Here is a 57,671-nt window from a genome sequence, read left to right as displayed (position 1 = left end):
AAATTGAAAATTATTGCTTGTATTTACCTCACGCAAAAAGCCTATGCTTAACAATTCATAATAAGCCTGGCTGTACTGCTTCAGCTTATCATTACATTTAAACTTATCAAGCTCATATAAATTAGCCTTAAAGTCCATTTCATCAACCAGGCCTTTAAGCAGGAGTACCTTTTCGGTAGCATAATGTCCCAGGTAAACCTTGTTCAGTATAAATATTGAAATAAGCTCATATATAGATATGTTATCAATATTATTAAGCGAAAAGTTATTTTTATGCTGTTTATAATAAAATTGAAAATATAGCGGATGATTAAAATTATTGGCAACATCAATGGCTATAAAGTTCTGAATGCCGGGGTTTATGGTACGGCACAGATCCCTAATTTCCTGAATATTAAATAAGGGTACATTGGTAGTAAGGTCATGGTCTGTAATAAAGCCGGTGTACCAGTTTTTTAAACCAAACTCCATATTATGCTTATTGTTTATCCAATTGGCCGAGCGCATGGTTAAAACAAGTTTAAACCACTCGTGTGATTGATAAAAGGAAAAAATATCCATCAACTGTGTCAGAACGAGTTCAAACTGGTCATTCTTAAACATATGTTCATCAAAGCCATCAATAATGAGGTAAAACTTACCACCGTTTCGTTTACTGATATCAAACAGTGCTTCAATATCTTCTTCATGCGAATATCCAAGCAGGGCCAGTAACCAGTCGTTAAGATCACGGCCGCTTAAAAAAACATTCATTAAGGCGCTGCTGCTGAAAAATAGGATGATGTCGTTACTATCCGAGTCTAATTTCTCGTCTATCCAGTGGCAAAGACCAATTGTTTTTCCATAGCCTGAGGGGGCGGCAAACACGGTAGCAGTATAGTCGCCTCTTAAAAATTCCTCAAAATGATCATTGATAAACTTTCGACGAATGGTTTGATTAAAGGGAATACCTGAACGGTTTTTTAAGGCCTGCAGCGTAAATTGTGTAATTTTTGCCGCATTATAACTTAGTGTTCTCCAGTCAATATGCTCATTTTGTGATTTTTCGGCGGGAAGGCTTTCCTGTTCGCAAAAGCTATCCCATCCTTCAAATCCGCAATATTTAGCCATTACATTAATAGTAAACAAAGAAGGCTTGAATTTGCTGTAAGCAAATCCATATACCCGTTTTAAAGTGGTTTCACTAACGGTTAGTTTAGTTTTAACATAGATCTGCAATGCAAGCGCCTTACAATCGCCCGGTGTAATGCTTCTGATATTAGCATTTGCGAGTACACGTGATTTCAACGTTTCGAATTGAACTGGTGAAAAGGATATCATAAGATTTGCAATTTGGTTATGGATAATAATACGCCAATTAACTGAAGGCTCGGTTCTTGTTGTTTATACAATTAATTGATCGTAATTATTATACGGGGGTAATATCAATTAATGTTGCAATCATATTTACCTAAATATGGCGTTTCGGGCCTGTTTTGACGTATTTATATCCAATATAGAGCTATAGGTTTTAAAATAATATTTAATGAACAAAATGAATAACTATTTCAATAGTGAATATAGTGAAATCACTTACTGATAAGTGAATAAGATGTATTAATAATTATCATCAAGTGCTGCGTAGTTTTGATAGGTGTAACTATTTGCACCTACCTTAATTACATTTGCATGAAAACCTTTACCTTTTATAGCAGGTACATAATTACCTTATGCCTGCTATTGTGTGTAACCAGCAATATCTTCGCACAGCGACATTTCGCAACAGACCAAAGAACAGGTGCAACAGGTTTACTTTGCGTAAACTGCCTGGTTACAGATTCTTTAAATGCGAAGGATGCAAATCTGCAAACTCATTCCACTTTAAATGTAGCGGTTGGCTTACTTGCCGCAACCTACCAGGAATTGATATTTCCGGCTTCGGTTGCTGCCAATACCCCGCTAACCATAAAATTAGGAACGGGCAATAATCTGCTTGATGTAACTGCACTTGGTGGTGTGGTTATAACCCCCTATAACGGTAACGTAGCAGGTACATCGGTTTCTGCGCCAACATTAGCCAGCGTGGCCAGCAGCAATAATCAGTTAGAGCTGATATTTTCACCAACAACTGCCTATGACAGGGTAAGGGTAACGCTTAACGGAGGTTTATTAGGAGCCTTAAGCAGCATATATTTATATGATGCCTTTTACACAACACCTGGTCCTGCAATATGTAATACCGCTTATGATGAACTGCATGGCATATCATCTGCATTATTAAACCTTGGTTTAAATATAGGCGGGGTGGTAAACCCGCAAAATGCTATTGATGGCAATATTAATACCGCGTCAACATTAAATGCTGGTGTGGGTGCTTTAGGCGCATTTGCACAAGAAACAATTATTTTTCAATCAGCATCAACCGTAGGCGATTCCGTACGCTTTACCTTATCTATACCAAAAGCCTTGTTAGATGTAGGTTTGCTGACCAATATTACCGTATCCAGTTTTAATGGAAATACAAGTAATAACGATACACAGCAGTTAAGCGGCTCCCTGCTGCGCTTGCGTTTGCTTGATCTGACCAATAACAGGCAGCGTATACAGGTTACTTACGCGCCCTCAAAAGTATTTGACCGTGTTCAGCTCAGGCTGGGCGGCATAGCCAGCGTACTATCAACGTTAGATTTGTACGAGGCCGAAGTAATTATACCCAAACCAATCATAACAATTAACAACGTTGCCGTAACTGATGCACAATTATGTGCAGGCAGTACTATTACATTAACGGCAACTTCAAGCGTACCAGGTACTACATTTAACTGGTACGCTCAAAAAACAGGCGGCTCACCGGTAGCTACAACCGCCGCTTTTACTACGCCAGCTTTAACAGTAAACACCACTTATTATGTATCAGCCACCCGGCCGGGCTGCGCAACCGTGTCTGACCGTGCAGCGGTAAACGTTAATGTAAACCAGGTTCCGGTTGCTCCTGTGGTGGTTAATCCTAACATTGCAATATGTCCGGGCGGTTCTGCGGTGTTTGCGGCAACGCCGGTAACAGGTGTAACTATTAACTGGTATACAGCCGCAACCGGAGGAACACTGGCCTTTACAGGTAATACATTTAATACAGGTGTATTAAATGCTACTACCAGCTATTATGCCGAGGCAGTAGTTGGGGGTACATGTGTTAGTGCAACACGCACAAAGGTAACTGCAACTTTAAACCCACTGCCGGCTGCACCAACATTAACTGCACCAAATGCAACTATTTGCGATGGCGATGTGGCTGTTTTGGCTATTGCATCGCCTGTAGCCGGACAAATATATAATTGGTACGATGCCGCAACCGGCGGAAACTTACTTTTTACCGGCGTGAACTTTACCAGCCCTGTGCTGCACGCCAATACCAGCTATTATGCAGAAGCCGTAAATATCACCGGTTGTGCAAGCGGCAGCAGGGTACAGGCCAATGTTACCGTACAACCTAAACCCGCCGACCCGGTTCTTGGAGTAAACAGTACAACTGTTACCTCAGGCCAAACCGCTACTATTAATGTAACTAATGCGCAAACAGGGATCACCTATAAATGGTATGCTTCTGTTGGGGCAGCTACGCCGATATTTACCGGAAGCTCATTTACTACGCCAGCATTATTCAGCACTATTACTTACTATGTTGCAGCAGTAAACACAACCGGTTGCGAATCGGTTAACCGTACGGCCATCACACTTAATGTGGGTGTTAATAACAGCAGTGCGCCATGTACGTTTGCTAACAGCCAAACACCTACCATTACTGGTGGACCAATACTGTGCCTGGGCTGCTCTATTACCAGTCCTGAACTTGCTGCCGATGCTGATACTACCACGGCATCAACTATTAAACTGCCGGTTGCACTCCTGGGCGCATCAACTTCACAGATGCTGAAATTTCAACAACCAGGTTTTGCAGGAGATGTTATTAAACTTGCATTGCAAACCCCTGGTGGTTTGGCCGATATAAGTTTGTTTGGAGGTATAAACATATCCGTTTACAACGGAACTACGCTTGTAGGCAGTTATGCGCTTAATAACCCTTTACTTACTTTACGTGTATTGTCAGGTACCGACCGCTATTCGGTATCTGTACCGGCTGTAGGTAATTATGACCGCGTAGAGGTAGCAATTAACGGAGGTGTTGCCACGGTACTTACTACATTGCAGGTTTATTACGCGGTACAGCAATATCCTACACCGGTATTTGATACACCTGCTCCTTCAATTTGTAAGGGAGGTAATGCTACTATTAATATAACATCACCAAATCCGGCTAACGGAACTTATAAATGGTACGCAACACCAACAGGTGGTACCGCAATTGCATCTACCAATAATGGTGCAACTTTCACTACACCGGCATTAACCGCCAATACTACTTATTATGTTGAATATAACCGTAATGGCAGTTGTGCAAGCCCGGTGCGTGTACCTGTACCGGTAACGGTTAATGATGTTCCGGTTAAACCTGTTGTTACGCCACCAAGTTCTGTTATACTCGCCGGCGAAACGGCTACCTTTAAAGCTACCGTGGTAAATGGAGCCACCATAAAATGGTATACCCAGCCAACCGGAGGTACACCTGTATTCACCGGAAGTACATTTACCACCCCGGTTTTAAGTACCAATGCAACTTACTACGCCGAAGCATCATTAGGAACCTGTGTATCGCCCGACAGAACTGTTGTTCCGGTAACTGTAACACCTGTTGTAATACCTGATGTTACAGTTACGCCGCCAACACAATCTGTTAATATAGGCACAACAGGTACTATCGCGGCCAGCTCAACCACTCCCGGAACTATATTTAACTGGTACTCTGCGCCAACGGGAGGTACACTATTATTCACAGGTGCAACCTATGTAACACCACCGGCATTTGCCAATGCTACTTATTATGCCGAAGCCGTGGTAACAGCTACTGGCGCTAAATCTGCTACCCGTGCCCCGGCAGTAGTTAACGTAATTACGGTTGGTTCAGATCCTGTTGCCTGTGATGCAGCCACATCTCAAACCACTTCACAAAACGGCGCCTGCTTATTATGCAGCACCACTAATGCAACCGCTGCTGTTGATCAGGATCGGAATACATTTTCACAGATACATGTTGGGATAGGTTTAGCGGGCGGGTCTGCACAGCAGCTGTTAAAATTTGCTAACCCTGGAATCATTGGCGATAGTGTAATTGTTGAACTGGGTATACCGGGTTCACTGGTAGATGTTGGCTTATTATCACAAATTAATATTGCTACCTATACAGGTGCAACTAATAATAACGATCGTTTCCAGGTTGATGGATCATTGCTGCATCTGACCTTGCTAAACGGAACAAACCGTTTCAGGGTAGCATTCAAAGCCACTCATGCATTTGATGGTGTCGAGATTCAGTTTAACTCGGGTGTGGCCGGTTTATTAAGCGCAGTAAACGTTTATGATGCTTACCAATCTGTAGCTGCACCGGTTTTGGCCAACCCATCTGGTATAAGCATTTGCCAGGGCACAAGCGGTACTTTAACAGCCAGTCCCGTACCTGCCAATGTAACCATAAAATGGTATGCAACAGCAACAGGGGGTACTGCACTTGGTACAGGTAACTCATTCCCTACACCGGTATTAAATGTAACCACAACTTATTATGCAGAAGCTATCCGTACCTCAAGTACTTGCGCGCAATCGGTACGTACGCCTGTAACGGTAACCGTTACACCGGCACTCGCGCCGCCATCTGTTAATTTATCAGCAACCGTATGTGCGGGCCAACCAGCTATTTTCACTGCGGATGCTGTGAGCGGAGTAACCTTTAACTGGTATGATGCAGCAACCGGTGGTACGTTATTGGCAAGCAATCAACTTCAATTTACTACTCCTGCATTAACTACTACAACCTCATATTATGTTGAAGCTGTATCTGTAGCTTGCGGTACATCTGCCCGTGTTAAGGTAACCGCTACTGTAACTCCAGCACCAGCACCCCCAATTGTATCACCAACTCCTGTACAAATTTGTACAGGCTCACAGGCTGTGGTATCGGTATCAACAGTTGTACCTAATATTACCTATACCTGGTATACAACCGCAACCGGCGGAACACCGGTAGGTTCGGGATCATCATATACTACTCCGGCATTAACCGCGAGTACATCATATTACGTTGAGGCTGCGTCAACAGGGGGCTGTACCAGCTCAACGAGGGCAAAAGCGGATGTGTCGGTTAATCCGACACCCGTTGCGCCTATTGTAACTATTAATCCTCCGAGCGGACAGATAACCTCTGGCCAAACTGCTACTTTAACTGCTTCATCAAGCACCCCGGGAGTAACTACCTACAAATGGTATCTTGCGCAAACAGGCGGAACTGCCGTGCTTACCGGCACCACGGTTACTACTCCGGCTTTAACATCAAACACAACTTATTATGTTGAAGCCATAACCGGTTTTGGTTGTATCAGCGATACACGTACAGCGGTAACCATTACGGTTAATCCGATATTCTCAACATCGTGCGATTTCGCGTCAACACAATTACCTGTTTTAAATGGCGGTTTGCTTTGTGTAAACTGTGCTGTAAATTCAGGAGATGATGCTGTAGACGTTGATACCACCAACTTTAGTCAGATAGTAGTGCCTGTTGGTGTAGCAGGTTCAATGCTTGGGCAACAATTAATATTCAGTAATGCCGGCGTTGTTGGGGATACCGTAAGAGTTAAGATATCTATTCCGATAACACTTGCTTCTGCCGGAGTTTTAAATCAATTGGAAATAGGTTCGTATAACGGGGCTACTTTTAACAATGATCGCATTCCTTTTAGCAGTAGTTTATTAAAGCTCACCATTTTAGCCGGACAACAAACAGCTATTATAAAATTTGCCCCTAAAGCAGCGTTTGATCGTGTCGAGGTCAGGCTCAATGGCGGTTTATTGGCATTATTAGGTGCAGTTAATATTTATTATGCAACCAAGCAGGTTGAGCTACCAGCTGTGGATGCCAAAGCTAAGGCTATTTGCGCAGGTAATACCGCAAGCTTTACAGTGACTAATCCACGTGCAGGTATTTCTTACAAGTGGTATGCAGATGCAACCGGAGGCAGTGCGTTAACTACTAATACCACTTTTACCACGCCGGTATTAAATGCAACTACTACCTATTATGTAGAAAGCAGCCGTACAGCTACAGGTTGTGTTAACCCTAACAGGGTTGCGGTAACCGTTAACGTTACACCTGCACCTGGTAACCCTGTACTGGCACAAGCTTCGGTTCCTGTATGTTCTAACTCTGGGGCCACGTTTACCGTTTCGCCAACACAGAATGGAGTAGTGTACAATTGGTATGCAACAGCAACCGGCGGTACATCATTAGCAACCGGTGCCCAGTTTAATACACCACCGCTTACCTCTAATACTTCCTATTGGGTTGAGGCCTCAGCCAACGGATGCGTTAGTCCGGCCCGCACCAAAGCCGACGCGGTGGTAAATCCTGTACCTGTTGCGCCAACCTACACTGTAAATCCATCAGGAGGCAACATTACTGCCGGAGGAACAGCTACAATAAATGCAGCCTCAGTTACACCAAGTGTAATATTTAAATGGTACACAACCTTAACAGGCGGTAACGCCATTTTTACAGGTACACCATTCACAACACCTGTATTAAATACAACCACAACTTATTATATAGAAAGCACATTGCCTTCAGGTTGCGTAAGTACCCAGCGTACCCCGGTAATTATTACCGTTACCCAACCTGTGGTAATACCTGATGTAGCAGTTAATCCACCAACTCAAACTATTAATACAGGTGCAACAGGTAGTTTAACAGCTACATCAACAACACCAGGTGCAGTGTTTGATTGGTTTACTACCCCAACCGGTGGTAGCCCGGTTGCTACCAATACGGCTACCTTTACAAGTCCAAACCTGTTTGCCAATACAACTTATTATGCCGAATCATCCATACCGGCAACAGGTATAAAATCGGCTACAAGGGCAGCAGGCGTGATCAATGTAAGCCCTACAGGCACAAGTCCTGTACCTTGCGATGCCGCTGTTTCGCAAACAAGTTCAACTGCCGGTCCGGTATGTCTGCTATGCGGTACTACGAATAATGACGCGGCAGTAGACAATAATGGCAGTTCATTCTCGCAGATACATATATTGGCGGGTTTATTGGGTGCCTCATCGGAGCAAACCCTGCATTTTGCCAATGCCGGTATTGCAGGTGATAGCGTAACAGTTGATCTTGGGATCCCGGGCTCATTGGCCGATGTGGGTTTACTGTCACAAATTCAGGTTGGTACTTTCAACGGTGCAACTGACAATGGAGATCGTTTTACAGTTGACGGATCATTACTTAATATTAAGCTGCTTAATGGCACATCACGTTTCCGGGTAACGTTTGTGGCAACAAAACCATTTGACGGAGTACAGATAACTTTTAATGCGGGAGTTGTTACGGCATTAAGTGCGGTAAACGTTTATGACGCTTACCAATCTGTAGCGAAGCCGATTGTTGCCAACCCGGCAGGTATTACCATTTGCCAGGGTACAAGCGGTACTTTAACGGCAACACCGGTACCTGCCAATGTAACTATAAAATGGTATACCGCAGCAGTAGGCGGCACTCTGATCGGAACAGGTAATTCAGTACCTACTCCTATATTAACATCAACCACAACTTATTATGCAGAAGCCAGTCGCGCTGCAAGCGGTTGTGCGCAGGCCATACGTACCCCGGTAACAGTAACTGTTACACCAGCCCCGGCAGCGCCGATAGTTGCAGCGCCAAACAAATCAGTATGTTCAGGATCGCAGGCAACCTTTACCGCGCAGGCAGTTACAGGTGTATCCTTTAACTGGTATGCCGCTGCTACAGGCGGTACCGCGCTTGCTACCAATACAGCAACCTTTACAAGCCCAACTTTAACAGCTTCTGCTGATTATTATGTTGAAGCCGTTGCCGGAACCTGCGGCAGTTCAACCCGTACTAAAGTAACCGCTACGGTTACGCCAACACCTTCAACACCAGTATTAGCTGCCGCGCCTCCAATTTGCTCAGGCTCATTTGCGGTGCTGTCTGTATCGCCGGTACAACAAGGTGTTACTTATAATTGGTACACAACTTCAACAGGTGGTACCGCGGTTGCTACAAATACAGCTAATTATACAACACCTAATTTAACTGCAAATACAACCTATTATGTTGAGGCGGTTGCCACAACAGGTGGTTGTACAAGTGCAACACGAGGTTCTGTTAATGTAACTGTTAACCCGTTACCGGTTGCGCCAACAATTACAGCCACCCCTAACAATGGACAAATAGTTTCTGGTGGAACAGCAACTTTAACAGCATCAAGCGCTGCCGGTACTACTATAAACTGGTATACTTCGGCAAGCGGCGGTACCCCAATTGCTACCACTGCCTCATTTACCACTCCAGCTTTAACATCAAACACCACCTATTATGCCGAGGCTGTATCATCAACTACCGGTTGTATCAGTTCAACACGTACACCGTTTACTGTTCAGGTAAATCCAATATTTGTTACCTCGTGCGATTTTGCATCGCACCAATTATTTGATGTTAACAACGGTATAGCATGCCTTAATTGTGGGGTGGATAACCCTGATAATGCCGTAGATGCCAATCTTACAAACTTTAGCACATTGAACTTGCCGGTAGCCGTAGGAGCATATGTATCGCAAAAATTAATGTTTGATAATGACGGCAATACCGGAGATACCGTACGGGTTAAAATACAAATACCTGCAGGCGTTTTAGATGCCAGTATTTTTGGTCATTTGCAGATAGCATCTTATAGCGGTACCGGAAGTACTGTTTATAATAATGACCGGATAGATTTAAGCAGTAGCCTGTTGAAAGTTGACCTTTTACCTGGCGGACAAACAGCAATTATTGCATTTGCACCAAAAACAGCATTTAACGCGGTTGAAATACGGATTACCGCAGGGGTAGCTTTGCTTACCAGCTTAAATATTTACTATGCAAGCAAGCTGGTAGAAGCACCAACATTAGTAAGCAATACATCTAATATCTGCGCGGGTTCAAGAGCAACATTTATCGTAAGTAATGCCCGCGCAGGTATCACTTACAAATGGTATGATGCCGCCGTAGGAGGTAATCTGGTATTTACCGGTGCCAACTTTGAAAAAGATGGCATCATGACAACAACCACTTATTTTGTGGAAGCCAGCCGTACATCAACCAATTGCGTTAACCCCAATAGGGTAGCCGCAACGGTCAACGTAACACCGTTGCCGCCAAACCCTGTAGTGGGGCCATATGCGGCTATTTGCGCCGGGCAGGCAGTTACCTTAAATGTTACTAACGCCAATGGCGCTATAATTAACTGGTACACTACACAAACAGGTGGTACACCGGTATTGGCTAACAGCGCAACCTTCAGCCCATCACCTCAATCTGATATAACCTATTATGTAGAGGCTGTGTCTGTAGCGGGCGGTTGTTCGAGCCCTGCCAGAGTTGCAGTTCCTGTAACAGTTAATCCACTCCCATTAAAGCCAGGTGTGCAATCGGCTAACGTATCAGTTTGTTTAGGCAGTCCGGTAACGCTATCAGTTCTTTTACCTGAAACAGGGGTTACCTATAATTGGTACACGGCAGCTTCGGGCGGTACTATAGCACATATCGGGATCGATTTCCCAACTCAGCCTATTACCCAAACGGTAACATACTATATTGAAGCTACCAATGGTGGTTGTATCAACAACGGAGATCGCACCGAGGTTACCGTAACGCCAGATGCATTACCGGTAACGCCAACATTAAGCGCTGCTTCAACTACCGTTTGTAACGGAGGCGGTACTACAATAACCGTTACCAATGCTACGCAAGGCATTACTTATAACTGGTATGATGCTGCAACCGGTGGTACTTTGTTGCACACAGGAACGAGCTATACTGTCAGCAACCTTACTGCCAATATATCGTACTTTGTTGAGGCTGTGAACGCTAATGGCACCACTAATTGTACCAGTGCAACACGCGGACAAGTTGATATCACTGTAACACCTATACCAACTCCCCCGGTAGTGGTAACTCCGGCAGGTGGCAACCAAACCTGCTCTGGTACCGGTATAACACTAACTATTCAAAACCCGCTGCCGGGAATAACCTACAATTGGTATGATGCAGCAACCGGGGGTAACCTGGTACATACCGGAAGTTCGTTCGCAACCGGGCCTTTAACTGCCGATATTACTTATTGGGTTGAGGCATCAAACGGAAACGGCTGTACTTCTTCGGGCCGTACATCGGTACCAGTTACGGTTAATGCTACTCCTGCCAATCCGGTGCTGGCTTCAAATCCGCTGGTATGTTTAAACAGCCCAGCTACAATAACAGTAACAGCGGTGCCTGGCGTAACTTATAAATGGTATACTGCGGCAAGTGGTGGCACACCGGTATTTACAGGCAATCCTTACGTAACCGGGCCAATAACAGCAACTACAGATTTTTATGTAGAAGCAGTAAACGGAACAGGTTGCAGCAGTGGTTCACGTACCTTAGCCGAAGTTACTATTGATCCGGCGCCAGCCGCGCCGGTGATAGGCAACGGGGCTACAGCGCCAACATGCGCAGGCACTCCGGCTATTTTAACCATAGCTAATCCACAAGGCGGATTAACCTATAATTGGTATACTACACCTTCGGGCGGTACACCGGTAGCTGCAAATACAACATCGTTTACCACTCCGGCATTAACGGCAAATACAACTTACTATGCCGAAGCTGTAAATGCTACAGGTTGCGGATCAGCAAGCCGTACCGCGGTTCAGGTAATCATTAATCAACTGCCAACAACACCTGCGCCGATTGCCCAGGGTGGGTCGTCAACACCAACTGTATGCTCTGGTGGCTTTGCTACACTTACGGCAACAGCTACGCCGCCAACAGGCGTTACCTTTAAATGGTATGCCCAGGCAACGGGTGGTTCGCCGGTATTTGTGGGTATTCCGTTCACTACCCCGGCAATTATGGGTACTACAACCTATTATGTTGAAGCAGTAGTTAACGCAACCGGATGTACATCCGAAACACGCGGTTCTATAACTATCAACATTGATAACACGAAAGCACCTAATCCTGCAGTTGATGCCGCCGGATTGATCACCTGTCAAAACAGCGCTACCACACTTAACATCACTAACCCAGTATCTGGTACTGTATATAGCTGGTATGCCGCAGCAACAGGCGGAAGCGCAATCAATACAGGACAAAGCTTTAATACACCGGTATTAACAGCCAACACTACATACTATGTTGAGGCTACCAATCCACAAAGCTGTAACCCATCAACAAGGGTTGCGGTTAATGTAACAGTAGCACCGCAACCAAGTACACCAACGTTTGCGGTGCAGGGGCCTGTTCAGGTATGCCGCGGCAGTTCTGCAGACATCGCTATTGCTTCGCCACAGGCAAACCTTACTTATAACTGGTATACTTCGGCATCCAAAACTACGCTGGTATTTACCGGCCCAACTTTAACAACTGGCCCGGTTAACGCTAACGCTACTTATTATATAGAGGCGGTTAGCGGTTCGTGTGCAAGTACATCACTGGCCAGTATACAGGTTGTTGCAGTTGATGCGCCAGACGCGCCGGTAGTGGCCGGAGGCAATTCAATTAATGATTGTCAGGGTGGCCAGGCAACCTTAACTATAGCCAACCCGCAATCGGGCTTAACCTACAAATGGTATAGCTCGGCAAGTGGCGGTACGGCTTTAGCTACAGGCACCAGCTTTACCACGCCTTCACTTAGTGCAAATACGATATACTTTGCCGAGGCTGTAAATGTTACCGGATGCGCCTCTGCTTCACGCACCAGTGTTACGGTTATCGTAACATCGGCTCCTATAGCACCTCAGGCCAGTACAGATGGTACATCAATATGTCCGGGAACATCAGCTACGATATCGGCCACAAGCGCTACACCAGGATCTGTTATAAAATGGTATGCAGATGCAAGCGGCGGTGCCGTGTTAGCAACCGGAATAAGCTTTACAACACCAACACTATCGGCCACCACTACTTATTATGCCGAAGCTGAGGTAGCCGGAGGCTGCGTATCAATTGTCAGGACCCCGGTAACGGTTACCGTACTTGGGCCGCTTACTGCACCGGTAGTTACTGTGGATGCAAATGCAGCAACAGCTTCAAGCGTAACCTTTGTATGGCAGGCCGTAACGGGAGCTACAGGCTACCAGATAAGTATTGATAACGGGCAGCACTTTATTACGCCAAGCTCGGGTGCAGGCGGTTTAACCCACACGGTAACTAATTTGCAACCAGCTCAATCCGTAACCATTATTGTACGTGCTAATGGTAATTCTGATTGCCAGCAAAGTGCTAACTCGGCAGCTGTTACGGGCACATCAACTAATCCGTTTGGTAACGGGCTGTTCATCCCGAATGTGTTTACCCCTAACGGCGATGGCAGCAACGATGTACTGTTTGTATATGGTAATGCTGTTAAGAGCCTAACGCTATCCATCTATGATCAGTGGGGTGAGCTGCAATTCAAATCAACTAATAAAGCCAGCGGATGGGATGGTACCTATAAAGGAACTAATCAGCCGGTAGGCGTATATGTTTATTACGTTGAGGCCACTATGAATGACGGCCAGGTAGTGAAGAAGAAAGGTACAGTTACGCTATTACGATAAGGTATGCAGAAGTGCTGTATGATGCCTGAAAAACATTATACAGCACTTCATAACCGCGTCACAATTTATAAACACTATGAAAAAAAGAATTATACTTATCATGGCTATACTGCTTCAAATTGGAGCAATAAGCCAACTAAAGGCGCAGATAGATCCACACTTTTCGCAGTATTATGCGTATCCGCTATACCTGAATCCGGCTTTAACTGGTGTTATAAATGGAGACACGCGTATAAATGCGAACTTCAAAAACCAGTATGCCACCATTAACAATGCCTATCAAACTGGTGCGTTGTCCGTTGATCTTAAACCTACCGATAAAGTTGGCGTAGGGTTTAACGTGATAAACCAGGCGGCGGGTGATGTTGGCTACAACTATTTTGCAGCTTACGGATCTTTTGGTTACGCTATTTCGGTATCAAATGATGGCTATAAAAAAGTGAGTTTTGGTGTGCAGGCAGGTGTAATCAACCGCAGTTTTGATGCCTCTAAAGCCCAGTTTGGCAGCCAGTTTAATCCTAACAGCGGTTTTGACCCAACCATGCCAAGCAATGAAAACTTCTTGAATACCAATGCTACCGTTTTTGATGCCGGCGCTGGTGTTTTTTATTATGACGGCGATCCTATACATAATGCCAATTTCTTTGGAGGTTTAAGTGTAGGGCACCTCTCGCGCTCAAGAGATCCTTTTGCAGTTGATGGCAGTCGTAGTAAAATACCGCTTCGCTATACACTGCATGCAGGGGTACGTATCAAAGCTTCTGATTTTTTTGACATTATTCCGCATGCCATTTATATGAGGCAGCAAAAAGCCGAGGAGAAAGCCGTAGGTGCTTACTCTGAATTAAAACTACAGGACGATAAAGGTTTAATATTGGGTGGTATGTACCGTTTTAAGGATGCGGCAATAGCCAACGTTGGCTATCACATCAACAGCCTGATCATTGGCGCAAGCTATGATTTTAATACTTCATCACTTACCAGGGCCACATCTGGTAATGGTGGTATTGAGCTATCCATAAGTTATGTTTTCCGCAAACGGATTCAGGAGCCGGATGCAATTTGCCCAAGGCTTTAAACTCTTATCAATATGAAGAAAATATTTATCACAATACTTATCCTGATTATATTTAAAAGCGCTGATGCTCAGTATAGCAAGGACAATCCAAAAGTTTACGGAGATAAGTCGTTCAATAACAAAGACTATTACGAAGCTGCTTTTTATTATAAAAGAGCAGCCGAGGGCTTAAGCCTTACCCTGGTACAGGCCATACCTTATCATGCCGGCGAAAACACAACCACCAAGCCAGCCAAAAAAGAGGATCGTGCCTATATATGCTTTCAACTGGCCGAATCATACCGGTTATATGAAAACTACCAGGAAGCCGAAGGCTGGTATTTAAAGGTAATAGATGAAAGCTATGAGGCAAAATACCCATTAACTCGGCTTTGGTATGGTGTGTGTTTGAGGGCCAATCAGCATTTTGATAATGCCATTAAACAATTAGAACAATTTATCTCTGTTTATAATGGCGACAGCAAATATATTGATCTGGCCAAAAAAGAGATTCGGAACTGCAGATTTGCTAAAGAACAGTATCAATATCCGCTGCTTTTGGATGTTGTGGAATTGAAAGATCAGTTTAAATCAGACGGATCTGATTATTCATTGATCCAACGCGATGGGAACAGCTTTTTTACTTCATCAAGATTTGTTAAGAACGATAAAAAGCACTTGAACAGGATTTACACTTTAAGCAAAGATAAACCAGGCACGCCGGAAGTTGTAGAGTTTAAAGGCGATGAAAGTAAAAAGGAACTTGAATACGGCACACCTTCATTTAGCGAAAACGGTAAAAGAATGTACTATACCCGCTGGTATAAAGAGGGTAGTAAAACCATACACGCCATTTATTACAGCAGTTGGGTTGATAATGCCTGGAGTGCTCCAAAGAAAATGAACAGCAATGTAAACGCGGAGGGCTTTAACTCTATTCAGCCTTTTGTAACGGCCGATGGCTTGCGTATGTTCTTCACTTCTAATAAACCCGGGGGCCAGGGTGGGGATGATATTTGGGTATGTTATCTTGATTTTAACGGCGATGCCACAAGCTCAACCAACCTGGGTAGTGTTATTAATACCTCTTTTGATGAAGAAGCGCCATATTATGATATGCCAAATAAAAGACTGGTATATAGCTCAAAAGGATTTATCGGACTGGGTGGTTTCGATTTTTTTGAGAGTTTCAGTAAACTTGATAAGTGGAGCGAGCCTAAAAACATGGGTTACCCCATGAACTCGGCAAAGGATGATCTTTATTATTTGCCTAATCATGACGATGCCCGCAAATTTTATCTGAGCTCTGATCGTGAGTCTGAATGCTGTTTGGCCTTGTTTGGAGCTGTTGATTCAAGGCATGTGTTTTCGGGTATTGTAGTTGATTGCGATACGCGTAAGCCGCTGGCAGGAGCTAAAGTTAGTTTTATTGATTCGTTATCAAAAGATACCATGAAACAGGTTGTGGTTGGTAAAGACGCGCGTTATGCGTTTGATGTAACCAATAAACGCCCATACAGCCTAAGGCTTGAAAAGGCAGGTTACTTTGCCAAAAATGTTCCGGTACCGGCAAGCGGCCGAATGAATAAGGATACACTTGAGAGCCCTGACATCTGCTTGCAGGCCTTCACCATTGATAAACCTATCCTGATTAAAAATGTATTGTATGATTTTAATAAAGCAACACTAAGGCCCGAATCAAAGCTGGTTTTGGATACATTGGTTATTGTGCTTAAGGATAATCCAAAAATTAAGGTTGAGCTATCATCACATACCGATTCGGTAGGCTCAAATAAATACAACGATAAGCTATCGCAGGAGCGGGCGCAAGCATGTGTTGATTACATTATATCAAAGGGTGTTGAGCAACCTCGCATTTATGCAAAGGGCTACGGAAAAAGAATACCTGTTGCGCCGAATTCGCTGCCCAACGGAAAGGATAATCCGGCTGGCCGTCAGTTAAACCGGCGAACAGAATTTAAGGTGCTGAAAGTTGAGTGACAGGTGGTGTTTAATTATTGAAGGGGATAAAATGATAAGTAATATTCATGGGCAGCTAAATGCGTATGTGGTTGTCATCGTTTTGTTGGCAATAGTGATGGGAGGCTATGGTTTTCTGAATCTAAGCACGGCATTTAAGGTGCCAAATAGCAGGGTTGACATTGAGCGGTCTGATAAATTTGTAATAGGGGTTTTTAATATCATTATCAGTGCGGGCGCTCTTTTTTTAGTGTTGCTGGCTTCCAGGTAACAGGTACGGAATTATATAATCAGGAATTAAAATAAGGTTATGATTAAGCAGGATAGATTATCGTTAAGCAGGCCATTACTCAAAACCAAAGGTTTTTCAACATTGCATGTGCAAATATTTGAATATATTTTAATAGGCAAAACCAATAGGGAAATAAACAGAATATTGGGATATACACAACGTTCGCACGCCGTGGTTGATCACTCGCGCAAGGTAATGTATAAGTTGCTTGCAATGGAAGACCTTCATAAGGCCGATTTTACGGAACGGGTAATTTATCCAAGAAAATATCAATTCTGGTGGATGAAACTGTTAACCAAACATAAGACTGAATTGCAATTGATGGCGATTGACCCAAAGTTTTATGAATAAAATATTGCGGTAAAAGATCGCAATTAACTGATCAGGTAGTAATGAGTAATGAAGGCATTTGATATGCCTTCATTGCTCATTTTTGGTTTGTTACCTCTGTTTAATGACTTGGTTTATATAATCTTGCAAAGTTATTTTTGCCATTTCTGTTATGGTATTATTACTATTTGCTGCCTAAGGATGTTCATGATTTCGCTTCCAACCTGGCCTGATGCCAAGTATAATATTTATTGCTTCAGAATTAATGATTAGCTTACTTAAGATTATCTGATTACTAATAAGCTAAATTAAACCGGCAATTTTTTGAAATGAAACACGTGTTATTAAGTGTCGAATAAACGCTTAATAACACGTGTTTGAACAATGATTTAATAAAAAGTAATATGTGGTTATTAATATTTATAGTTAATATAAGTAACTACATAAATATTTATATGCGGAATGCTCAGCTTTTTAATATTATTCTATAATACAATTATATTGTGGGGATGGTGCCTCCATCTATAACATATTCGGTACCTGTTATATAAGCAGCCCGGGCAGATACCAGGAAGGCCACCAGCTCTGCTACCTCTGTAGGTTTGGCCGGTCGACCCATCGGTATGCCTCCCAGAGAGTCCATTAATTTTTGTAAGCCGGTTTCGTAATCAGTTCCTGTGCTTTCGGCTATATTTTTAATAAATGTTTCGGCAGCCTCGGTTTGTATAAATCCAGGCGAAACGGTTAATACCCGCACCCCTTTAGGCGAAACCTCGTTTGATAAGCTTTTACTATAATTAGTTAAGGCCGCTTTAGCTGCTGCATAAGGCAGGGTTGAATCATAAAGTGGCAACGATCGTTGTATGGATGCTATATGAATGATTACTCCCGAACCCTTGGCGAGCATAACAGGGAGCAAACCCCTGTCCAAACGCACAGCGGCAAGTAAGTTGGTATTAATAGCATTGTCCCAATGCTGATCATTAAGTGCTGCAAACCCACCATTAGGCGCTGATGATCCACCTGCATTATTGATCAGGATATCAACACCATTAAAACGGTTTATTATTTCATCAACAACATGGTCAACACCTTCGCGCGTGCTGATATCCGCTTGTATAAAATGAATATTTGGTTCTTGTTCATCATTTTTAGTGCGGGCAGTTGTTATAACATTAGCACCGCCTAAAGCCAGGCGTTCGGCAATAGCCTTGCCGGCACCTTTAGTGCCGCCTGTAACCAAAACTCGTTTTCCTGAAAACTCTTTATTGTTTATTTCGATATTACTTTTCATCCTTTTTTAAATTTTGATTGCTGAATTGCATTGACAAAACTCGGCCGTATTTATGGGCTGTGCAATAAGGGATTAGTTATTCAGATAGGGATAAATTTATCCCTATGGGCCTTTTAGGCAGAATGCCTTATCTTTGTTTATGTACGAAAGAAAAATTCCTATCGACCAAAATTGCGGCCTTGATCTGATCAGGGAAGTGCTATACGGCAAATGGAAGATCCATCTGCTATATTATATTTCGAGAGGCATACAACGTCCCAGCGAATTGCAGCGCGAAATTCCAGAGGCCACCCGCAGAGTGCTCAACGTGCAGCTGAACCAGTTGGAGCAGCATGAACTGATCACCAAAAAAATTTATCCGCAGCTACCTCCAAAAGTAGAATATAGTTTAACCCCCTTTGGCGAGAGCCTGCTGCCCGTGGTTATGTTGATGGGTAAATGGGGGGATGACAATCAGGAACACCTGAAAAGAGTGATCCTTAAAGATAGTCTCGAATCTGTTAAACCGCAAGCCAAAGTAAGATCCATCAGCCGATGAGCAGTTTGTTGAAGGATATATATTCGGCAGGCTTTTATAACAGGTTTACCGATGTGCTTGCCGCGGTGCTTCCTACTTTTGATAAGCAACGCTTTATTTCGCTAATTTTTACAGAGGGTTATGAAAACAAGGCGTTGAAACAGCGGATGCGGCATAATTCTGTTGTGTTGAACCTGTTTATGCCTGCCGATTTTCCATCTGCCGTTGATGTGATGGAAAACCTCATACACCGCCTGCGTGCCGAACACTTTGGGGAAGATAGCCTGGCCATGATGTTTTTGCCAGATTACATTGAAGTTTATGGTATTGATCATTATGAACATTCGGTAAAGGCACTGGAATTTATAACCCAGTTTGTAAGTTGCGAATTTGCCGTACGACCGTTTTTGCTGAAATATACCGATCAAATGCTTACACAGTTGCAGGCGTGGTCATTACATGAAAATTACAAGGTAAGGCGTTTTGCCAGCGAGGGCAGCCGTCCGCGATTGCCATGGGGCTTAGCCGTACCATCGCTAAAAAAAGATCCGGATAGGGTACTTGCCATTTTAGAGAATCTGAAGAATGATCATTCAGCGTGGGTGCGCAAAAGTGTAGCCAATAACCTGAACGATATTTCAAAAGATCATCCGGCCATCATGATGGATGTGGCCCGCAGGTGGAAAGGAATCAGTAAAGAAACGGACGCCATCATTAAACACGCCAGCCGTACCTTATTAAAAGCGGGACACAACGAAATATTAGATCATTATGGCCTGGAGGGTAAAAACATTAGCCTAAGCGGGTTTAACATCATAGCACCCAGTGTTAAAATAGGGGATAGCCTGGAGTTTGAATTTGAAGTTAGTAATGATCATACCGATAAGCAAAACGTACGATTGGAGTACGGTGTTTACTACAATAAAGCAAACGGACAGCTATCAAAAAAGGTGTTTAAAATAAGCGAGCGTTTGTATCAGCCCGGCGAAAAGGCCTCGATCAATAGGAAACAATCATTTAAACCGATCACCACCCGTAAATTTTATCCGGGTAAGCATCAGCTTTCTATCATTATTAATGGCCAGGAAAAGGAGATAAAAACCTTTGATATATTTGGCTGATACTTTGCTGCTATAATTTTTTGATGCATCATGATTGATCCGCTTATTAATTTTTTACGGCTTTTAAGATATGTTTCAGATGAGGATGCGGAGATAATCGCGAACCATTTTGAACATCAATTATTTAAGGAGGGCGATTTCCTGTTTAATGGCCACCGGGTGTGCACCGATATGTTTTTTGTTTGCAAAGGTGTGCTGCGGATAGTAACCCATAAAGAAACGGGTGTTGATGTAACCCACTTTTTTTACAAAGAAAATCAGCTATGCACTATACTGCAAAGCTTTGAAGAAGCAACACCAACAGAACCCGGCATACAGGCATGTTGCGATGCGGAGGTACTGACGATCAGCAAGAGCAAACTCCTTGCTCTGTATGAGGAGCTGCCTTATATGAAGGAGATCATCGAAAAAATAAACCAGCAGCACCTGATCGAAAAAGTAAGGGTGAGGAACAGCTATATTGGCGAGGATGCCGAAAATCAGTATAAGCTTTTCATTATGCAGCAGCCGGATATAGCACTTCGGGTTCCTTTAAAGGATATTGCCGGTTACCTGGGCATCACGCCACAATCACTCAGCCGGATACGGAAAAATATACGATAGCAAAAGCGGTCAAACCAAAAAGTTTGACCGCTTTTGTGATCATGCGTTGATGTAAACACTCAGTGCATCTTCCAATAAAGTTTCGCCTTTAATATGCTCATGACCATTTTTTTCAAATACGATATGCCCACTGTTAAATCCGCTGGTCATTTCGGCCATTAAGGCTGATGCTTTTGGGCTGGCCCCGAATGATCGGTAAACGGTTTCGTAATCAGCCTTGGGAATAGCCTTTGCCTGGATGCTTTGATTTAACCGACCGCTCAATACCGCGGCTACATCAGCTGCGGAATATTGACAGGGACCCTCAAGCTCTATAATGCGATGACCTTTCCAGGTTTGCTGCAGCAGTTCGGCTGCCAGCTTGCCTATATCTTTCGTAGCGATCATAGGGATAAGCATATCCGTAGGATCTAAAAAACTATGCAGCCGCCCACTTTGCTTAGCCGGGACAATACCACCCGCAAAGTTCTCCATAAACCAACCGGCACGTATACCGGCTGTTGGTACACTTAACTTTTGAAAAAGCTGTTCCATATCATACAGTTTTTTAATAGCGCCTGTTCCGGCAGATAAATGTGCCCCTATGGATGACAGGTAAACCACTTTGGCTGGTTTGGCTTTTTCTATAGCAAGGGTTAGGGATGCCAGCATCACATCATGATCAGCCATCGGATCGGTTGATTCAAACAGTGGTGGGGTCATGATAAAAACCCCATCTGTGCCTTCAAAAGCAGTTTCGAGAGCCCGTTCATCATGTAATTCGGCAATGGCAATTTCTGCACCTTTATTTAGCCATTGCTGTGCCTTGCCCGCATTTCTGAGGATGGCCCGAACCGGTTGTTCATTGTTCAATAATATATTGGCAGCCACACTGCCAACGCGGCCTGTAATGCCTGTTATTGCATACATAAGCTTAATTTTTAGGTGAAATAGGGGTATTAAATAATAGCCTAAACCAGCACTGTGCCGCCATCAACAGTGATGATTTGGCCGGTGCCAAAGTGTTGTTTCATGAGGTAGGTAAAAGCCAGCGCTACATCTTCTGCTTCGCCAACACGTTTTACCAGCAAGGCTTCGCCATAATATTTATACATACCTTCACGGTCGGTTTCAGGTATGCTGTTCCACAGGTTGGTTTTGATAACACCTGCCGCAACCGCGTTTACTCGGATAGGGGCCAATTCAACGGCCATGGCCCGGGTTAGTCCATCCATAGCACCGCAAATGCTTGCACCAAGCAACCAGCCTGCACCGGGACGGGCATTGGCAGTACCACTCATCAACGAAATAGAACCACCCTGGTTAATATGCGGCGCGCCATATTTTAATGATGCAAGTGCCCCCCAATAGCGCAGGTTAAAAAAGTTATGCGCTTTTTCCAGATTCATATCATTCAGGTATATCAGGCTAAGGTTTTCACCGGCGGTGTATACCAGGTGATCAAAATTGCCTATGCCGTTAAAAAAGATTTTGATATTTTGCTCATTACTAAGGTCAATGGCATAGCCTTTGGCTGTATCAGGTAAAGTTGCAAGCGCATCATTAACACGTTGCTGATTGCTTGATACCACTACTACATGAGCGCCTTCGGCTGCTGCTGCCTGTGCTGTAGCCAGGCCAATGCCTGATGTGCCACCCATGATAACCACCCTTTTACCTTGTAATTTGCTGTTATTAATTTGTGTATTCATATTATTAATTATTTGATAACACAAAGGTCTGCCTATATTGATCGCAGCCACTTACCAAATGGTAAAAACGAAAAACAGGTTAAGCTTTACAGGCTAATTATTTTACATTATAAATATACCGATGGGTATACTTATAATTACTTTTGCCAAAATTTACTCAACCGTAATAAATTATGTTAAAAAGAGTAGTAATAACAGGCCTGGGTGCGCTAACCCCGCTTGGTAATCAGGTGAAAACTTTTTGGCAAAATGTAGTTGCCGGTAAAAGCGGCGCTGCAACCATTACCCATTTTGATCCCACTTTGTTCCGAACCCGTTTTGCCTGCGAATTGAAGGATTTTAATGCAGCAGATTTTTTAGACAAGGCGGATATTAAACGGACAGATCCATTTACCCAGTACGCCCTTGTGGCATCAGACGAGGCCATAGCCGATTCGGGATTCGATCTGAATACTATGGACCCATTTGATGTTGGCGTGATCTGGGGCTCAGGCCAGGGTGGTATGTTAACCTTTGAAGAACAAGTAAGGGATTATACCCTTGGCGATGGCCATCCGCGGTTTAGCCCGTTCTTTGTGCCTAAGCTGATCACCAATATGGCCTCGGGTATGATCTCCATCCGTAACGGCTATATGGGTATCAATTATACCACGGTATCTGCCTGTGCCACATCCAATACCGCTATTATGGATGCCTTTAATTATATACGCCTCGGCAAGGCCAAGGTTATTATTACCGGCGGTTCCGAAGCGCCTATTACTCCGGCATCTTTTGGTGGCTTTAGCTCGATGAAGGCAATGTCGGCCCGTAATGATGATCCTCAGGCAGCTTCCCGTCCTTTTGATGTTGAGCGCGATGGCTTTATCATGGGCGAGGGCGCAGGCGCATTGGTACTGGAAGAGTACGAGCACGCCGTAAAGCGCGGCGCGCATATCTACGGCGAAGTTCGCGGAGCTGCCATGACTGCTGATGCCTACCACATGACGGCCACCCATCCCGAAGGTTTGGGGGCTGCAAAGGGTATGCAGCTGGCGCTTGATGAGGCCGGTGTATCCATCACGGATATTGACTACCTGAACATGCATGCCACATCAACTCATGTTGGTGACCTGTCTGAACTGAATGCTGTTCTGCGACTTATACATGGCGAAAAGAACAATATTAAGATAAGTGCCACCAAATCAATGACGGGCCATTTACTCGGCGCTGCCGGTGCCATAGAAGCTATTATTTGTTTGCTGGCCATGCGCGATAATGTTATTCCGCCTACTATTAATACAACCTTGCTTGACCCCGCAGTGCCCGATAGTTTAAACATCGTTTTAGGAGAAACTATCGATCACCAGGTGAATTTAACCATGAGCAACACCTTTGGTTTTGGCGGTCATAACGGTATTGTCGTTTTTGGTAAAGTGTAACTTTTTAAAATTAAATTTTAACATTTTTTGGTATCAAAAAAAGCCATAATTGGTCCAATTTTGATGAAAAATGGCCTGAAATATTCAAATAACAATCATTTTAACACTTTTTGATGTGTTTTTTGAGCTTTAAAAAGTTTTAAAGTGCTGATAGTTAATGTATTTTTGAATATTGTTCCGTGCCCGGGGCTTTATCTTCTTAACAAAACAGCCCGGTCTTTCTGCATAAAGAGAAACCGGGCTGTTGATTGATATAAAGATACTGAAAATTGCCGGGATCAGCAAAGTTTGCCTTGTGTTGTCATTTCGAGCAGAGCGAGAAATCCTGTGCAACTAATATGCTTTGGCTATAAGATCTCTCCTCGTACCTCGTTCGAGATGACAACTGGGTTTACTAATTAAAATCACTTACCCGCCACCTGTTTAATTACAGCAATGATATCTTCATTGCCATGAGCGGCTTCGGCTTCCTGATAGGTTTGATAGGCCGACTGGGCAAGGGGCGAGTTCAATCCTTCAGCTTTGGCCAGACGCAGGTCTTTGGCTATATGTTTCAGCGCGAAGGCGGCTTTGTAGTTATCGTTCAAAATGGCATCTCCTTTTATTTTGGCAAAAATATTGCCCAGCGCGCTGTTGTTGATAATAGTTAGCATATCTTCGGTTTTAATATCGTTATGCTGCGCAAACAATACGGTTTCGGCCAGGCCCTGGGCATGTATGCCCAGCAGGGTGTTGATGGCCAGTTTAGCGGCATTGCCTGCACCGGTATCGCCAACCAGCAGGGCCAGCTTGCTTAGTTTTTCAAGCTCAGGTTTTACCTGCTCAAAGGTTGTGGCTGCGCCGCCCGCCATAATTACCAGAGTGCCGTCTTCTGCCTGTTTTACGCTGCCCGATACCGGGGCATCAAGGTAATCACTTCCTTGTGCCCGAATCAGTGCTGACACTTGCCTGCTGATACCCGGCGATACGGTACTCATGTTTATAATAACCTTACCGCTGGTGTTGGCGCTCAGCAAACCTTCGGCACCATTGAAAATATCGTTGATGGCCTCATCGTTTGATACCATAGCAAAAACAATATCGGTTTGCTGAATTAGTTCTTTTGGTGACGATGCCGTGGCAGCCCCGCCCGCTTTCAGTGATTCTTCCTTTTCTTTACTGCGGTTATAAACCGTTACCGGGTAACCAGCCCTGATCAGTTGCTGCGACATCGGGATGCCCATATTACCCAAACCTATCCAGCCTATTTTTTTTGTACTCATGATAAATGTGTTTTTTTAGAATGCTTGTACAAAGTTTGATAAACAAACCCATACAACACTTAACAAATGGTAAAATGTTTTTTACTGTTTGTTGTTTTTTTGGATAAGCAGACTTACGAAGTTTTCAAAACTTCGTAAGTCTTTGACCATGCGAATAGATTTGTCAATGAAACCCCTCCCTACACCCTCCCTGGGGAGGGAATCGCAAGGTCCTCCGCTTTTCTAATTGTCCTCGTCGCAGACGAGTGCTTAACATGGTTTGGCGATTTTATCGCCAGTTCATTAAATAATGTTAAATAAATGGGTTTACGTTTTAAACGTAAACCCATATTAATCACTCGTCGCAGACGAGCGCAAGAATAAACATTTGTCATTGCGAGCGAAGCGTGGCAATCGCGAACTTTATAGAGAAAAGCTGTGTAGTTCGCGATTGCTTCGTCGTTTCTCCTCGCAATGACATATTTATATATTTTCCGGAGAATAATTTTTGAGCAACAAAAAAAAGCGATGAGCACCTGCCCATCGCTTTTTTATAATTGTGATATATATCTGCGTATTACAAACCGAAAGCTTGCTTTACTTGATCAACATAATCCAGTTTTTCCCAGGTAAACAGTTCAACCTCACGTTTCAGTTCGCTGCCATCGTGGGCAATGAATGATTTGGTAACGGTTTCACTTGGCTTGCCGAAGTGGCCGTAAGCCGCGGTTTCGCTATAGATTGGGTTGCGCAGTTTAAAACGGGTTTCAATAGCGTATGGGGTCATGTTAAACACTTCTTCCACTTTTTTAGCTATTTCACCGTCATGCAGGCCAACCTTGGCGGTACCGTAAGTATTTACGTATATACCCATAGGCTGTGCTACGCCAATGGCGTATGATACCTGTACCAATACCTCGTCGCAAACGCCGGCAGCAACCAGGTTTTTGGCAATGTGGCGGGTTGCATAAGCAGCAGAGCGGTCAACCTTTGATGGGTCTTTACCAGAAAAAGCGCCACCACCGTGAGCACCTTTACCACCGTAGGTATCCACAATAATTTTACGGCCGGTTAAGCCGGTATCGCCATGCGGGCCGCCGATAACAAATTTACCGGTTGGGTTAATGTGATACTTGATCTGGTCGTTAAAGAAGTGGGCGTATTTTGGATATTTTGCTTTAACACGCGGAATAAGGATGCTGATGATATCCTCGCTTATTTTGGCAAGCATGGCTTGCTCTTCATCAAAATCATCATGCTGGGTTGATATAACAATGGCATCAATACGCTGCGGTTTGTTATCATCGCTGTACTCCAGCGTTACCTGCGATTTTGCATCGGGGCGCAGGTATTTAATTTCGTTATTTTCACGACGGATAGCGGCCAGCTCAATTAAAAGCGCGTGGGCTATATCCAATGCCAGTGGCATGTAATTGTCGGTTTCAACAGTGGCATAACCAAACATCATACCTTGGTCGCCGGCACCCTGCTCTTCTTTAGCCTGGCGGTCAACACCCTGGTTAATATCAGGCGATTGCTCGTGAATGGCCGATAGCACACCGCATGAACTTCCATCAAACATGTATTCGCCTTTGGTGTAACCAATTTTGTTGATCACCTCACGGGCAATTTTCTGTACATCTAAATAAGCTTTTGATTTTACTTCGCCAGCTAAAATAACCTGCCCGGTGGTTACCAGGGTTTCGCATGCTACCTTTGAGTTAGGGTCAAATGCCAGGAAATGGTCAATAAGGGCGTCTGAAATCTGGTCTGCAACTTTATCCGGATGTCCTTCTGATACGGACTCGGAAGTAAATAAATATGGCATATTAAAATTTAGATAAATGAAATAATTAAAAAAAGTTGAAGGGGGAGAGTTTTAACGGATCCTTTGTAAAAAGAAGCATTGGTTTTAGCACTTTTTTACGTGGTTGCAATCCAGCCTTGATGTATAAAGGCAATTAAATCAGTCCACTTTCGGGTGGCAAAAATAAAACAAATTTCACAAAGCCGAAAATACATTTACTTTTGATGCCGGAAATATACATATTAATTGAAACGTAAAGCGCTATTTATAATAAACCCTATATCGGGCGGCAAAAAAAAGGACGGCGTACCTGAGCTGATAGATCAAAACCTTGATAAAAAGGTTTTTGAGGCAACCATTGTTTTTAGCGATGGGGTATCGCACGCGCGCATCATTGCGCTGGAGGCTGTAGGTAAATACGATATAGTGGTGGCTGTTGGAGGAGATGGAACGGTAAACGAGATTGCATCGGCTATTGTAGGCAGCAATACGGCACTGGGTATAGTACCGTACGGATCAGGCAACGGGCTGGCCCGCTTTTTAGGCATCCCGATGAACCCGCAGCAGGCCATACAAACGCTCAGCAGCGGTAAGGTTGAAAGTATAGATTCGGGCCAGCTTAACGGCAAACCATTCTTTAATATGGCGGGGATGGGTTTCGACGCGCACATCAGCGAGGTTTTTTCGCATGGTAAAAAGCGCGGCTTTATATCGTACATCAAATCTTCGCTACAGGAAATTGCCACTTATAACGAGCAGGATTATCATATTGAAATTGATGGCAAGGTTTACGAGCGTAAGGCTTTTATGCTGAGCATTGCCAATTCATCGCAATACGGCAACAACGCGCATATATCGCCCAAGGCATCAGTACAGGATGGTTTGCTTGATGTTTGCGTGATCAGGAAGTTCCCGCTGTGGCGTTTCCCGGAAATGGGCATCCGGATGTTGACCAAAAAATCGGAAGGCACCAGTTATGTTGAAATTTTGCGGGGTAAGCATATTAATGTAACCCGGCAGGCGGATGGCCCCATACACCTTGACGGCGAACCGCAGATAATGGGTACCGGTATACATATTAATATAATACCAAATTCGTTAAAGGTTATTGTAGGCTCAACGTATAGTAAATAGGAGCGGGTGTGGGCTTCGATGAACAGGAGGAATGACAGGAGAGGTGTTTGATCAGATACCGGATTCTCCGATCCTCTTTATATCTAAACACCTCGCTCCGCGCACCAAATAAGAAAATAGGAGCAAGGGAGTGGAAGCGGCTGTATTCAAATACCACGCACCCCACACCTCGCTCTCCGCACCAAATAAAAGATTATGGCAAAGAAAAACTTTACAGGCGTGGTTTATTCAACCGATCCTGATTTTCAATACCAGGAAAATGGCGGCGAAAGCGCCCAAACGCTCCCTCCGCAACAACAAAACTTAAAAATTTACCTCGACAGAAAGGGCGGCAGCAAACTGGTTACCCGTGTTACCGGTTTTATAGGTACTGCTGATGATCTGGAAACGGTAGGTAAAAAGCTGAAATCAAAATGCGGGGTTGGCGGCTCGGTAAAAGATGGTGAAATATTGATACAGGGCGATTTCAGGGATAAAATTTTAGTGCTGCTGCAAACAGACGGTTTTAAGGCAAAAAAGGCAGGAGGATAAATAAAGGGCTATTTTGCCTTTTTTAAGCTAAACTAAGCGTACAAAGTACACTAAAACACAAACACATGCTGTTGTTATACAACTCCACTACCGATTATAAACCATGAAAAAGCATGCTCGTAACGGATTAATAACAGAATTTTTATTTCGGATTGCTTGATAATATAAAAAAAAATGGTTTTCATTGCAAATAATTGTTGTGGTAACACACAATAATTAGGCAGTGATACGTTAATAATGACCAATTGAAATACAAAATGATATTTGGTATTAAAAAATTGTAAAGAATAACATAAATGATTTTTTTATTTCATTAAAATTCTATTTTTGTTATTCGCTAATTAAACGCACATTTAACTAACTTATAATATAAACAAAAACTAAAACTAAAATTTAAAAGTAATGGCAAACGCACCAACAAAACCAAGTACTCCTGTTAACAAAGAAAGCTCAAGTGCATCTGGCATATTTGCTTCTTTAACTATTCCAATCTGTCTGATTGTTACTACTCTTATTTTTATATTCGTTTTGGGTGACCCAAGCCACTTTAAAGGCGGCGATCCTAACGCGGGACCTGTAGATCTTTTTGGAACTGTTCATAGCGGTGGTGTAATTGTACCAGTGATCATGGCGTTTTTATTAATGGTTATCGTTTTCTCTATCGAGCGTTTCGTAGTTATCGGAAAAGCTTCAGGTACTGGCAGCGTTGACGCTTTCGTTAGAAAAATCCAATCACAATTAAATGCAGGTAACATTGCAGCAGCTTCTGCAGAATGCGACAAACAAAAAGGTTCTGTAGCAAACGTTATCAAATCGGCATTGAAAAAATACAAAGAAATGGAAGAAGAGCCAAATCTTGACGTTGACCAAAAAACTTTAGCTATCCAAAAAGATATTGAAGAAGCTACAGCTTTGGAAATGCCAATGTTAGAGCAAAACTTAACTATCATCGCTACTCTGGTATCTATCGGTACATTAACCGGTTTGTTAGGTACGGTTGTGGGTATGATCAAGGCCTTCGGTGCATTAGCAACATCAGGTGTACCTAACCAGGTTGAATTATCTGCGCACATTTCAGAAGCGTTGATCAACACTGCATTCGGTATCAGTACTTCAGCTATCTCAATTGTAATGTACAACGTATTTACATCAAAAATTGACAAACTGACTTACGCTATCGACGAAACTGGATTCAGCATCGTTCAAACATTTGCTGCATCACACAAATCTAACAGATAATCAATATATAAGTGCTTTAGTTCATCTGCGTGTTATACTGCACTAAGATTAAACCAACAAGCGCAGATGGTATATTAATAAACACTATATATTTTTTAAAAAAGATTAGATATGGCAAGGATAAAAGTTCCAAGGAAGAGTACGGCAATTGACATGACCGCCATGTGCGACGTGGCGTTCCTTTTGCTTACCTTCTTTATCATGACCGCAAAAACAAAAACCGAAGATCCGGTTCCTATCGATATCCCGAGTTCATCGATACAACAACCGATCCCGGATGCTGACTTTGCAACTATTTCTGTAGGTAAAGGAAAAGCGTTTTTTGGAATGGAAGGTATTGATCTGCGCAAGCAAACCTTGGTTCAGATGGGTGAGATTTATAAAGTAACTTTCACACCGGAAGAATTGAACAGGTTTTCGGGATTATCTTCAGTAGGCGTTCCCTTTAACCAGTTAAAGCAGTTTATTGCGTTGTCTGCAGATCAGCAGAAAAAATTAAACCAACCAGGTATCCCCCGCGACTCTGTAAGTAACGAGTTGTTTAACTGGATTCGCGAAGCACGTAAGGCAACCGTTGCATTACACAATGTGCAGCTTAGGTTGGCTATTAAAGGTGATAGCAAAGAAGAATACCCGGTTATTAAGGATGTTATCAATATTTTGCAAAAGCAAAAGGCGAACAAGTTTAGTTTAATAACAAGTTTGGGTGGAGACGGTGGTGCTCCAGCTCCAGCTAAAAAATAAGAAATCATGGCAGAATTAGACACCTCCGGGGGGGGCAAACACAAAGGCGGGAAGAAGGTTAGAAGTAAAAAGCAATCAACCCGTGTAGACTTAACAGCGATGGTGGATTTGGCGTTCTTGTTAATCACCTTCTTTATCATGACAACCACATTGTCCAAGCCAAAAGCGATGGACCTTACCATGCCTGATAAAGATGATAAAACCAAAGATCAGCTGGCAGTAAAAGCATCATCATCATTAACTCTTTTGTTAGGCAGTGATGATAAGTTAGAGTGGTACCTGGGAGAACCAGGTAAATCTGCTCCAACTATTGATAACTATGGTAAAAACGGATTAAGGAAAACGTTAGTTGAAAAAAGTGCCGACATTTTGAAGGCTACCGGAAAACCAATGATTGTTTTGATTAAGCCAAGCATTAAATCAACGTACAAAAACGTGGTTGCAGCACTTGATGAAATGAACATTACCAATGTACAAAGCTATGCTATTGTTGATATTTTACCTGCTGAGATAGCTTTGCTGCAGAAGGATGGTTTATACAACGACAAAAAGTAATAAGTAATTTAAAATAACGTTATCAATTACCATTAAAATCTAAAAAACTAAGAAAAGATGTTTGGATCGAAATTAGACATATTAGATCAGAATTGGATTGATGTTGTTTTTAGTAAAAGGAACAAGGAGTACGGCGCTTACCAGCTAAGGAAAAATAACTCCAAAAATACATCACGCTCGCTTCTTATAGCTATTGTTGTGTTTGTATTTGTGGTTGCCTTACCTACTATTATCAACAGAATTCAGGGACTTATCCCAAAAGCTGATCAAAAAGTGAAGATAACAGACGTAGTTCTGTTACCTCCACCACCCGTGGATCAAACCAAAAAACCACCTCCGCCGCCACCTGAACCACCAAAACCAAAGGTAGATCAGGTACGTTTCCCACCTCCGGTAGTAAAACCGGATAATGAGGTTAAGGAGAAAGATCCACCAACCGTAAAAGAACTTCAGGTAGCTGACCCTGGTCAGAAAGACCAAAAGGGCGACCCTAATGCTGACATCCGTATAGATGAGCCAGTAGGTAACTCTGATGTTAAACAAGTAGTTGAAGCCGATCCTAACCAGATCTTTACTTCGGTAGAGCAGGTTCCTGAGTTTCCGGGAGGTTTGGATAAATTCGGCGCTTACCTTGGTAAAGCTATCCGTTATCCCGCAGTTGCCCGTGAAAACGGAACTCAAGGCCGTGTAATTGTAACTTTCGTTGTGGAAAAAGATGGTTCTTTGACCGACATTAAAGTTACAAGAGGTATCGGTAGCGGTTGCGACGAGGAAGCCGTTCGTGTATTGAAAAACTCACCAAAATGGAAACCAGGTATTCAAAATGGCCGTCCGGTGCGTGTACAATACAGCGTTCCAATCAGCTTTACGTTAGCGAGTGAATAATGCCATTCAATTTTAATAAAGGACAAAAATCGCCCAAAAGGCGGTTTTTGTTTATTTTAGGCACTGTCACCTTCATTTGTTTTGTCGTTTTAGGCATCATGATTATGTTTTGGGAACAGTTGCCTATACAATTGACAAAAAATCAACGCCTGTTATTTGGCGCATTTATTATCGGTTACTCCATTCTGCGGTTTTCGAGGTTGTTCAAGAAGGATCAGTATGAAGATTAGTTTAAACGGAAAATTCTTAATTTTTTTAGTGTTTTTGTCTATGGCTTTTGCAGCCTGTCAGCAGCAAAAACAAACAAAGTACACTGTCGACAATAATTTTAAAGCTGGTAAAGCAACGTTTGTTGCAGATGAGTCTTTTTCACCGATAGTTGACCAGGAGCTTTACATTTACTCCAACCAAAATCCAAATGCCAAGCTGAATATTCAGTACAAAACAGAAAACGAAGCAATAAATATGCTAATGACCGACAGCGTTCGGGTAGCTATATTATCGCGCGAACTGGATACGGCGGAACGTTCTGTTATAGCAAAAAGGCAACTGTCAGTATCATCTTTAAAATTTGCTACAGATGCCATAACTCTTATTGTAAACAACGCATCAAAAGATACTTTGATTACAGTTGCTGATCTGAAAAGCATGCTTAATGGAAAAGGCGACACCAATAGAGCTATAGTTTTTGACAATCCAAACTCAAGTTTGGTAAGATATTTGAAGGATCTTGCCGGCAGTAAAGGTTTTACACAAAAAAACATTTACGCCCTTAAATCAAACAAAGAGGTTTTAAAATATGTTAGTGAACATCCGGATGCATTAGGAATAATGGGCTTTAGCTGGCTTAATGATCCGGATAGGGATTATGCAGGTTACGTGGAAAAGGTGAAAATTGTTGGTGTTAGAGATGAAGCCAATAAACAATACCCTGATCAGTATTTTAAACCTTCGCAGGAATCACTTGTCTTAAAACAATACCCCCTGAGCCGGAGTTTGTATATTATTGATTGCTCAAGCAAAGTAGGATTAGGAATGGGCTTTGCTTATTTTTTAGGTAGCCAGATAGGTCAACGTATAATTTTAAAATCGGGCCTGTTACCCGATTCAATACCCACAAGGGAGATAAGTTTAAAAAATAAATTGAATTAAAAATATGAAAATGATCAGTAAAATAGCCACGGCATCATTAGGACTGGTATTAGTAGGTTCATCAGTTTTTGCGCAAAGTCTCGCCGACGCCAAAAAAGCTATTGACGCCGAACAGTATCAGAAAGCTAAATCGATGCTAAAAAACCTTACCACTACGCAAGCGGATAAGGATGAAAACTTTTTTTACCTGGGTTGGACGTATCTTAAACAAGATTACGCCGATTCAGCAAAAGCTGCATTTAACAAAGGTATTGCTGTTAACGCAAAATCAGCGTTAAATTATGCAGGTTTAGGTGCCGTTGCCCGTTTAGATAAAGACAATGCCGGTGCAACAAACAACTTTAATCAGGCTGTTGCTCTTGCTGGTAAAAGCTCAAAACCATTTCAATATGTTGGTGAAGCTTATTTATTACCACTTACACCAGACGGAAAAGTAAGCCCGGCCGATGCTAACGCAGCTATTGCCGTATTACAAAAAGGTAAAGTAGTAAACCCTAAAGATGCTGAACTATTGATCACTTTAGGTAACGCTTACCGTTCACAGTTAAAAAGCAACGAAGCTTACCAGGCTTATTCGGATGCATCAACCATCGACCCTAAAAACCCGGGTGCAAAGGTGGCTACTGGTGTGCTCTGGAAATTTGCCAACAACTTTGAAGATTCTGAAAAACAATTCCAGGATGCATTGGCCATTGATCCTAACTTTGGCCCGGCTTACCGCGAATGGGCAGAAACTGACCTGCGCTGGTCTTTAACAGATCCTAAACAGGCTTCTGCAAAAATTAAACAAGCTACAGACGAGTACAAAAAATACATGAGCTTAACTGACCTTTCAGTTGAATCTCAAATGCGTTATGCCGACTTCTTAATTCTGGCCGGTGATTACAAAACATTAGAGCAAGTAACAACAGATTTGTCAAAATCAGCTAATTCAAATGCTCGTGTTTACCGTTATTTAGCTTACGCTGCATACGAAAACAAGAACTACCCTGCAGGTATGACTGCTATGAACACTTGGTTCCAGAAAGCCGATCCTAAACGTATCATCCCACGTGACTATTTATACATGGGCCGTTTACAGGTTGCTTCAGGTCAGGATTCAGTAGGTATCAACACCCTGAAAAAAGCATTAGAGCTTGACAGTACCCAAACTGATGTTTATGGTGAAATTGCCAAAAACCTTTACGGACAGAAAAAATACGCGCAGGCAGGGGATGCTTACAGAACATTTACCCAAAAAGGTGGTCGTAATGTTAAGCTTACCGATTATTTTTATGAAGGTATCAGCTATTACTTCGGTTATGACTCTAAAAAACCTGATGCCGATTCATTGTTAACTAAGGCTGACAGTGCTTTTAGCTATATAATTGCTAAAACGGCTTCTGCTCCATTTGCCGATGCTTATTTGTACCGTGCACGTGTTAACGATTTAAAAGAAAAAGACCGTAATAACATTGTAGGTTACGCTAAACCTTACTACGATAAATACATTGAACTGATAACAGCTAAAGGTGCAGCTGATGACAAAGTTAAAAAGAGCCTGGCCGAGGCTTATGTATATTTAGGTAACTACTATACCTTTAAAGAAAAAGATGCAGCTAAAGCAACCGAAAGCTACACTAAGGCAAGAGACAATGACCCTACTAATAAGCAGGTTCAGGCCTATTTTGCCAAACAGGGCGGTGCCGGTAAAAGCAAATAATAAAAATTAGTATACAATTAAAGGCCTCTTGTAAAAGAGGCCTTTTTTATTATAGTTGCATTAGTATATTTGCATCATGGAATTACATAGTTTACCTGTTAATTATTTGCCCATCATATTTCAAATGCTGGTAGCTATAGGCTTTGTGGTAACCACAATGTTTGTAACGCATAAAATTGGCCCTAAGCGTGTTACTAAAGATAAGTTAACACCTTTTGAGTCGGGTATTGAGGTGGTAGGTAATGCCCGTACCCCAATATCCATCAAATACTTCCTGGTGGCTATACTATTTGTTCTGTTTGATGTGGAGGTGATATTCATGTACCCCTGGGCCGTTAATTTCAGGGAAATGGGCAAAGAGGGTATGATTGAAATGTTCATATTCATGGCCACACTTTTATTAGGTTTCATTTACGTAATAAAAAAGGGTGCTTTAGACTGGGATTAACCACAGCGCCACCCAACCCTCTTCATAAAGGAGGGCTTTGGAAAAAAGGGAAAGAGTAAAGTCTCCCATTTTAAGGAAGATTTAGTGATGTGCTTTTTAGATTGATTCTAAATACGTCTCTCACGTACTCATCGTGTACTTTTTACATCGTTATTATTGTAAATTTGTAATCGCTGATCCGTCTTATCGGAATGGTAAATTTCTATTAAAATAGTGCAATGAGTGATATTCAATTAGTTGATGCCCCTGCAGGAATAGAAGGCGCCGGATTTTTTGCTACCTCGCTTGATAAAGTAATAGGTATAGCACGCTCAAATTCATTATGGCCTCTGCCTTTTGCTACCTCATGCTGTGGCATCGAGTTCATGGCAACCATGGCTTCACATTATGACCTTTCCAGATTTGGTGCCGAGCGTTTAAGCTTTTCGCCCCGCCAGGCCGATCTTTTAATGGTTATGGGTACTATCGCCAAAAAAATGGCACCTGTATTAAGGCAGGTATACCTGCAAATGGCCGAGCCCCGCTGGGTTATGGCTGTAGGTGCATGCGCCTCAAGCGGTGGTATATTTGATACTTACTCTGTATTACAGGGTATAGATGAAGTAATACCGGTTGATGTTTATGTACCGGGTTGCCCTCCACGCCCCGAAGCTATTATTGATGGTTTTATTAATATTCAAAAGCTGGTGCAAACAGAATCGCTTCGCCGCAGAAACGAGCCTAAATACCAGGAATTGTTAGCTAAATACGGAATCCAATAATAATGGCCCAGATACCCAACGAAGAACTTTTAAAAAGACTTGGTGAAAAGTTTGACCAGCAGGTAACCGTTGTGGGCGAACCTTATGGTTTGCTAACGGTGGAAATCAGTCGTGAGCAGATCATAGACGTACTTACCTTTTTAAAAACGGACGCCGCTTTAAGGTTTATATTTTTAACTGATATTACCGGCATACATTATCCGGAGCAGGAAAAACAGATTGGTGTTATATACCACCTGCACAGCCTTACCACCAACACCCGCATACGTATCAAAGTGTTTTTAAGTGATGCCGATGTGCATATCCCTACCGCTACGGTATTATGGGATGGTGCCAACTGGATGGAGCGTGAAACGTATGACTTTTTTGGAGTTATATTTGACGGCCATCCCGATCTGCGCCGTGTATTGAATGTTGACGATATGACGGCCTTCCCGATGCGAAAAGAATTTCCGCTGGAAGACCCGAACCGTGTTGATAAAAAGGATTACTTCTTCGGAAGATAACATATATAGATTTAGTATCAAGTAGTTGGTATCAAGTATCAGGATTTTTGAATTACTCAAAAAGTACACAGCAATAGTCTTGCTACTTGATACTAACTACTCGATACTGATTAAACAATTATACTGATGCAAAATCATCCTGTATATACAGACAACGATCCGCAAAGCGAACTTTCAACCCTTAACCTGGGCCCAACCCACCCTGCAACCCACGGTGTGTTTCAAAACGTGCTGCAGTTAGATGGTGAAAGAATTGTTAGCGGCGTATCAACCATAGGTTATATACACCGTGCGTTTGAAAAAATTGCCGAACACAGGCCCTTTTACCAGATCACTCCGCTAACCGACCGTTTAAACTATTGCTCGTCACCCATCAACAATATGGGCTGGCACATGACGGTTGAAAAGCTGCTGGGTATCCAAACTCCAAAAAGGGTTGATTACCTGCGTGTAATTATCATGGAACTTGCCCGTATATCTGACCACATCATCTGTAATGGTGTATTGGGTGTTGATACCGGCGCATTTACAGGCTTCCTGTACATGATGGAGCACCGTGAGGCTATTTATGAAATTTATGAGGAGATCTGCGGATCGCGCCTTACCACCAATATTGGCCGTATAGGGGGCTTTGAACGTAATTTTAACGCTATTGCCTTCCGCAAGCTGCGTGCGTTCCTTAAAAACTTCCCTGTAACGTTAAGAGAATTTGAATCACTGTTTAACCGTAACCGCATTTTTGTTGACCGCACTAAAGATGTGGCTGCCGTTAGTGCCGAAACCGCGTTAAGCTACAGCTGGACAGGTCCTTTACTGCGCGCCGCCGGTGTTGATTATGATGTAAGGGCCATGAACCCATACTCGTCATATGAAGATTTTGATTTTGAAGTGCCTGTAGGTACCAACGGCGATGTTTACAGCCGCTTTTTGGTACGTAACGAGGAAATGTGGCAGAGTATGCGCATTATTGAGCAGGCCCTTGTAAAACTGGAAAAAGAGCCAACGGATATTTTCCACGCCGATGTGCCTGAGTTTTACCTGCCTCCGAAAGAAGAAGTTTATAATAACATGGAAGCCCTCATTTATCACTTTAAAATTGTGATGGGCGAGATACCAACCCCTAATACCGAAGTATATCACTCGGTTGAGGGTGCCAATGGCGAGTTAGGTTTTTACCTGGTAAATGATGGCGGGCGCAGCCCATACCGTTTGCATTTCCGCAGGCCAAGCTTTATCAATTACCAGATGTATGCGCCAATGAGCCGTGGTATGCTATTATCAGACGCGATTATTAACATGAGTAGTTTAAACGTTATAGCCGGAGAATTAGATGCTTAGAGTTGAAGATGCTCAGGTGCCGGTTGAATTTTCGCCGGAGCTGATTGCTAAATTTGATGATGTAGTTAGCCGTTATCCAGAAGGAAAACAAAAGTCGGGCTTGCTGCCTATACTGCATTTTGTACAGGCCGAGTTTGGCTGGTTAAGTGTGCCTGCCATGGATAAGGTTGCTGCTTATTTGAAAATATTACCTATTGAGGTTTACGAAGTAGCCTCGTTTTATACCATGTACTTTTTACGCCCGCAGGGTAAATATGTACTGGAGGTTTGCCGTACCAGTGGTTGCTGCCTGGTAGGTGCCGAAAAAATAATGGATCATATTGAGCAAAAGCTGGGTGTAAAAGAGGGAGAGGTAACTCCTGATGGCTTGTTTAGCTGGCGCGGGGTTGAGTGCCTTGCTGCCTGCGGCTTTGGCCCGGTATTACAAATAGGTCCTGAGTATACCTTCTACGAAAATTTAACTAACGAATCGGTAGATAAATTGATCGGAGAATTAACAGCAAAAGCTAAGAATTAGGACTACAAGACTTTAGGACGTAAGGATAAAAGACAAAGGACTGAAGACTAAGGATAGGACAATTTAGCTTTTACAATTTAGAGATTAGATTTTAGTAATTAGAGTTTAGAATTTAACCAAATGGGTCGCAAATTACTATTAGAACATATAAACGTACCAGGCATCAATACATTTGATGTTTACCGCTCAAAGGGTGGTTACGCGGCTGTTGAAAAGGCACTGAAAACGATGTCGCCCGATGAAGTGGTAGAGGAAGTGAAGAAGTCGGGTTTACGCGGTCGTGGTGGTGCTGGTTTCCCAACCGGTATGAAGTGGAGCTTTTTGGCTAAGCCCGAAGGAGTGCCTCGTTACCTGGTTTGTAATGCCGATGAATCAGAACCCGGTACTTTTAAGGATCGTTACCTCATGACCTATATCCCTCACTTGTTAATTGAGGGTATGATTGTATCGAGCTTTGCACTGGGTGCCAATACCTCATACATTTATGTTCGCGGCGAAATGATGCCGCAGATCAGGATACTGGAAAAAGCAATTGCCGAAGCTAAAGCTAAAGGCTTTTTAGGCAAAAATATATTAGGTTCAGGTTACGATCTTGAATTGTACGTACAACCGGGCGGCGGCGCCTACATTTGCGGCGAAGAAACCGCTTTGTTGGAGTCGTTAGAAGGTAAACGTGGTAACCCACGCATTAAACCACCATTCCCGGCTATCGCGGGTTTATACGGTAGGCCAACAGTGGTGAACAACGTAGAATCAATTGCGGCGGTAGTGCCTATTGTAAACGAAGGCGGCGACGAGTATGCTAAATTGGGTATAGGTCGTAGTACAGGTACCAAATTGATCTCGGCTGGCGGTAACCTGAAAAAACCAGGTGTTTATGAAATTGACCTGGGTTTACCGGTTGAAGAATTTTTATACTCTGACGAATATTGTGGTGGTATAGCCAACGGCAAACGACTGAAGGCAGTAGTAGCAGGAGGTTCGTCAGTGCCAATTTTACCGGCTAACCTGATATTGAAAACCATCAACAATGAACCTCGCTTAATGAGCTATGAGTCATTAGCCGATGGCGGTTTTATAACTGGCACTATGATGGGTTCAGGAGGTTTTATAGCTTATGACGAAGATGCATGTATCGTTCGTAATACCTGGAACTTCGCCCGTTTTTACCACCACGAAAGTTGCGGACAATGTTCGCCTTGCCGTGAAGGTACCGGATGGATGGAAAAAGTATTGCACCGTTTAGAACATGGCCATGGCAAAATGAGCGACATGGACCTGCTGGTTGATGTATCTAAGAAGATTGAAGGCAACACGATTTGTCCGCTGGGTGATGCGGCAGCATGGCCGGTAGCCAGCGCCATCCGCCATTTCAGGGATGAATTTGAATGGCACGTAACAAACGGCGCCGAAGCCACAACAAGAAACTATGGACTGGCGCATTATGCTGATCCATTACCGAAGTTGGAAACAGCGGGGTAATTAAGTCAAAATTAAAAAGTAAAAATTCAAAATAGGAAGCGTTGAGCGAAAAGCCTTTTGACATCAAACACAGATGTTATCAGTTCTCGAAAGAGTTAGTGCAATTCATATCAACAGCCAAATATGAAAGAATATACTTTTCGATGTTTGACCAGCTGCTAAGAAGTGGAACTTCGATAGGAGCAAATATAATAGAGGCAAAGTCGGGTAGTACGACTAAAGATTTTAGGAACTTTTACACAATAGCACTAAAATCTGCCAACGAAACAAAATACTGGCTTTGTTTGATCAGAGATACAATTCTGACGAATGAGAAAGAAAATATAAATATTTTAATAACTGAGGCCGATGAGCTTTCTAAGATCATTGCTTCCATAGTAATTAACTTACAAAAATGATTTAAGTTGAAGTTGAACCGGTAAAATGGTTTTGACTTTTGAATTTTTAATTTTGACTTAATGAAAGTAACCATAGACGGAATACCCGTTGAAGTAGAACCAGGAACAACCATACTTAATGCCGCAAGGCAGATAGGTGGCGATATTGTTCCGCCTGCTATGTGCTATTATTCCAAGCTGGAAGGCAGTGGCGGTAAATGCCGTACCTGTTTGGTTAAAGTAAGCAAAGGCTCTGAAAAAGACCCTCGCCCTATGCCAAAACTGGTAGCTTCATGCCGAACCACGGTTATGGATGGCATGGAAGTACAAAATATTACTTCGCCCGAAGTTGTTGAGGCGCGCAAAGGTGTGGTTGAAATGTTATTGCTTAACCACCCGCTTGATTGCCCTGTGTGTGATCAGGCCGGCGAATGCCACCTGCAGGATTTAGGCTTTGAGCACGGCGCAGCAAAAACCCGCTACGAGTTTGACCGCCGTACATTTGAAAAGATTGATATTGGCGATAAGATACAGCTGCACATGACACGTTGCATCCTATGCTACCGCTGCGTGTTCACTGCCGATCAGATCACCAATACCCGTTTACACGGTATCCTGAACAGGGGCGATCATTCTGAAATATCAACATATATCACCAAAGCTGTTGATAACGATTTTTCAGGAAACATTATTGACGTTTGTCCGGTAGGAGCATTAACTGATAAAACTTTCCGCTTTAAAAACCGTGTATGGTTCACCAAACCGGTAGATGCACACCGCGATTGCGATAAGTGCTGCGGTAAAGTTACCTTATGGTACAAAGGCGAAGATGTGATCAGGGTAACAGGCCGTAAGGATGTTTATGGGGAGGTAGAGGAGTTTATTTGCAATACCTGCCGCTTTGATAAAAAGAAAACCGCTGATTGGGTAATTGAAGGTCCGCGCAAAATATCACATAAATCGGTTATCAGCTCTAATCACTACGAGTTTACACCGCTGCCGGTGGTTAAAACCAACCCGGTACTGATGGAAGCCAACAAAGAACAATTTGAAAGGGATACACGCTTATAATGGAAACTACTGATTTAATATTTAGGATTGTACTGATCGTGATCATTTTCGCTATCAGCCTTGTTGTGGCCATGTATTCTACCTATGCCGAGCGTAAAGTAGCTGCATTTTTCCAGGACAGGATAGGCCCTAACCGTGCCGGTCCCTGGGGGATTTTGCAACCCCTTGCAGATGGCGGTAAAATGTTCCTGAAAGAAGAGATCATCCCTACCAATGCAACACCTTTTCTGTTTATTGTAGGCCCTTCGCTGGCTATATTAACGGCCTGTATAGGTTCGGCAGTGATTCCATGGGGGCAGGCTATAGTTATCGGCGGCCATACCTTTGATTTGCAGGTTACCGACATTAACGTGGGCATCCTGTACATTTTTGGCGTAGTATCATTAGGTGTATACGGCATTATGATAGGCGGCTGGGCATCAAACAACAAATACTCGTTGTTAGGCGCTATCCGGGCGGCCTCACAAAATATCAGCTATGAAATTTCAATGGGCCTATCTATTATCGCCTTATTGATGTTAACCGGTACCTTAAGCTTAAAAGAAATAGCCGAGCAGCAGCACGGTTTTGCCTGGAACGTTTGGCGCCAACCGCTGGGCTTTGTGTTGTTCCTGGTATGCGCGTTTGCCGAAACCAACCGCTCACCGTTTGATTTGCCTGAGTGCGAAACCGAGCTTGTAGGTGGTTACCATACCGAATATTCATCAATGAAACTGGGTTTTTACCTTTTTGCGGAGTATATCAACATGTTCATATCATCGGCAGTAATGGCTACTCTGTACTGGGGAGGTTATAACTACCCGGGTATGGATTGGGTTGCTGCACATGTGGGCCCTACTATTGCCCCTATAATTGGCGTGGTGGTATTTTTTGGTAAAATATTCTTTTCTATCTTCTTTTTCATGTGGGTTCGGTGGACAATTCCACGTTTCCGCTATGATCAGCTGATGGATCTGGGCTGGAAAGTACTGATACCTTTGGCTATTGCCAATATCGTGTTAACCGGTGTTATAACTACTCTTTTAAATTAAGCATATAACTAATGGAATCATTAAGTAATAAGCGCAAAGTATTGGAGGTAAAGCCACTCAACTTTTTAGAGCGTGCTTACCTGCCTGCTATCATGGGTGGCCTGGCCACAACCATGAAACACTTTTTCAAGAAACCGGTTACGATCAGTTATCCTGAAGAAAAACGCGAATTTTCTGAAAACTTTAGGGGTATGCACTCCCTTAAGCGCGATGAAAATGGTAAGGAACGCTGCACCGCCTGCGGTTTATGCGCGCTTTCATGCCCCGCAGAAGCCATTACCATGACGGCTGCTGAACGCAAACCAGGTGAAGAAAACTTGTATCGCGAAGAAAAGTACGCTGCTGTGTATGAAATAAACATGCTGCGCTGCATTTTTTGCGGTTTATGCGAAGAAGCTTGCCCTAAAGAGGCCATTTACCTTGACGGGGATATTGTACCTACCGATTATTTAAGAAAAGATTTTATTTACGGTAAAGACAAATTAGTAGAGGCGCCCTTAAATCAATAAAGAAGTTTTATACCTTTGCCCTGATCTTATCAAAAGGCAAAGGTATTTTGTAAATATAAACATGAGTACATTTTACTTCATCGCGTTTTTGTCCATATTCTTTTCGATACTGGTTATCTCGGCTAAAAACCCGGTACACAGTATCCTTTATCTGATACTTACCTTTTTTACGTTCACCATTCACTATATTTTAATGAATGCCCAGTTTTTGGCCATCGTTAACTTTATAGTTTACATGGGCGCTATACTGGTACTGTTCCTTTACACCCTGATGCTTATTAACCTGAACAAGGAGAGTGAGCCGGTAAAACCCTTTATGGTAAAGTTTGCCGGTGTGTTTGGCGGTGGTATTTTAATTGTTGCCCTGGTGGCATCCTTAAAATCGCTGGGCGTATCAAACCCGGTTATATTGAAAAACCCCGACCTTGGCCTGGTTAAAAACTTAGGTAAAGTATTGTTTAATGAATTTTTAATGCCATTTGAGGTATCATCTGTATTGCTGTTATCGGCAATGGTGGGTGCTGTATTGCTGGCTACAAAAGACCCTAAAACTGCGTAATGGAAAGTTTAACTAATACCATACAATCGGTACCGCTTAATCATTACATATTATTAAGCACCATTATTTTTTCTATCGGTGTAACAGGCGTATTGATTCGCCGCAATGCCATTGTGATCTTCATGTCGGTTGAGCTGATGCTTAACGCGGTGAACCTGTTGCTTACAGCATTTTCGGTTTATCGTGGCGATGCCAGCGGACAGGTTTTCGTATTTTTTATTATGGCATTGGCCGCGGCCGAAGTTGCAGTAGGGCTGGCCATCATTGTAATGATATACCGGAATACCAATTCGGTTGATATCAATGTGCTGAACAGACTGAAATGGTAGGGTCCTGATTTCGGAGTTTCGATTTCGGATTTGAAACATAGATTAAAATATATAACAAAAGCGTCATTGCAAGGTACGAGGTAATCTCCGATGAGCAGATCAAGTCTGCGAGTTGAATTTGCTTTACTGCCCTCAATAACAATCAGATAATAAACATAAAAAACGTATAACGTAACACGTACAACGTATAGCAAACATGGATAAATACATCTGGCTTATTCCCATATTACCGTTAGCCGGTTTTATTATTAACGGACTTGGCCGCAATTCATTATCAAAAAACGTAATTGGCTTTATTGGCAGCCTGCTGGTACTGGTATCTTTTGGCCTGAGTGTGGCAGTTTTCTTCCAGATCAAATCAACAGGACACCCTGTTAATATTACTTATTTCGACTGGATCTCAGTTGGGCAGTTAAAGATTCCTTTCGCATTCCTGGTTGATCAGCTAAGTTCAATTATGCTGCTCATCATCACAGGTGTTGGTTTCCTGATTCACCTGTACTCTATAGGTTATATGCATAATGATAATGGTTTTGGTAAGTTTTTCGCCTACCTTAACCTGTTTGTGTTTTTCATGCTTTTGCTGGTGATGGGTTCAAACTACCTCATCATGTTCATAGGCTGGGAGGGTGTAGGTTTATGTTCATACCTGCTTATCGGTTTTTGGTATACTAATCCAAGCTATGCCGATGCCGCTAAAAAAGCCTTCATCATGAACCGTATTGGCGACCTTGGCTTTTTGTTAGGTGTGTTTCTGATCATCTACGCTTTTGGCAGCATTTCATTTGCTGAGATATTTCCGAAAGCTGCCACCATGAAAGTGGGTTCTGCACCGCTTTTCGCTATTACGATATTATTATTTGTAGGTGCTGTTGGTAAATCGGCCCAGTTGCCGCTGTTTACCTGGCTGCCCGACGCGATGGCCGGCCCAACTCCGGTATCAGCCCTCATACACGCTGCAACCATGGTTACCGCAGGTATTTACATGATTGCACGTTCAAATATTTTCTATACGCTGGCTCCGGATACTATGGAGATAGTAGCTATAATAGGTTTGGCAACCGCTTTGTTTGCGGCACTGATAGCCTTAACACAAACCGATATTAAAAAGGTACTGGCCTATTCAACCGTATCGCAGCTGGGTTATATGTTTTTAGGTTTAGGCGTTGGTGCTTACACCGGCGCGTTCTTCCACGTATTAACACACGCTTTCTTTAAGGCCTTATTATTCCTGGGTGCAGGTTCGGTGATTCACGCCATGAGCGACGAGCAGGACATGCGCAAAATGGGCGGTTTAAAAGGTAAAATTAAAATAACCTTTGCCACCATGCTGATAGGTACCATCGCTATAGCGGGTATCCCTCCGTTCTCAGGTTTCTTTTCAAAAGATGAAATTCTGGCTCATGCCTACGCGCATAGCACTACATTTTATGTAATTGGTGTATTTACCGCCATGTTAACATCATTCTATATGTTCAGGATGTTGTTCCTTACTTTTTATGGTAAGTTTCGCGGTACACATGAGCAGGAACACCACTTGCATGAATCTCCGCCAAGTATGACCATACCGCTTATTGTTTTGGCTATACTTTCAATGGTTGGTGGTTTTATAGGCGTACCAGAGGTTTTGGGCGGTCATCACGAACTGGAGCATTTCCTGGCACCGGTTTTTGAAAAATCAAATGCCATTTTAGGCGAACATCATTTACAGGCCAGCACCGAGTTTATCCTGATGAGTATTTCTGTAGGTGTTGCACTGATAGCATTAATCTACGCTTATATCAAATATGGAAAAGGCGGAAGCATTCCGGTAGCAGATACCGAAGAGCGCCCGGCACTTACCAGCTTATCATACAATAAGTTTTACATTGATGAGCTTTATGATATGATCATCCGCAAACCATTGGATTTTCTGTCGACGTTTTTTTACAACGTGGTGGATCGTTTGGGTATAGATGGACTGGTGAACGGAATTGGCAAGGGTACTGTTGAAAGCAGCAAGGGCCTGCGTTTACTGCAAACCGGTAATGTGGGTTTCTACATATTTATCATGGTGCTTGGAATTATTGCTGTATTAGCCTACAGCATATTTGGATTAACTAAAATATAAACGATAAGCGTTTACCATAAACATGACTGTTAGTATATTAATTTTTTTACCAGTAGTTGCCGCCATTATAGTAGCCTTATTAAAAAACGAGGTTGCCAAATACGCTGCATTATTTTTCTCTGTTGCCGAACTGGTAATAGCAGGCTTATTTTTAAGCCGCTTTGTTCCCGATGCCTCAACCCAATTCACTATTGATGTGCCATGGATCACCAAATTCGGCATTTATTTTAGTGCCGGTATTGATGGTATCAGCATGATCATGGTGTTACTCACCACATTGATCGTTCCGCTTATTATTTTATCAACACTTCAGCACAAGCATAGCAATGCTGGCGCTTTTTACGGTTTGATATTGTTTATGCAGGCCGGTATGCTGGTTGTATTCACCGCTTTAGATGGATTTTTATTCTACGTAGGCTGGGAAGCAGCGCTTATCCCGATCTATTTTATATGTGCCCTGTGGGGCGGCGAAAACCGCATCCGCATCACCATTAAGTTTTTCATTTACACATTTGCCGGTTCGTTATTCATGTTGGTAGGTATCATTTACCTGTACCTACAATCGCCAGGCAAAACATATGATCTGCATGAATTTTACAAGATAGGTTTAGATGCACATCACCAATCTATCGTGTTCTGGTCGTTTTTCCTGGCATTTGCTATTAAAATGCCATTGTTTCCATTCCATACCTGGCAGCCCGATACTTATACCGAAGCGCCTACAGCAGGTACCATGCTGTTATCAGGCATAATGCTTAAAATGGGTATTTATGGTGTAATCCGCTGGTTAATTCCAAATGCGCCGCTTGGCTTTATACACTGGCAAAGTTTGGTGATGATACTGGCTGTAATAGGTATTGTATACGCGTCGCTGATTGCCTTTAACCAGAAAGATGGTAAGCGCTTAATTGCTTACTCATCAATAGCACACGTTGGCCTTATAGCGGCAGGTATTTTTGCTTGGACTACCTTAGGCGTGCAAGGTGCCATGATCCAAATGCTTAACCACGGTATCAACGTAGTTGGTATGTTCTTTATTTGGGATATCATCAGCAGGAGATTAAATACCCGCGACATCAGCCAGCTTGGTGGTATCGCTAAAGTTGCTCCTAAGTTTTCCATAGCATTTTTAATTATACTGCTGGGTACTGTAGGTTTGCCATTAACCAATGGTTTTGTGGGTGAGTTTTTACTGCTTGCCGGCGTGTTTCAATACAGCGCTTATCATTACCTGAACATTACACTGGCAGCTGTGGCTGGCCTCACTATTATTTTTGGTGCGGTTTACCTGCTGCGTATGTACAAAAACGTAATGTACGGCGAACTGAACGAGCTGACAGCTACATTCACAGATGTTAGCGGTTCCGAAAAATTAACACTTTGCATCATCTGCGTACTGATCATTGCGTTGGGTGTATACCCGCACCCGATCATGCATATATCAGAGGCAGCTGTTAATAACTTAGTGCAAATGATAAATGTAAGGGGCAATTAAACCCTTTAATAAAGAATAAGAAATAACAAAGTAGTAAAATTCAGTACTTAATATTTAGGTTTTAGAATTTACAGGAGGCTTTTAAAATATAAAATGAATACTTTAATCATCATATCCGTTTTACCTATAGTGCTTTTGTACCTGGGCTTGTATAAGGCTACAAAATCGTTATTACCGGTTACTATTATTGGTCTGTTAGCTGCCTTAGGCTTCGCTATTGCTCAATGGAATAATGTTGCCCTGCCTATATATCATGGTATGATGATGTTCGATAATTTCTCTATCGCGTTTTCAGGCATTACTATTATTACCACTATCCTGATCCTGATGCTATCAGGCGGGTATTTTGAAAAGATAAGCAAGCACACTGCCGAGTATTATGCCATTATCCTGTTTTCGCTGGCCGGTATCATTGTTATGGTATCGTTCTACAACCTGGTAATGCTGTTCATCGGCATCGAGATCATGTCGGTTAGCTTATACATTCTGGCAGGTATCAAGAAAAACGATTTCTCATCAAACGAGGCAGCGCTTAAATACTTTTTAATGGGTGCCTTTTCAACAGGCTTCCTGCTGTTTGGTATCACCTTGTTATATGGAACAACAGGTTCATTTGGCCTGGAAGCCATCCGCGACTGGGTTATTGCCCATCCGCATATCGACCCGATGTTTTATACCGGTATAGGATTGATCATTGTAGGTTTATGCTTCAAAGTAGGTGCGGCACCTTTCCACTTCTGGACACCTGACGTGTATGAAGGCTCACCAACACTGATTACCGCTTTCATGTCGACTGTAGTAAAAACAGCAGGCTTTGCCGCCTTCCTGAGATTATTCTCAGCATGTTTTGCACCGCTGTCTGATTTTTGGGTGCCGATATTGCTGGGCATCACCATCGTTACTTTATTTATCGGCAACATTACCGCGCTGTACCAGCAAAGCTTTAAACGTATGCTGGCATTCTCCAGTATATCGCACGCGGGCTACCTGCTTTTCGCTATCGTAGCTTTGGGTTCGGGCTCTGCTAACTCTGTATTTGTATATGCTACTGCTTATTCTATCGCATCTATCATTGCCTTTGGCAGCCTGATCCTGGTGCAACAGCAAAATGGCAGCGATAACTTTGAAAGCTTTAACGGGCTGGCAAAAAATAATCCTTTCCTGGCATTTGTGCTTACAGTGGCCATGCTTTCATTGGCGGGTATACCGCTTACCGCTGGCTTTATGGGTAAGTTCTTTATGTTTTCCGGTGCATTGGCCAAATACCATGTTTGGCTGGTAATTATAGCCGTAGTGAATGCCATTATAGCTATTTTCTATTATTTCAGGGTTATTATTGCCATGTATTTCCGCTCGGCCGATCGTGCTGAAGTACTTGTGCCGGCTTACTACAAAATTGTATTCGGCTTCTCAGCTTTGGTAACTATCCTTATAGGTATCTATCCAGATTTTATAGCCCGCTTCATTTAATCCGTAGTACATAACTGCAAATTGATTTAATATTTGTAGTTTTACAGATATAGTGAATGGAAAGTTTTTGGGAATACCTTCAAAATTTAACGGACGCTCAATCCATCATAAGCAGGGGAGGCTTTTATCTCTTGCTTATTGTTGTATTTGCTGAAACCGGTTTATTCTTTGGCTTTTTTTTACCAGGAGATTATCTGCTGTTTATGGCAGGCCTGCTGTGCTCGGCAGGTAAGGTTGATGTAACTATATCCACATTAGTTTTTTCATTGATAGGGGCAGGGGTATTGGGCAATTTTGCCGGATACTGGTTTGGTTACCGAACGGGGCCGGTTCTGTTTAACAGGAACGATTCGCTGTTTTTCAAGAAAAGATATGTAACGCTTGCCAGCGAATTTTATAACAAGTACGGTGGCATGGCACTGATTTTGGGTAGATTTTTCCCTATAGTTAGAACATTTGCTCCTATATTTGCAGGAGTTGTAAAGGTTGGCATAAAGCGATTTAGTTTATATAACTTTATAGGCAGTGTAACCTGGGTATGTACATTTACTTTAAGCGGTTTTTTTTTAGGCAAAAAGTTTCCGCAGTTAAAAGACTACCTTCAATATATAGTTCTGGGCCTCATAGTGGTAACAACAATTCCGCTTATTGTGGCTTATGTACGTAAAAAGATCATTGAATCAAAAGAAAAGAATTAATATAAAAATATACTAAATGAGTACGCAACACCCCTGGCACCAGGTATCTCCCGGTGAAAACATTCCTGAAATTGTTAATGCAATCATCGAGATACCTAAAGGCTCAAAAGCAAAATATGAAATTGATAAAGAATCCGGTTTATTGATATTGGACCGCGTATTGTTTTCGTCAGTAATGTACCCTGCCAACTATGGCTTTATCCCGCAAACTTATTGTGATGATAAAGATCCCCTGGATATCCTGGTACTTTGTTCTGTAGATGTGTTCCCTATGTCTATCATCGAGGCAAAAGTAGTAGGCGTGATGCACATGGTTGATAACGGCGAACAAGATGATAAAATCATCGCGGTAGCTAAAAACGACATGTCTGTTAACTACATTAACGATTTGAATGAGCTGCCTCCGCATGCTATGACCGAGATCGTTCGTTTCTTTAAAGACTATAAAAAACTGGAAGGCAAAAACGTAACCATCGAGCATTTGTTAGGTGTACGTTATGCCCATAAAGTGATACAAGAGAGTTTGGAATTGTATAAGTCTACTTTTCCTGTGTACCAATAACTAATTGATGGACCACCCCGATCTCGAAATAAACGGTTATTATATATTAGCCACGCTTGCACTGGTAGCACTTAACGGGTTTTTTGTAGCCGCGGAGTTTGCAATGGTACGGGTAAGGGGGTCGCAAATTGAGTTGCAGGCCAAAACGGGCAGCCGCATGGCTAAAGTAGCCCGGGGTATCATGTATAATTTAGATGGTTACCTGGCCGCAACACAATTAGGTATTACTATTGCCTCACTTGGTTTAGGTGTGGTGGGCGAAGGCGTGGTTACTACCATTATGCTCAGGTTGTTTTCTGCGCTTGGCTTAACCATTACCTCAAACATTATTATCAATATAAGCCATATTACGGCTTTTACACTAATTACCGTATTTCACATTGTGTTTGGTGAGCTTGCTCCCAAATCATTGGCCATACAGCGTTCTGTACGTACCGTAATGACGGTTTCATTACCCCTCAGGATATTCTACGTTACCTTCAGACCCTTTATCTGGACACTGAACACCTTTGCTAATTTTATACTGAAACTTTTGGGTATACAAACTATACCCGGCGGCGAAGCGCATCACAGTTCTGAAGAGTTGCAGTACCTGCTTGAACAGGGACGCGAAACCGGCGCTCTTGACTCCAACGAGCATGAGCTGATCCAGAACGTATTTGATTTTAATGAGCGCGTGGTAAAAAATATCATGGTGCCTCGTACCAAAATATCTGGCATTGAGGTTGATACTACTAAAGATGAACTGCTGGAGATTCTGATAACCGAGGGGTATTCACGTATGCCGGTTTATGATGAGGTTATCGACAAGATCATTGGTATTGTTCACGCCAAGGATATTTTACCATTGCTGGCTCATAATGAAGAGATTGTACTGAAAGATATTATTCGCAAGCCATACTTTATCCCTGAAACCAAAAAGATCAATGATTTGATGGCCGAAATGAAGCAGAAACGCATTCAGATTGCCATTGTACTTGATGAGTTTGGCGGTACCGCGGGTATGGTTACCTTGGAAGATATTGTTGAAGAACTGGTAGGCGAAATCCAGGACGAGTACGATGAAGAAAAGCCAATTGTTGAAAAGGTGAACGATCGTGAATTTATTGTAAATGCCCTTGCGCCAATTTATGACGTAAACGAGCATTTACCGCATGACCTGCCCGAAGATGGCGACTTTGATACCGTATCTGGCTGGCTTGGCGATATATTTGGTAAAATTCCTGACGTTGGCGAACAAAAAGAATCAAACGGATATAATATTACCGTACTCCGCAAATCTGACCAGAACATTGAATCCGTAAAACTTGAATTGCTGATAAATGAAGAAGACGCGGTAGATTTACATTAGCATTAAAATATTGGTATCAGGTACTTAGTATCATGTATCAAGATTTTTTTATAACTGTATAAACAAGTAAAGTAGTCTTGATACCTGATACTAAGTACTTGATACTCTAAGCACCATGCAACTCTTTTACACCCCCGATATTGAACCTGCTCATCCGCAATATTTTCTTAACGAAGAAGAAAGCAAACACGCTATCCGTGTATTGCGCTTAGAGGTTGGGAGCGAGGTGCAGCTGATTGACGGTAGGGGAGGGTTCTATAATGCAGTAATACAGGATGCCCATCCTAAACGGGTAATATTAAATATCACCTCAGTTACCACCGGTTATAACAAGCGCAACCATTACCTGCATCTGGCGGTAGCTCCCACAAAAAATATTGAACGCCTGGAGTGGTTTTTAGAAAAAGCCACCGAAATAGGTATCGATGAAGTATCATTGATCATCAGTCACCGGTCTGAACGTAAGGAGGCCAAGGTTGATAGGTTAAACAAGATCATCACTGCCGCTATAAAACAATCTATCAAAGCATACCACCCTATTTTAAACGAGCCGGTAAAGCTAAGTCAGTTGCTTGTGCAGCCTTTTGATGGCCAAAAGTTTATAGCACATTGCGAACCCGGTGAAAAATTGAACCTTAAACAGAAACTCACCCCGCAGGGCAGATACCTGATATTGATAGGTCCTGAAGGTGACTTTACCCCCGCCGAAATTGAAAGTTCTTTGCAAAACGGATTTAAACCCATAACTTTAGGTAATAGCCGCTTGCGCACCGAAACAGCCGCCCTGGAAGCCTGTTTTGAAGTGAACTTTTTAAATCGCCTATGAAAACAGCTAAATATGTAATAGTTGCTTTTATGACCATCATGGTCATGGCTGGCTTTCAGGCACCCGCATATAAAATTGCCCGGCTCAAATACAATGGCGGCGGCGATTGGTATGGCGACCGTACCGCGCTGCCCAACCTAGTTAAGTTTTGTAATGAAAATTTAAAAACCAATTTTGAGGCCGAAGACGATGTGGTTGAGGCAGGCAGCTCATCATTGTTTAACTATCCCTTTACTTTTTTAACAGGACATGGCAACGTGATATTTACCGATCAGGAGGCACGTAACTTGCGTAAATATCTTACCGGCGGGGGCTTTTTGCATATCGATGATAATTATGGATTGGATAAGTTTATCCGCCCGCAAATGAAAAAAGTATTTCCAGAGCTTGATTTTGTTGAGCTTCCGCTAAACCACCCTATCTATCATCAAAAATTTCCTTTCCCTAACGGCTTGCCCAAAATTCATGAGCATGATGGTAAAAGAGCCCAGGGTTTTGGGCTTATTTACAAGGGCAGGTTGGTGTGTTTTTATACCTATGAGTGCGATTTGGGCAACGGATGGGAAGATTATGGTACTTATGCCGGTGATACCCAGGAAGCCCGCTTAAAAGCGCTGAAAATGGGCACTAATTTAATTCAGTACGTTTTTACCCAGTAACAAAATTAACCTAATTCATCCAAAGCCGTAAAGTATCACTAATCCCCCTATCCTTATGTATCAGCTAAAAATAAATGATTCTCACAATATTGAAGTTAACAAAGCGGGAATCAACCTGCTTATCAATAACGCAGTAACCAATGCTGATATAGCACATATTGGCGAAGGCATATACCATGTGATTGAAAACCACCGATCATACCGGGTAGAAGTAGTGAATTTTAACCATGCTGATAAAATCGCCGAAATCAAAGTAAACAATAATACCTACTCCATTACAGCCAAAGACCAGTTTGATGTGTTGCTTGATAAATTGGGGTTAAGCAATATGAACAATACAAGGGTTGCTGAATTAAAAGCGCCAATGCCCGGCATGGTACTGAAGGTTTTTGTAACCGAAGGGGATGAAATAAAAAAGGGCGATAACCTTTTTGTACTGGAGGCCATGAAGATGGAAAACATTATCAAATCACCGGCCGACGCTACCATTAAAAAGATCAGGATACAACCCGGAGATAAAGTTGAAAAAGGGCAAATTTTAATAGGCTTTTAGTTTAACCTGTTTTAATAGGTATTTTTTCACTTATTGTGACTGAAGTGCTTGATTTTGAGTTGAGTTTATTGTTTTTATCCCCTTTTTTTATTAATTTACTATTTTAAATCTAAAATTAACTTCATGAAGAAAAATTTACTAACAATTTTGTTGTTATTTTCTTGTATCTCGTTTGTTTTGGCACAAAACCGTGTTATCACAGGGAAAGTAACAGATCAAAAAGATGGGTCGCCTTTACCTGGGGTAAGCGTGACCGTAAAAGGCATAGCCGGAACAGGAACCCAAACGGGTGCAAATGGTACTTACAGCCTTTCGGTACCTGCATCAGCCAAAGTGCTGGTTTTTAAATTTCTTGGATTTAAGGAAACCGAAGCATCTATTAATGGCCAGGTTATAAATGCCGAACTTGTGCAGGACTCAAAACAGCTGACCGAAGTTGTGGTTGTAGGTTACGGAACACAGAAAAGGCAATCCATAACCGGATCTATCGCTTCTGTATCATCAAAGGATATACAGGAAACTCCTGTTACCACACTTGAACAGGCCATTCAGGGTAAGGCAGCCGGTGTTAATATACAGGCAAACAACGGTAAGCTTGGCCAGGGAATTAAAATAAGCATACGCGGTACAGCATCCATCACTGCCGGTACGCAGCCATTGATAGTTGTTGATGGTGTTGTGCTTAATAACTCTGATATTTCAAGCACATCAGCAGCAACAAATCCTCTTGCAGATATTAACTTTAATGACGTAGCCGACGTTCAGTTTTTGAAAGATGCTTCTGCATCGGCCATATATGGTGCGCGTGCTTCAAATGGTGTAATGCTCATTACCACTAAAAAGGGTAAGGCCGGTACTGCCAAGATCGACTTTACCGCCCAGTTTGGTAAAAGCAATCCATCACGCCATCGTGAGTTTTTAAATTCGGCCCAATGGCTGGCCATGGAAGAACAGGCCGGTGTTGGCGCAGCCAAGCAGGATTTTGCTTCTGACCTTTATCCTACACTGGACGATGCACTGGCCGATTACAAATCTTACGTTGAAGGAAAGTTTACTACCTATGCGGCAGGTAAAACAAGTGATTGGGGTACAACCAATACCGATTGGGAAAAGCAGGCATTTCAAAGTGCTCCGCAATCGCAATATGATCTGAATGTATCTGGCGGTAATGATAAAACCACCTATTTTATTGGCGGGCAATACCTTGATCAAAAAGGCATATTGGTGGGTAATCATTTTAAGAGAATGTCGGGTCGTATAAACCTTACCTCAAAGGTTTTTACCGATTTAGAGGTGGGCATGAACATGAACTTTTCGCACTCCTTAAATGAACGGGTAGATAATGATAACTCTTTTGGCACGCCTTTACAGGTTGTGGCTTTATCACCTATCACTCCAATCATCGACCCCCGTTCGGGTTTATTGAGCGGTAGCTTACCTGGTGCCGCCAGCAGTTATCCGCTTTATTACAATCCTCTGCTTAATGTTGATAACTCGTATTATCATACCAATAACTATAGAACGCTGGGTAATATTTATGCCAACTGGGATATAGTAAAGCATTTAAGCTTTCGCTCAGAGTTTGGTGTTGATCAAACCAATTCAAATGAAGATAGCTATTCGGGCCGTTTAACGTTCCGGAACACCAGTCAACCAAACGGTTTTGGCGAAAATACAAACACCACTATTATACACTATACAGTAAATAACTACTTCACCTATAAGAACACCTTCGGTACAGATCATACCTTAGATGCAACGTTGGGTACAAGTTATGAGTATAGCCGCAATAACGGTAATGATGTAAAAGGGCAGCAGTTTCCGTCTGATGCTTATAAACAAATTGCCTCTGCAGCCGTAATATCTGGTGGTACCTCAACACAAACTGAATACAGCTTTGTGTCGTACTTTGCCAGAGCCAACTATGCTTATCAAAGCAAGTATTTATTATCTGTAAGTGGTCGTACTGATGCTTCGTCAAGGTTTGGTGCCAATAACCGGTATGGCTTTTTTCCGGCTGGTTCAGTGGGCTGGGTTTTAAGCCAGGAAGAGTTTTTGAAAAACTCAAACACGCTTAGCAATTTAAAGTTAAAGGCCAGTTATGGTTTAACAGGTAATGCCGAAATTCCGGAATATGCAGCCTTTGGTCTGTTCTCTGGCGATGCCGGGTATAATGGTGTACCGGGCCAGCGCTTTTATCAAATTGCCAACCCTAACTTAAAATGGGAAAAGACTACTCAGTTTGATGCCGGTTTAGAAATTGGCTTTTTCAATAATCGTTTAAATGCCAGCTTTGATTACTACCGTAAAAACACCCGCGATGGTTTGCTGGAAGTAAATGTGCCGCAAACTTTAGGGGTGGCAACACAAACTCAAAATTTAGCTAAACTTTACAACCAGGGTTTTGAACTTGCCATATCATCAGACAACTTTGTAGGGAAATTTAAATGGTCTACCTCATTCAACGTTGCTTACAACAAAAACGTTGTAACCAACATAAATGGTTTAATTATTGGCAGCAATGATTTGAATCGTGTTATAGAGGGGCAGCCTATTGGTGTGTTTTACGGACGTGAATATGCAGGTGTTGACCCAGCCAATGGCGATGCCTTGTACTATTTAAACACTAAAGATGCCAGTGGAAATATTAACCGTACCAAAACAAATGATTACAACGCTGCGCAAAACGTAGTATTAGGCAACCCAACGCCTAAATATACAGGCGGTATAACCAATACCTTCTCTTATAGCGGCTTTGATCTGTCGGTTACTTTTCAGGGAGCGTTTGGTAATAAAATTTATAATGGCGGTGGCCAGTACATGAGTTCAAACGCGAGTAACGGCTTTGATAACCAAACTATTGATCAGTTAAGTTACTGGAAAAATCCGGGCGATATTACGAATGTACCCGAACCACGTTTGTTTTATGCTAACGGTACTAATCCATCAAGCCGTTATCTTTCAGGTGGTTCATATGTACGTTGTAAAACAGTTAGTTTAGGTTATAATATACCAAAGGATATATTATCTAAAATAAAAATTGATAGGGCGAGGCTTTTTGTTAACGCTTATAACCTATTCCTGATCACCAAATACAAAGGCTGGGATCCTGAAGTAAATGCCGATTTTGAAGCAGCAGATCAAAACTATAATCTTGGCGTTGATTTTTACTCGGCTCCGCAACCCCGCACAATTACTTTTGGTGTAAACATAGGCTTGTAACCATTAATACTACAGAGATGAAAAAAATTAAGATATATATAACAGCTTTTAGCGCTATGCTTTTATTAGGCGCGTGTAATAAGGAATTGAATTTAAACCCGAGCGATCAAATTGAGGCCGATAAGGCAATACTTACAGCCACAGATGTGCAGAGTACGCTTATAGGCGCTTACAACCGCATGAGCCTTACTGATCTATACGGCGGCCGTGTGTTTCTGGAGCCCGATCTGATGGCTACACAAACCTATATAGATTGGTCGGGTACGTTTCAGGGTTTAACTCAAATGGTGAGTCAACAAATTCCGGTTGATAATACCTTTGTTAATGCTATTTGGCTTGATGCTTACCGCGTTATTAACCAAACAAACAATGTATTAGCTAATTTGGACAAGGTAGGCGCGGCTGATAAGAACTCAACTGAAGGGCAGGCCAAATTTTTAAGAGGACTTGTTTATTTTGAACTGGTTAGGCTATTTGGTAAATCATGGAATGATGGCGACCCTACTGCTAACCTTGGGGTACCTATTGTATTAACGCCTACATCGGTTATTAATTCTTCATCATATCCGTCACGATCAACAGTGGCCCAGGTTTATACGCAGGCTATTAATGACCTTACCGATGCTGAAACCAAGCTTGGTAAAGGCATTTCATTTTATGCCAACAGTTACGCTGCTTCGGCTATACTGGCCAGGGTGTATATGCAACAAGGCCAATATGCAAAAGCTATTACTGAAGCTACAAAAGTTATCAGTTCAAATGCTTACTCGCTGGTACCTGTT

46 protein-coding genes (2 of these 46 only partly in view) are annotated in these 57,671 nt (G+C 42.6%); 40 read left to right on the top strand and 6 right to left on the bottom strand.

Translation table 11 applies throughout. The annotated features are described in order from the left end of the window. On the bottom strand, window positions 1-1,287 hold the 5' portion of the coding sequence (locus tag QWZ01_RS18220) for a hypothetical protein (RefSeq protein ID WP_290325734.1). The gene continues 1,242 nt to the left of window position 1, outside the view; the window shows 1,287 of its 2,529 coding nt (coding positions 1-1,287); the start codon lies at window positions 1,285-1,287; its stop codon lies beyond the left edge, outside the window. Between the two features lie 381 nt (window positions 1,288-1,668). Here QWZ01_RS18220 and QWZ01_RS18215 point away from each other — a divergent pair, with 381 nt between their 5' ends. The 5 genes from QWZ01_RS18215 (at window position 1,669) to QWZ01_RS18195 (ending at window position 17,402) form a co-directional block, all read left to right on the top strand. Beyond that, the gene (locus tag QWZ01_RS18215; RefSeq protein ID WP_290325732.1) at window positions 1,669-13,722 is read left to right on the top strand and encodes a T9SS type B sorting domain-containing protein; all 12,054 of its coding nucleotides are present in this window, start codon (window positions 1,669-1,671) and stop codon (window positions 13,720-13,722) included. Window positions 13,723-13,798: 76 nt separating this feature from the next. Then, window positions 13,799-14,800: a PorP/SprF family type IX secretion system membrane protein gene (locus tag QWZ01_RS18210; protein ID WP_290325730.1), complete on the top strand. Its 1,002-nt coding sequence runs from the start codon at window positions 13,799-13,801 to the stop codon at window positions 14,798-14,800. Window positions 14,801-14,812: 12 nt separating this feature from the next. Next, window positions 14,813-16,780 (top strand): OmpA family protein, encoded by a 1,968-nt coding sequence (locus QWZ01_RS18205; RefSeq protein WP_290325729.1) that lies wholly within the window; start codon window positions 14,813-14,815, stop codon window positions 16,778-16,780. 31 nt (window positions 16,781-16,811) lie between these two features. Continuing rightward, a complete protein-coding gene (locus QWZ01_RS18200; protein WP_290325726.1) occupies window positions 16,812-17,030 on the top strand; it encodes a hypothetical protein in 219 nt (72 codons plus the stop codon). 39 nt (window positions 17,031-17,069) lie between these two features. After that, on the top strand, window positions 17,070-17,402 hold the full coding sequence (locus QWZ01_RS18195) for a hypothetical protein (RefSeq protein ID WP_290325724.1): 333 nt from the start codon (window positions 17,070-17,072) through the stop codon (window positions 17,400-17,402). 475 nt (window positions 17,403-17,877) lie between these two features. On the opposite strand, the gene QWZ01_RS18190 is transcribed toward QWZ01_RS18195, so the two are convergent. Then, entirely contained in the window at window positions 17,878-18,675 is a 798-nt protein-coding gene (locus QWZ01_RS18190) for an SDR family oxidoreductase (RefSeq protein WP_290325723.1), read from the bottom strand. Between the two features lie 139 nt (window positions 18,676-18,814). On the opposite strand from QWZ01_RS18190, the gene QWZ01_RS18185 reads away from it, so the two are divergent. The 3 genes from QWZ01_RS18185 to QWZ01_RS18175 are packed head-to-tail and all read left to right on the top strand — an operon-like array spanning window position 18,815 to window position 20,916. Next, window positions 18,815-19,213: a winged helix-turn-helix transcriptional regulator gene (locus QWZ01_RS18185; RefSeq protein WP_290325720.1), complete on the top strand. Its 399-nt coding sequence runs from the start codon at window positions 18,815-18,817 to the stop codon at window positions 19,211-19,213. Then, entirely contained in the window at window positions 19,210-20,313 is a 1,104-nt protein-coding gene (locus QWZ01_RS18180) for a DNA alkylation repair protein (RefSeq protein WP_290325716.1), read from the top strand. The genes QWZ01_RS18185 and QWZ01_RS18180 overlap by 4 nt, the downstream gene beginning before the upstream one ends. A gap of 30 nt (window positions 20,314-20,343) precedes the next feature. Next, window positions 20,344-20,916, top strand: coding sequence for a Crp/Fnr family transcriptional regulator (locus QWZ01_RS18175; protein ID WP_290325714.1), 573 nt, complete (start codon window positions 20,344-20,346; stop codon window positions 20,914-20,916). 39 nt (window positions 20,917-20,955) lie between these two features. On the opposite strand, the gene QWZ01_RS18170 is transcribed toward QWZ01_RS18175, so the two are convergent. Together QWZ01_RS18170 and QWZ01_RS18165 are read right to left on the bottom strand one after the other, a co-directional pair. Beyond that, window positions 20,956-21,825 carry an NmrA family NAD(P)-binding protein gene (locus QWZ01_RS18170; RefSeq protein ID WP_290325713.1) on the bottom strand — a complete coding sequence of 290 codons (870 nt, stop codon included), beginning with the start codon at window positions 21,823-21,825 and terminating at the stop codon, window positions 20,956-20,958. 41 nt (window positions 21,826-21,866) lie between these two features. Next, entirely contained in the window at window positions 21,867-22,607 is a 741-nt protein-coding gene (locus tag QWZ01_RS18165) for an SDR family oxidoreductase (RefSeq protein ID WP_290325711.1), read from the bottom strand. 173 nt (window positions 22,608-22,780) lie between these two features. Between QWZ01_RS18165 and fabF the strand changes: the two genes are divergently transcribed. Beyond that, window positions 22,781-24,025, top strand: coding sequence for a beta-ketoacyl-ACP synthase II (fabF, locus tag QWZ01_RS18160; RefSeq protein WP_290325709.1), 1,245 nt, complete (start codon window positions 22,781-22,783; stop codon window positions 24,023-24,025). 404 nt (window positions 24,026-24,429) lie between these two features. Here fabF and QWZ01_RS18155 read toward each other — a convergent pair whose 3' ends face one another. Both QWZ01_RS18155 and metK read right to left on the bottom strand, forming a co-directional pair. Continuing rightward, window positions 24,430-25,287 carry an NAD(P)-dependent oxidoreductase gene (locus QWZ01_RS18155; RefSeq protein WP_290325708.1) on the bottom strand — a complete coding sequence of 286 codons (858 nt, stop codon included), beginning with the start codon at window positions 25,285-25,287 and terminating at the stop codon, window positions 24,430-24,432. A gap of 556 nt (window positions 25,288-25,843) precedes the next feature. Continuing rightward, a complete protein-coding gene (gene metK / locus QWZ01_RS18150) occupies window positions 25,844-27,094 on the bottom strand; it encodes a methionine adenosyltransferase (RefSeq protein ID WP_290325706.1) in 1,251 nt (416 codons plus the stop codon). A 225-nt stretch (window positions 27,095-27,319) separates the two neighbouring features. On the opposite strand from metK, the gene QWZ01_RS18145 reads away from it, so the two are divergent. The 31 genes from QWZ01_RS18145 to QWZ01_RS18000 form a co-directional block, all read left to right on the top strand. Next, the gene (locus tag QWZ01_RS18145; RefSeq protein ID WP_290325704.1) at window positions 27,320-28,207 is read left to right on the top strand and encodes a diacylglycerol/lipid kinase family protein; all 888 of its coding nucleotides are present in this window, start codon (window positions 27,320-27,322) and stop codon (window positions 28,205-28,207) included. Between the two features lie 195 nt (window positions 28,208-28,402). Beyond that, the gene (locus tag QWZ01_RS18140; protein WP_290325702.1) at window positions 28,403-28,738 is read left to right on the top strand and encodes a translation initiation factor; all 336 of its coding nucleotides are present in this window, start codon (window positions 28,403-28,405) and stop codon (window positions 28,736-28,738) included. Between the two features lie 402 nt (window positions 28,739-29,140). Continuing rightward, entirely contained in the window at window positions 29,141-29,977 is an 837-nt protein-coding gene (locus QWZ01_RS18135; protein ID WP_290325699.1) for a MotA/TolQ/ExbB proton channel family protein, read from the top strand. A gap of 111 nt (window positions 29,978-30,088) precedes the next feature. Next, complete coding sequence (locus QWZ01_RS18130) at window positions 30,089-30,721, top strand: ExbD/TolR family protein (protein ID WP_290325697.1); 633 nt, start codon at window positions 30,089-30,091, stop codon at window positions 30,719-30,721. Between the two features lie 6 nt (window positions 30,722-30,727). Next, window positions 30,728-31,276, top strand: a complete 549-nt coding sequence (locus QWZ01_RS18125) for an ExbD/TolR family protein (RefSeq protein WP_290325695.1) — start codon at window positions 30,728-30,730, stop codon at window positions 31,274-31,276. A 57-nt stretch (window positions 31,277-31,333) separates the two neighbouring features. Beyond that, window positions 31,334-32,161 (top strand): energy transducer TonB, encoded by an 828-nt coding sequence (locus QWZ01_RS18120; RefSeq protein ID WP_290325693.1) that lies wholly within the window; start codon window positions 31,334-31,336, stop codon window positions 32,159-32,161. Between the two features lie 270 nt (window positions 32,162-32,431). Beyond that, window positions 32,432-33,313, top strand: coding sequence for a PstS family phosphate ABC transporter substrate-binding protein (locus tag QWZ01_RS18115; protein ID WP_290325691.1), 882 nt, complete (start codon window positions 32,432-32,434; stop codon window positions 33,311-33,313). 10 nt (window positions 33,314-33,323) lie between these two features. Beyond that, window positions 33,324-35,015, top strand: a complete 1,692-nt coding sequence (locus QWZ01_RS18110) for a tetratricopeptide repeat protein (protein ID WP_290325688.1) — start codon at window positions 33,324-33,326, stop codon at window positions 35,013-35,015. A gap of 76 nt (window positions 35,016-35,091) precedes the next feature. Further along, window positions 35,092-35,463, top strand: a complete 372-nt coding sequence (locus QWZ01_RS18105) for an NADH-quinone oxidoreductase subunit A (protein WP_290325686.1) — start codon at window positions 35,092-35,094, stop codon at window positions 35,461-35,463. 218 nt (window positions 35,464-35,681) lie between these two features. Beyond that, complete coding sequence (locus tag QWZ01_RS18100) at window positions 35,682-36,224, top strand: NADH-quinone oxidoreductase subunit B (protein WP_290325685.1); 543 nt, start codon at window positions 35,682-35,684, stop codon at window positions 36,222-36,224. A 2-nt stretch (window positions 36,225-36,226) separates the two neighbouring features. Then, on the top strand, window positions 36,227-36,730 hold the full coding sequence (locus tag QWZ01_RS18095) for an NADH-quinone oxidoreductase subunit C (protein WP_290325683.1): 504 nt from the start codon (window positions 36,227-36,229) through the stop codon (window positions 36,728-36,730). Window positions 36,731-36,856: 126 nt separating this feature from the next. Then, entirely contained in the window at window positions 36,857-38,068 is a 1,212-nt protein-coding gene (locus QWZ01_RS18090; RefSeq protein WP_290325681.1) for an NADH-quinone oxidoreductase subunit D, read from the top strand. Further along, window positions 38,061-38,585: an NADH-quinone oxidoreductase subunit NuoE family protein gene (locus QWZ01_RS18085; RefSeq protein ID WP_290325679.1), complete on the top strand. Its 525-nt coding sequence runs from the start codon at window positions 38,061-38,063 to the stop codon at window positions 38,583-38,585. Before QWZ01_RS18090 ends, QWZ01_RS18085 begins: the two co-directional genes overlap by 8 nt. A gap of 120 nt (window positions 38,586-38,705) precedes the next feature. Next, entirely contained in the window at window positions 38,706-40,067 is a 1,362-nt protein-coding gene (gene nuoF, locus QWZ01_RS18080; protein ID WP_290325677.1) for an NADH-quinone oxidoreductase subunit NuoF, read from the top strand. Window positions 40,068-40,108: 41 nt separating this feature from the next. After that, a complete protein-coding gene (locus QWZ01_RS26040) occupies window positions 40,109-40,465 on the top strand; it encodes a four helix bundle protein (RefSeq protein WP_353959416.1) in 357 nt (118 codons plus the stop codon). A gap of 60 nt (window positions 40,466-40,525) precedes the next feature. Further along, entirely contained in the window at window positions 40,526-41,515 is a 990-nt protein-coding gene (locus QWZ01_RS18075) for an NADH-quinone oxidoreductase subunit G (RefSeq protein WP_290325676.1), read from the top strand. Further along, on the top strand, window positions 41,515-42,546 hold the full coding sequence (nuoH, locus tag QWZ01_RS18070) for an NADH-quinone oxidoreductase subunit NuoH (RefSeq protein ID WP_290325673.1): 1,032 nt from the start codon (window positions 41,515-41,517) through the stop codon (window positions 42,544-42,546). The genes QWZ01_RS18075 and nuoH overlap by 1 nt, the downstream gene beginning before the upstream one ends. 11 nt (window positions 42,547-42,557) lie before the next feature. Further along, entirely contained in the window at window positions 42,558-43,055 is a 498-nt protein-coding gene (locus tag QWZ01_RS18065) for a NuoI/complex I 23 kDa subunit family protein (RefSeq protein WP_290325671.1), read from the top strand. A gap of 61 nt (window positions 43,056-43,116) precedes the next feature. Further along, entirely contained in the window at window positions 43,117-43,614 is a 498-nt protein-coding gene (locus QWZ01_RS18060) for an NADH-quinone oxidoreductase subunit J family protein (RefSeq protein WP_290325669.1), read from the top strand. Beyond that, on the top strand, window positions 43,614-43,943 hold the full coding sequence (gene nuoK, locus QWZ01_RS18055; RefSeq protein ID WP_290325667.1) for an NADH-quinone oxidoreductase subunit NuoK: 330 nt from the start codon (window positions 43,614-43,616) through the stop codon (window positions 43,941-43,943). The genes QWZ01_RS18060 and nuoK overlap by 1 nt, the downstream gene beginning before the upstream one ends. 196 nt (window positions 43,944-44,139) lie before the next feature. Further along, window positions 44,140-46,053: an NADH-quinone oxidoreductase subunit L gene (nuoL, locus tag QWZ01_RS18050; RefSeq protein ID WP_290325666.1), complete on the top strand. Its 1,914-nt coding sequence runs from the start codon at window positions 44,140-44,142 to the stop codon at window positions 46,051-46,053. 22 nt (window positions 46,054-46,075) lie between these two features. After that, window positions 46,076-47,548: a complex I subunit 4 family protein gene (locus tag QWZ01_RS18045; protein ID WP_290325663.1), complete on the top strand. Its 1,473-nt coding sequence runs from the start codon at window positions 46,076-46,078 to the stop codon at window positions 47,546-47,548. A 93-nt stretch (window positions 47,549-47,641) separates the two neighbouring features. Continuing rightward, the gene (locus QWZ01_RS18040) at window positions 47,642-49,018 is read left to right on the top strand and encodes an NADH-quinone oxidoreductase subunit N (protein WP_290325661.1); all 1,377 of its coding nucleotides are present in this window, start codon (window positions 47,642-47,644) and stop codon (window positions 49,016-49,018) included. A 56-nt stretch (window positions 49,019-49,074) separates the two neighbouring features. Then, window positions 49,075-49,716 (top strand): DedA family protein, encoded by a 642-nt coding sequence (locus QWZ01_RS18035; protein WP_290325660.1) that lies wholly within the window; start codon window positions 49,075-49,077, stop codon window positions 49,714-49,716. Window positions 49,717-49,732: 16 nt separating this feature from the next. Then, window positions 49,733-50,278, top strand: coding sequence for an inorganic diphosphatase (locus tag QWZ01_RS18030; protein ID WP_290325659.1), 546 nt, complete (start codon window positions 49,733-49,735; stop codon window positions 50,276-50,278). A 7-nt stretch (window positions 50,279-50,285) separates the two neighbouring features. Next, the gene (locus tag QWZ01_RS18025; protein WP_290325657.1) at window positions 50,286-51,629 is read left to right on the top strand and encodes a hemolysin family protein; all 1,344 of its coding nucleotides are present in this window, start codon (window positions 50,286-50,288) and stop codon (window positions 51,627-51,629) included. 115 nt (window positions 51,630-51,744) lie between these two features. After that, window positions 51,745-52,455 carry a 16S rRNA (uracil(1498)-N(3))-methyltransferase gene (locus QWZ01_RS18020; protein WP_290325655.1) on the top strand — a complete coding sequence of 237 codons (711 nt, stop codon included), beginning with the start codon at window positions 51,745-51,747 and terminating at the stop codon, window positions 52,453-52,455. Window positions 52,456-52,484: 29 nt separating this feature from the next. Then, on the top strand, window positions 52,485-53,114 hold the full coding sequence (locus QWZ01_RS18015; protein WP_290325788.1) for a DUF4159 domain-containing protein: 630 nt from the start codon (window positions 52,485-52,487) through the stop codon (window positions 53,112-53,114). Window positions 53,115-53,169: 55 nt separating this feature from the next. Next, window positions 53,170-53,667 (top strand): acyl-CoA carboxylase biotin carboxyl carrier protein subunit, encoded by a 498-nt coding sequence (locus QWZ01_RS18010; protein WP_290325653.1) that lies wholly within the window; start codon window positions 53,170-53,172, stop codon window positions 53,665-53,667. A 123-nt stretch (window positions 53,668-53,790) separates the two neighbouring features. After that, entirely contained in the window at window positions 53,791-56,889 is a 3,099-nt protein-coding gene (locus tag QWZ01_RS18005; protein WP_290325651.1) for a SusC/RagA family TonB-linked outer membrane protein, read from the top strand. Between the two features lie 17 nt (window positions 56,890-56,906). After that, on the top strand, window positions 56,907-57,671 hold the 5' portion of the coding sequence (locus QWZ01_RS18000; RefSeq protein ID WP_290325649.1) for a RagB/SusD family nutrient uptake outer membrane protein. The gene runs 615 nt beyond the window's last position; the window shows 765 of its 1,380 coding nt (coding positions 1-765); its start codon is at window positions 56,907-56,909; its stop codon lies beyond the right edge, outside the window.

Source organism: Mucilaginibacter aquaedulcis (assembly GCF_030409325.1).
GTDB classification, from domain to species: domain Bacteria; phylum Bacteroidota; class Bacteroidia; order Sphingobacteriales; family Sphingobacteriaceae; genus Mucilaginibacter; species Mucilaginibacter aquaedulcis.
Note: the sequence above shows the minus strand (reverse complement) of the source record. Positions and strands in the feature narration are given on the sequence as shown.

Bases quoted from the DNA above. Each gene is read 5' to 3' on its own strand.
- QWZ01_RS18025 (WP_290325657.1), top strand. From the start codon at position 50,286: ATGGACCACCCCGATCTCGAAATAAACGGTTATTATATATTAGCCACG.
- fabF (WP_290325709.1), top strand. From the start codon at position 22,781: ATGTTAAAAAGAGTAGTAATAACAGGCCTGGGTGCGCTAACCCCGCTT.
- QWZ01_RS18105 (WP_290325686.1), top strand. From the start codon at position 35,092: ATGGAATTACATAGTTTACCTGTTAATTATTTGCCCATCATATTTCAA.
- QWZ01_RS18175 (WP_290325714.1), top strand. From the start codon at position 20,344: ATGATTGATCCGCTTATTAATTTTTTACGGCTTTTAAGATATGTTTCA.
- QWZ01_RS18180 (WP_290325716.1), top strand. From the start codon at position 19,210: ATGAGCAGTTTGTTGAAGGATATATATTCGGCAGGCTTTTATAACAGG.
- metK (WP_290325706.1), bottom strand. From the start codon at position 27,094: ATGCCATATTTATTTACTTCCGAGTCCGTATCAGAAGGACATCCGGAT.
- QWZ01_RS18045 (WP_290325663.1), top strand. From the start codon at position 46,076: ATGACTGTTAGTATATTAATTTTTTTACCAGTAGTTGCCGCCATTATA.
- QWZ01_RS18200 (WP_290325726.1), top strand. From the start codon at position 16,812: ATGATAAGTAATATTCATGGGCAGCTAAATGCGTATGTGGTTGTCATC.
- QWZ01_RS18135 (WP_290325699.1), top strand. From the start codon at position 29,141: ATGGCAAACGCACCAACAAAACCAAGTACTCCTGTTAACAAAGAAAGC.
- QWZ01_RS18210 (WP_290325730.1), top strand. From the start codon at position 13,799: ATGAAAAAAAGAATTATACTTATCATGGCTATACTGCTTCAAATTGGA.
- nuoK (WP_290325667.1), top strand. From the start codon at position 43,614: ATGGAAAGTTTAACTAATACCATACAATCGGTACCGCTTAATCATTAC.
- QWZ01_RS18195 (WP_290325724.1), top strand. From the start codon at position 17,070: ATGATTAAGCAGGATAGATTATCGTTAAGCAGGCCATTACTCAAAACC.
- QWZ01_RS18140 (WP_290325702.1), top strand. From the start codon at position 28,403: ATGGCAAAGAAAAACTTTACAGGCGTGGTTTATTCAACCGATCCTGAT.
- QWZ01_RS18115 (WP_290325691.1), top strand. From the start codon at position 32,432: ATGGCTTTTGCAGCCTGTCAGCAGCAAAAACAAACAAAGTACACTGTC.
- QWZ01_RS18190 (WP_290325723.1), bottom strand. From the start codon at position 18,675: ATGAAAAGTAATATCGAAATAAACAATAAAGAGTTTTCAGGAAAACGA.
- QWZ01_RS18085 (WP_290325679.1), top strand. From the start codon at position 38,061: ATGCTTAGAGTTGAAGATGCTCAGGTGCCGGTTGAATTTTCGCCGGAG.
- QWZ01_RS18075 (WP_290325676.1), top strand. From the start codon at position 40,526: ATGAAAGTAACCATAGACGGAATACCCGTTGAAGTAGAACCAGGAACA.
- QWZ01_RS18095 (WP_290325683.1), top strand. From the start codon at position 36,227: ATGGCCCAGATACCCAACGAAGAACTTTTAAAAAGACTTGGTGAAAAG.
- nuoF (WP_290325677.1), top strand. From the start codon at position 38,706: ATGGGTCGCAAATTACTATTAGAACATATAAACGTACCAGGCATCAAT.
- QWZ01_RS18185 (WP_290325720.1), top strand. From the start codon at position 18,815: ATGTACGAAAGAAAAATTCCTATCGACCAAAATTGCGGCCTTGATCTG.
- QWZ01_RS18010 (WP_290325653.1), top strand. From the start codon at position 53,170: ATGTATCAGCTAAAAATAAATGATTCTCACAATATTGAAGTTAACAAA.
- QWZ01_RS18125 (WP_290325695.1), top strand. From the start codon at position 30,728: ATGGCAGAATTAGACACCTCCGGGGGGGGCAAACACAAAGGCGGGAAG.
- QWZ01_RS18030 (WP_290325659.1), top strand. From the start codon at position 49,733: ATGAGTACGCAACACCCCTGGCACCAGGTATCTCCCGGTGAAAACATT.
- QWZ01_RS18205 (WP_290325729.1), top strand. From the start codon at position 14,813: ATGAAGAAAATATTTATCACAATACTTATCCTGATTATATTTAAAAGC.
- nuoH (WP_290325673.1), top strand. From the start codon at position 41,515: ATGGAAACTACTGATTTAATATTTAGGATTGTACTGATCGTGATCATT.
- QWZ01_RS18155 (WP_290325708.1), bottom strand. From the start codon at position 25,287: ATGAGTACAAAAAAAATAGGCTGGATAGGTTTGGGTAATATGGGCATC.
- QWZ01_RS18060 (WP_290325669.1), top strand. From the start codon at position 43,117: ATGAGTACATTTTACTTCATCGCGTTTTTGTCCATATTCTTTTCGATA.
- QWZ01_RS18020 (WP_290325655.1), top strand. From the start codon at position 51,745: ATGCAACTCTTTTACACCCCCGATATTGAACCTGCTCATCCGCAATAT.
- QWZ01_RS18005 (WP_290325651.1), top strand. From the start codon at position 53,791: ATGAAGAAAAATTTACTAACAATTTTGTTGTTATTTTCTTGTATCTCG.
- QWZ01_RS18170 (WP_290325713.1), bottom strand. From the start codon at position 21,825: ATGTATGCAATAACAGGCATTACAGGCCGCGTTGGCAGTGTGGCTGCC.
- QWZ01_RS18040 (WP_290325661.1), top strand. From the start codon at position 47,642: ATGAATACTTTAATCATCATATCCGTTTTACCTATAGTGCTTTTGTAC.
- QWZ01_RS18100 (WP_290325685.1), top strand. From the start codon at position 35,682: ATGAGTGATATTCAATTAGTTGATGCCCCTGCAGGAATAGAAGGCGCC.
- QWZ01_RS18090 (WP_290325681.1), top strand. From the start codon at position 36,857: ATGCAAAATCATCCTGTATATACAGACAACGATCCGCAAAGCGAACTT.
- QWZ01_RS18015 (WP_290325788.1), top strand. From the start codon at position 52,485: ATGACCATCATGGTCATGGCTGGCTTTCAGGCACCCGCATATAAAATT.
- nuoL (WP_290325666.1), top strand. From the start codon at position 44,140: ATGGATAAATACATCTGGCTTATTCCCATATTACCGTTAGCCGGTTTT.
- QWZ01_RS18165 (WP_290325711.1), bottom strand. From the start codon at position 22,607: ATGAATACACAAATTAATAACAGCAAATTACAAGGTAAAAGGGTGGTT.
- QWZ01_RS18065 (WP_290325671.1), top strand. From the start codon at position 42,558: ATGGAATCATTAAGTAATAAGCGCAAAGTATTGGAGGTAAAGCCACTC.
- QWZ01_RS18120 (WP_290325693.1), top strand. From the start codon at position 31,334: ATGTTTGGATCGAAATTAGACATATTAGATCAGAATTGGATTGATGTT.
- QWZ01_RS18035 (WP_290325660.1), top strand. From the start codon at position 49,075: ATGGAAAGTTTTTGGGAATACCTTCAAAATTTAACGGACGCTCAATCC.
- QWZ01_RS18130 (WP_290325697.1), top strand. From the start codon at position 30,089: ATGGCAAGGATAAAAGTTCCAAGGAAGAGTACGGCAATTGACATGACC.
- QWZ01_RS18110 (WP_290325688.1), top strand. From the start codon at position 33,324: ATGATCAGTAAAATAGCCACGGCATCATTAGGACTGGTATTAGTAGGT.
- QWZ01_RS18215 (WP_290325732.1), top strand. From the start codon at position 1,669: ATGAAAACCTTTACCTTTTATAGCAGGTACATAATTACCTTATGCCTG.